50 protein-coding genes and 4 tRNA genes (2 of these 54 running past the window's edge) are annotated in these 57,671 nt (G+C 45.5%); 13 read left to right on the top strand and 41 right to left on the bottom strand.

The features are described from left to right. Positions 1-147, top strand: partial view of a manganese efflux pump gene (locus tag BLHYD_RS05490; protein ID WP_005949783.1) — the end only. 477 nt of this gene lie to the left of the window's left edge; 147 of the gene's 624 nt are visible here — the last part of the coding sequence; its start codon lies off the left edge, out of view; the stop codon is at positions 145-147. Between the two features lie 96 nt (positions 148-243). Here the strand turns inward: BLHYD_RS05490 and BLHYD_RS05485 are convergent, their stop codons facing one another. From BLHYD_RS05485 to BLHYD_RS05460, 6 genes are all read right to left on the bottom strand, one after another. Then, entirely contained in the window at positions 244-3,144 is a 2,901-nt protein-coding gene (locus tag BLHYD_RS05485; RefSeq protein WP_005949781.1) for an Ig-like domain-containing protein, read from the bottom strand. 498 nt (positions 3,145-3,642) lie between these two features. Further along, positions 3,643-5,013, bottom strand: a complete 1,371-nt coding sequence (locus tag BLHYD_RS05480) for an aldehyde dehydrogenase (RefSeq protein ID WP_005949777.1) — start codon at positions 5,011-5,013, stop codon at positions 3,643-3,645. A gap of 52 nt (positions 5,014-5,065) precedes the next feature. Beyond that, positions 5,066-5,329, bottom strand: coding sequence for a hypothetical protein (locus BLHYD_RS05475; protein WP_005949775.1), 264 nt, complete (start codon positions 5,327-5,329; stop codon positions 5,066-5,068). Next, the gene (locus tag BLHYD_RS05470) at positions 5,322-6,122 is read right to left on the bottom strand and encodes an HAD family hydrolase (protein WP_040350667.1); all 801 of its coding nucleotides are present in this window, start codon (positions 6,120-6,122) and stop codon (positions 5,322-5,324) included. The genes BLHYD_RS05475 and BLHYD_RS05470 overlap by 8 nt, the downstream gene beginning before the upstream one ends. Positions 6,123-6,133: 11 nt before the next feature. Continuing rightward, positions 6,134-6,784, bottom strand: a complete 651-nt coding sequence (locus BLHYD_RS05465) for an HAD family hydrolase (protein ID WP_005949771.1) — start codon at positions 6,782-6,784, stop codon at positions 6,134-6,136. After that, complete coding sequence (locus BLHYD_RS05460) at positions 6,784-7,374, bottom strand: Maf family protein (protein ID WP_005949769.1); 591 nt, start codon at positions 7,372-7,374, stop codon at positions 6,784-6,786. Before BLHYD_RS05460 ends, BLHYD_RS05465 begins: the two co-directional genes overlap by 1 nt. 262 nt (positions 7,375-7,636) lie before the next feature. On the opposite strand from BLHYD_RS05460, the gene BLHYD_RS05455 reads away from it, so the two are divergent. Next, positions 7,637-8,044 (top strand): hypothetical protein, encoded by a 408-nt coding sequence (locus BLHYD_RS05455; RefSeq protein ID WP_148391240.1) that lies wholly within the window; start codon positions 7,637-7,639, stop codon positions 8,042-8,044. A 236-nt stretch (positions 8,045-8,280) separates the two neighbouring features. Here BLHYD_RS05455 and BLHYD_RS05450 read toward each other — a convergent pair whose 3' ends face one another. Together BLHYD_RS05450 and BLHYD_RS05445 are read right to left on the bottom strand one after the other, a co-directional pair. Continuing rightward, positions 8,281-8,673 carry a 4Fe-4S binding protein gene (locus BLHYD_RS05450; protein ID WP_005949766.1) on the bottom strand — a complete coding sequence of 131 codons (393 nt, stop codon included), beginning with the start codon at positions 8,671-8,673 and terminating at the stop codon, positions 8,281-8,283. Positions 8,674-9,078: 405 nt separating this feature from the next. Continuing rightward, on the bottom strand, positions 9,079-10,743 hold the full coding sequence (locus BLHYD_RS05445) for a glutamine--tRNA ligase/YqeY domain fusion protein (RefSeq protein ID WP_005949762.1): 1,665 nt from the start codon (positions 10,741-10,743) through the stop codon (positions 9,079-9,081). Positions 10,744-11,205: 462 nt separating this feature from the next. On the opposite strand from BLHYD_RS05445, the gene BLHYD_RS05440 reads away from it, so the two are divergent. Together BLHYD_RS05440 and BLHYD_RS05435 are read left to right on the top strand one after the other, a co-directional pair. Next, positions 11,206-11,278, top strand: a tRNA-Thr gene (locus BLHYD_RS05440). Between the two features lie 64 nt (positions 11,279-11,342). Next, positions 11,343-11,415 (top strand) — tRNA-Thr (locus BLHYD_RS05435). Between the two features lie 90 nt (positions 11,416-11,505). Here BLHYD_RS05435 and sigH read toward each other — a convergent pair. From sigH to BLHYD_RS05405, 6 genes are all read right to left on the bottom strand, one after another. After that, on the bottom strand, positions 11,506-12,114 hold the full coding sequence (gene sigH, locus BLHYD_RS05430; RefSeq protein WP_005949761.1) for an RNA polymerase sporulation sigma factor SigH: 609 nt from the start codon (positions 12,112-12,114) through the stop codon (positions 11,506-11,508). 11 nt (positions 12,115-12,125) lie between these two features. Further along, complete coding sequence (gene rlmB / locus BLHYD_RS05425) at positions 12,126-12,860, bottom strand: 23S rRNA (guanosine(2251)-2'-O)-methyltransferase RlmB (protein ID WP_005949759.1); 735 nt, start codon at positions 12,858-12,860, stop codon at positions 12,126-12,128. A gap of 12 nt (positions 12,861-12,872) precedes the next feature. Then, the gene (locus BLHYD_RS05420; RefSeq protein WP_005949757.1) at positions 12,873-13,301 is read right to left on the bottom strand and encodes a Mini-ribonuclease 3; all 429 of its coding nucleotides are present in this window, start codon (positions 13,299-13,301) and stop codon (positions 12,873-12,875) included. Beyond that, the gene (gene cysS, locus BLHYD_RS05415) at positions 13,286-14,698 is read right to left on the bottom strand and encodes a cysteine--tRNA ligase (protein ID WP_040350665.1); all 1,413 of its coding nucleotides are present in this window, start codon (positions 14,696-14,698) and stop codon (positions 13,286-13,288) included. The genes BLHYD_RS05420 and cysS overlap by 16 nt, the downstream gene beginning before the upstream one ends. Positions 14,699-14,762: 64 nt before the next feature. After that, positions 14,763-15,242 carry a 2-C-methyl-D-erythritol 2,4-cyclodiphosphate synthase gene (ispF, locus tag BLHYD_RS05410; protein WP_040350664.1) on the bottom strand — a complete coding sequence of 160 codons (480 nt, stop codon included), beginning with the start codon at positions 15,240-15,242 and terminating at the stop codon, positions 14,763-14,765. Positions 15,243-15,294: 52 nt separating this feature from the next. Then, entirely contained in the window at positions 15,295-16,563 is a 1,269-nt protein-coding gene (locus BLHYD_RS05405; RefSeq protein WP_021845379.1) for a sn-glycerol-1-phosphate dehydrogenase, read from the bottom strand. Between the two features lie 415 nt (positions 16,564-16,978). Between BLHYD_RS05405 and BLHYD_RS05400 the strand changes: the two genes are divergently transcribed. Continuing rightward, positions 16,979-17,051 (top strand) — tRNA-Val (locus BLHYD_RS05400). A 15-nt stretch (positions 17,052-17,066) separates the two neighbouring features. After that, positions 17,067-17,140: transfer RNA gene (locus BLHYD_RS05395), tRNA-Met, on the top strand. A gap of 732 nt (positions 17,141-17,872) precedes the next feature. Here the strand turns inward: BLHYD_RS05395 and BLHYD_RS05385 are convergent. Then, entirely contained in the window at positions 17,873-21,670 is a 3,798-nt protein-coding gene (locus BLHYD_RS05385) for a phosphoribosylformylglycinamidine synthase (RefSeq protein WP_021845380.1), read from the bottom strand. Between the two features lie 327 nt (positions 21,671-21,997). Here BLHYD_RS05385 and BLHYD_RS05380 point away from each other — a divergent pair, with 327 nt between their 5' ends. Next, the gene (locus BLHYD_RS05380) at positions 21,998-22,864 is read left to right on the top strand and encodes a LysR family transcriptional regulator (protein ID WP_021845381.1); all 867 of its coding nucleotides are present in this window, start codon (positions 21,998-22,000) and stop codon (positions 22,862-22,864) included. Between the two features lie 9 nt (positions 22,865-22,873). Here the strand turns inward: BLHYD_RS05380 and BLHYD_RS05375 are convergent, their stop codons facing one another. The 9 genes from BLHYD_RS05375 to BLHYD_RS05335 all read right to left on the bottom strand — a co-directional run bounded on the left by BLHYD_RS05375 (position 22,874) and on the right by BLHYD_RS05335 (position 32,482). Next, positions 22,874-23,968: a serine hydrolase gene (locus BLHYD_RS05375; protein WP_005949741.1), complete on the bottom strand. Its 1,095-nt coding sequence runs from the start codon at positions 23,966-23,968 to the stop codon at positions 22,874-22,876. Next, positions 23,961-25,187 (bottom strand): NAD(P)/FAD-dependent oxidoreductase, encoded by a 1,227-nt coding sequence (locus BLHYD_RS05370; RefSeq protein ID WP_005949739.1) that lies wholly within the window; start codon positions 25,185-25,187, stop codon positions 23,961-23,963. Before BLHYD_RS05370 ends, BLHYD_RS05375 begins: the two co-directional genes overlap by 8 nt. Further along, a complete protein-coding gene (locus tag BLHYD_RS05365) occupies positions 25,184-25,636 on the bottom strand; it encodes a 4Fe-4S dicluster domain-containing protein (RefSeq protein WP_005949737.1) in 453 nt (150 codons plus the stop codon). The genes BLHYD_RS05370 and BLHYD_RS05365 overlap by 4 nt, the downstream gene beginning before the upstream one ends. A 10-nt stretch (positions 25,637-25,646) precedes the next feature. Next, entirely contained in the window at positions 25,647-27,530 is a 1,884-nt protein-coding gene (gene cooS / locus BLHYD_RS05360; protein WP_021845384.1) for an anaerobic carbon-monoxide dehydrogenase catalytic subunit, read from the bottom strand. Between the two features lie 190 nt (positions 27,531-27,720). After that, positions 27,721-30,078, bottom strand: a complete 2,358-nt coding sequence (locus BLHYD_RS05355) for an ATP-dependent DNA helicase (protein ID WP_005949733.1) — start codon at positions 30,076-30,078, stop codon at positions 27,721-27,723. A gap of 288 nt (positions 30,079-30,366) precedes the next feature. Continuing rightward, positions 30,367-30,591, bottom strand: a complete 225-nt coding sequence (locus tag BLHYD_RS05350) for an HPr family phosphocarrier protein (protein ID WP_005949731.1) — start codon at positions 30,589-30,591, stop codon at positions 30,367-30,369. 372 nt (positions 30,592-30,963) lie between these two features. Beyond that, complete coding sequence (locus tag BLHYD_RS05345; protein ID WP_005949723.1) at positions 30,964-31,794, bottom strand: Mrp/NBP35 family ATP-binding protein; 831 nt, start codon at positions 31,792-31,794, stop codon at positions 30,964-30,966. Between the two features lie 18 nt (positions 31,795-31,812). Then, a complete protein-coding gene (locus BLHYD_RS05340) occupies positions 31,813-32,175 on the bottom strand; it encodes a metal-sensing transcriptional repressor (RefSeq protein WP_005949721.1) in 363 nt (120 codons plus the stop codon). Between the two features lie 79 nt (positions 32,176-32,254). Continuing rightward, the gene (locus BLHYD_RS05335) at positions 32,255-32,482 is read right to left on the bottom strand and encodes a hypothetical protein (protein ID WP_021845387.1); all 228 of its coding nucleotides are present in this window, start codon (positions 32,480-32,482) and stop codon (positions 32,255-32,257) included. Between the two features lie 346 nt (positions 32,483-32,828). On the opposite strand from BLHYD_RS05335, the gene BLHYD_RS05330 reads away from it, so the two are divergent. After that, a complete protein-coding gene (locus BLHYD_RS05330) occupies positions 32,829-33,485 on the top strand; it encodes a GntR family transcriptional regulator (RefSeq protein WP_005949717.1) in 657 nt (218 codons plus the stop codon). Between the two features lie 86 nt (positions 33,486-33,571). Here the strand turns inward: BLHYD_RS05330 and BLHYD_RS05325 are convergent, their stop codons facing one another. From BLHYD_RS05325 to BLHYD_RS05280, 10 genes are all read right to left on the bottom strand, one after another. Next, complete coding sequence (locus BLHYD_RS05325) at positions 33,572-34,240, bottom strand: DUF3786 domain-containing protein (RefSeq protein WP_055165474.1); 669 nt, start codon at positions 34,238-34,240, stop codon at positions 33,572-33,574. Positions 34,241-34,266: 26 nt separating this feature from the next. Then, the gene (locus BLHYD_RS05320; protein WP_005949711.1) at positions 34,267-35,037 is read right to left on the bottom strand and encodes a class I SAM-dependent methyltransferase; all 771 of its coding nucleotides are present in this window, start codon (positions 35,035-35,037) and stop codon (positions 34,267-34,269) included. Between the two features lie 256 nt (positions 35,038-35,293). Next, complete coding sequence (locus BLHYD_RS05315; protein WP_005949709.1) at positions 35,294-37,024, bottom strand: hydantoinase B/oxoprolinase family protein; 1,731 nt, start codon at positions 37,022-37,024, stop codon at positions 35,294-35,296. Beyond that, entirely contained in the window at positions 37,021-39,075 is a 2,055-nt protein-coding gene (locus BLHYD_RS05310; protein WP_005949707.1) for a hydantoinase/oxoprolinase family protein, read from the bottom strand. The genes BLHYD_RS05315 and BLHYD_RS05310 overlap by 4 nt, the downstream gene beginning before the upstream one ends. A gap of 371 nt (positions 39,076-39,446) precedes the next feature. Further along, on the bottom strand, positions 39,447-40,610 hold the full coding sequence (locus BLHYD_RS05305; protein WP_005949705.1) for a substrate-binding domain-containing protein: 1,164 nt from the start codon (positions 40,608-40,610) through the stop codon (positions 39,447-39,449). A gap of 26 nt (positions 40,611-40,636) precedes the next feature. Further along, the gene (locus BLHYD_RS05300; protein WP_005949703.1) at positions 40,637-41,194 is read right to left on the bottom strand and encodes a WYL domain-containing protein; all 558 of its coding nucleotides are present in this window, start codon (positions 41,192-41,194) and stop codon (positions 40,637-40,639) included. 345 nt (positions 41,195-41,539) lie between these two features. Beyond that, positions 41,540-41,698 (bottom strand): rubredoxin, encoded by a 159-nt coding sequence (gene rd, locus BLHYD_RS05295; protein ID WP_021845395.1) that lies wholly within the window; start codon positions 41,696-41,698, stop codon positions 41,540-41,542. A gap of 308 nt (positions 41,699-42,006) precedes the next feature. Then, positions 42,007-42,732, bottom strand: coding sequence for a type 1 glutamine amidotransferase (locus BLHYD_RS05290; RefSeq protein ID WP_005949697.1), 726 nt, complete (start codon positions 42,730-42,732; stop codon positions 42,007-42,009). Beyond that, positions 42,732-44,066, bottom strand: a complete 1,335-nt coding sequence (locus BLHYD_RS05285) for a MurT ligase domain-containing protein (RefSeq protein ID WP_005949695.1) — start codon at positions 44,064-44,066, stop codon at positions 42,732-42,734. The genes BLHYD_RS05290 and BLHYD_RS05285 overlap by 1 nt, the downstream gene beginning before the upstream one ends. Positions 44,067-44,370: 304 nt before the next feature. Then, positions 44,371-45,648, bottom strand: coding sequence for a 4Fe-4S dicluster domain-containing protein (locus BLHYD_RS05280; protein ID WP_040350662.1), 1,278 nt, complete (start codon positions 45,646-45,648; stop codon positions 44,371-44,373). A 178-nt stretch (positions 45,649-45,826) separates the two neighbouring features. On the opposite strand from BLHYD_RS05280, the gene BLHYD_RS05275 reads away from it, so the two are divergent. Continuing rightward, the gene (locus BLHYD_RS05275) at positions 45,827-46,672 is read left to right on the top strand and encodes a deoxyribonuclease IV (RefSeq protein ID WP_005949686.1); all 846 of its coding nucleotides are present in this window, start codon (positions 45,827-45,829) and stop codon (positions 46,670-46,672) included. A gap of 71 nt (positions 46,673-46,743) precedes the next feature. Then, positions 46,744-47,307, top strand: coding sequence for a prolyl-tRNA synthetase associated domain-containing protein (locus BLHYD_RS05270; protein ID WP_005949684.1), 564 nt, complete (start codon positions 46,744-46,746; stop codon positions 47,305-47,307). A gap of 167 nt (positions 47,308-47,474) precedes the next feature. Here BLHYD_RS05270 and BLHYD_RS05265 read toward each other — a convergent pair whose 3' ends face one another. The 7 genes from BLHYD_RS05265 to BLHYD_RS05235 form a co-directional block, all read right to left on the bottom strand. Next, positions 47,475-48,515, bottom strand: coding sequence for an alcohol dehydrogenase (locus tag BLHYD_RS05265; protein WP_005949680.1), 1,041 nt, complete (start codon positions 48,513-48,515; stop codon positions 47,475-47,477). Positions 48,516-48,555: 40 nt separating this feature from the next. Further along, positions 48,556-49,500, bottom strand: a complete 945-nt coding sequence (locus tag BLHYD_RS05260) for a M15 family metallopeptidase (protein WP_005949678.1) — start codon at positions 49,498-49,500, stop codon at positions 48,556-48,558. A 3-nt stretch (positions 49,501-49,503) separates the two neighbouring features. After that, entirely contained in the window at positions 49,504-51,225 is a 1,722-nt protein-coding gene (locus BLHYD_RS05255) for an NADase-type glycan-binding domain-containing protein (RefSeq protein WP_005949676.1), read from the bottom strand. Continuing rightward, on the bottom strand, positions 51,222-52,178 hold the full coding sequence (locus BLHYD_RS05250) for a DUF4234 domain-containing protein (RefSeq protein WP_005949674.1): 957 nt from the start codon (positions 52,176-52,178) through the stop codon (positions 51,222-51,224). The genes BLHYD_RS05255 and BLHYD_RS05250 overlap by 4 nt, the downstream gene beginning before the upstream one ends. Positions 52,179-52,196: 18 nt before the next feature. Further along, positions 52,197-53,060: an FHA domain-containing protein gene (locus tag BLHYD_RS05245; RefSeq protein ID WP_021845401.1), complete on the bottom strand. Its 864-nt coding sequence runs from the start codon at positions 53,058-53,060 to the stop codon at positions 52,197-52,199. Between the two features lie 96 nt (positions 53,061-53,156). Continuing rightward, positions 53,157-53,906, bottom strand: a complete 750-nt coding sequence (locus tag BLHYD_RS05240) for a PP2C family protein-serine/threonine phosphatase (RefSeq protein WP_005949670.1) — start codon at positions 53,904-53,906, stop codon at positions 53,157-53,159. A gap of 93 nt (positions 53,907-53,999) precedes the next feature. Continuing rightward, a complete protein-coding gene (locus BLHYD_RS05235) occupies positions 54,000-54,821 on the bottom strand; it encodes an alpha/beta hydrolase (RefSeq protein ID WP_005949668.1) in 822 nt (273 codons plus the stop codon). 468 nt (positions 54,822-55,289) lie between these two features. Between BLHYD_RS05235 and BLHYD_RS05230 the strand changes: the two genes are divergently transcribed. The 3 genes in view from BLHYD_RS05230 to BLHYD_RS05220 are tightly spaced (at most 13 nt apart) and all read left to right on the top strand, a layout consistent with a single transcriptional unit that may run on beyond the window. Beyond that, the gene (locus tag BLHYD_RS05230) at positions 55,290-55,919 is read left to right on the top strand and encodes an anthranilate synthase component II (protein ID WP_021845402.1); all 630 of its coding nucleotides are present in this window, start codon (positions 55,290-55,292) and stop codon (positions 55,917-55,919) included. Then, a complete protein-coding gene (gene pabB, locus BLHYD_RS05225) occupies positions 55,879-57,240 on the top strand; it encodes an aminodeoxychorismate synthase component I (protein ID WP_005949662.1) in 1,362 nt (453 codons plus the stop codon). Before BLHYD_RS05230 ends, pabB begins: the two co-directional genes overlap by 41 nt. 13 nt (positions 57,241-57,253) lie before the next feature. Further along, positions 57,254-57,671, top strand: partial view of an aminotransferase class IV gene (locus BLHYD_RS05220; protein WP_005949661.1) — the 5' portion only. Its footprint extends 329 nt past the window's final position; the window shows 418 of its 747 coding nt (coding positions 1-418); it begins with the start codon at positions 57,254-57,256; its stop codon lies off the right edge, out of view.

The following is a 57,671-nucleotide window of genomic DNA, read 5'->3' as shown; positions in this document are numbered from 1 at the left end:
CTTACCATCACGATGTCTTTTCTGATGGGTGAAATTTTTACTTACTTGGGACTTACACTGGGACGAAAAATCAGCCGCCGATGTCCAAGAGATCTCTCCTGGATAGGTGGACTCCTTTTTATTATCCTCGCAGTCCTAAAGAGATAAGTAATCTTCTTCAAATGCAAAGAACAGAGTATGAAACTTCATACTCTGTTCCTATTTTATCCAGTCATCACTGACCATCCGTCTCAATTAGTTCAATTATTTCCCTCTCTGATCTTTTTTGTGACGGTTTCTCAGCACGATACCGGCTCCTCCGATCACCAGAACTCCCGCAACGGCCAAAAGAATCATTGGTACAATATTCGTTTCGTCTCCTGTTTTTACCGCATTCTTTACTTTTGTGACTGTATTTTTCTTGTCTGAAGTCGTATTCGCATTTCCCTTCACTCGGAAAGATACCGACTTCACATCCGTTCCATCACTGTCCTTCTCATTGCCAACCCATTTTTCTCCGTCATAGGTCTCTTTTGTAAAGGTTACTTTCAATTTATAGGAACCAGAATTTCCAATCACAAAAGATGCTGAGTATGGCGCCTTGTTCCAGCCGTCTTCCGCAGACCACTTTGCGTTGGTATCCGTCACCTTCCAGTAAGTCGGCTCATAGCGCACATCTCCTTTTTCAGGGCTTTCTTTTCTGTTCATTCCACTGCCCTCGGCACTGAAACTAATGGTCTTTCCTGCCTGGAACACATCTCCCTGAGCAATACCGTAGATCTTATTTTCTGACTTATTAGCTTTTTTCGCATCATAGGCCAGCACGCGCACTCCAATAGATGTGACTCTCGACACAAAGGCCGGATTGATTACATCCGACGGAAGCACGACTTCACCCCATACTGTGAAGCTTTGCTCTTCTTTCAAATCAGGATTGTAATCACAGTCCTTTATATTCCATTTTACCGTGGCATCCCTGCTTCCGGAAGTGGTTTTAATCTTCACAGTTCCTGGGATTCCCAAGCCACTCTGGCTCTTCTCCACACCATTTTTAGCTTTGATTGTTCCTTGATTCGCACTGACTCCCTGATAAATGCTAATCCCACTTTTCACAACAGTGAATGTCACATGTTTTACTACTGGATCTTTCTTGTCGTTGGTCGCGTCAATCACAATGTCCTCATCGTAGACATCCGCTGTCAGTCCCGACTTTGGCCTTACCGCAACTTTAATCTCCTCACCCGGCTGTACGTTCGTCATTGTGGCTTCATCCAGTTTGGTGATATCATAGACGGATTTATCCCCTGAATTAGACACCGGCTGTTTAAAATTCAGTTCTTTATTTCCAGTATTCCGAATCACCAGGTTGCGTGAATGGGGAGCAAAACCATTTTCATCATTATATCCCAGAGGTGCATACCCAAAGTCCCCTTTAAACTCTCCATTGTCCTGGCTCCAATATACATCGAAGGAATAATTCTCTTTTTCTTTCACCGTCACCTTTGCCGTCACAGAAGCTTTCGCCCCTTCATCTGTCGTAAACGTCAGCTCCTCACTGTATTCTCCCGCTCCCAGGCCAGATTTTGGTTTGATCTGATAAGTGGCGCTGTCGCCCTCTTTCAGAACCGCCTCCACATCTCCATCCACATCGAAACTTTCACCGCTTGGGATTTTCACTGTCAAATCGGCGTTTCCTGTATTCGAGAGTTTAATCTCCTGGCTGGAGATATTCGTATAGCCTACCGTATAGCTTCCAAAATTGAGTTCCTTGTTGGAAATTTTCAGTTTATAAATACGCTTTTCTACTTTCGCGGAAATCTTAACTTCCACCTCGGTTCCCGTGTCTTCATCCTTAATTGTCAACGTAGAACTGTATGCTTTTTCTTTCTCCGCCAGACCGGATTTCAAAGTCACTGTAACCGGTACATTCCCACCGCTCTCCACGCTGGAAATTTCCTCCACCACAAGGACATCCTTCATATCTCCACTCAGCGTGTATGTCAGTTTCTCCGCTTTCTTGGTTCCACTGTTAATAAGAGAAAAACTAAGCTTCGCATCTTCATATCCTGTGTACAGAGTCCCAAAATCCACGGTCTCAGGATCTGTGCTGAGTTCTACGGTCTGCGTATCATCCTCGGACGGCCCGGAAGGGGTATCCGTGCCATCCTGATCACCAGTATCAGGACCTGGCTGATCTTGTGTCTTATCAGTCTCTTCGATCTTTATTTCAAAGGTCTTTGAATCTGTACTTCCGTCTTCAAAAGTAGCTTTCACCATGATTCCCGGCGTAGTTCCTGCTACCTCCGGTGTCCCTGTGAAAGTCCCCGTGTTCTCATCCCATACAATTCCTTTCGGCAACACTCTATTCTCTAGTTCCCAGCCAACCACATTCCCGCTGGCCTCAATGTTCGCATGATATGGCTCTCCTACCTTTCCCGCCGGCAAAGCCTCCGTAGTGATCTCTGCTTTTATCCCGTTGTTGTCCTGGACAATGATCGGATCATTTATCGTCGGCAGACTGTTTTCTGAACCACCCGTCGAGCCATGATTAGTATCTGGTACCGGTGTTTGTGTAGGTATCTCGGAAGGCTCGTTTACCGGTGCCACAGACGGCTGCTGAACCGGTGCGGGAGTTGAGCTCTGCGTCACTACAGGCCCTTGCGTCGGAACAGCAGAAACTCCTGAGTCATTCTCTATACTGTTGTTCTCTTGTACGGAAGACGGTGTCGGCGTCTCCGGTACCACTGAAACTGTTGGCGTTGTAGCAGCAGTAGGAGCGGAACCTTCCTTCGCCGCCACAGGCCCCACTTTGCTGGAACTAATAGTACCAGTCACCGTGGCTCCTTCTTTGCCTGTCAGAGTAAGCTGAAGACTACAGCCCACATCTTCTGTCTTTAACGTGTACGTTGTCTCTGTTCCTACAGACATATTCTTTCCGTCTGCTCCCACTCGAAACCACTCATATTTGACCTGGTCCGTTGTAAAACCTGTCGGTTTGACCTTTGTCAAATCCGCTGATAATTTTTCCCCTTCTTTTAGGGTTCCTTTGATCGTCAGAGTACCCTCTAACTTTCCGGAATCCGACTCTACTGCTGCAAAGACCGTTCCCGGCAGCATCGTGAGTACCATGATAATCGCCAGACACATTGCCATCCATCTCTTCATAATCTTCCTCTCCTTTCTGACACTTTAACGAATGCCCCTCAAAAGGCTAAATCCCCTCTAATATTACCTTTATTTTACTATACTTTTTCCCTAGAAACAAGTAAACAATCTATAAAGGTCATGCTAATTTTACCACTCTCATTTTTGTCTTCTGTAATCTTCATTATCCCTGGCTCCCTCTCTCCTGTAAATTTCGATCTATTTTCGTATCAGTCAATACAACTTTGTGCAAGAACAAAGTGGGCAAGCCCACTTCAAACTCCTCTATCCCCTCACTCCTGAGGGGTGCAGTCCCACTTTGCGCGCCGAGCACAGCCGCCTGCGGCGGCATCCACAGTGAACCGTTTATGCAATAAGAAAGAACTTTCACGCATCAGCGTAACAAGGTCTTTCCTATTACATAAAAGTATCCTGTCATGGAAAAACCCTGGCTTTTCATGCAGACTTTCGGATGTCAATGCATCCCCAAACCACATACCATACGCCAGGGTATTTTTCTCATTTTAAAATTTTTCGCATAACCCATTCTTTCCAATATTTGGACGGAAGGTAACGAACTGGTATGTCCAGCCAATTTTCTTTTTCCAAAATACCCTTCGTGTGTGTAAAAGTCTCAAAACTGGCCCGACCATGATAATTTCCAATTCCACTTCCACCGACACCTCCAAAAGGCAGTTTCGGTACAGACAGATGCACCAAAGTATCATTAATACACCCGCCTCCATAAGACAGTCTTTTTAAAATTTTGCGCTTTGCTTTGTCATTTTTTGTAAAAAGATACAGAGCCAGTGGCTTATCCTTTTCCTGCAGAGTGTGAATCACTTCCTCCATAGAAGAAAATTCCAGAACCGGAAGAATGGGCCCAAAAATTTCATCCTGCATAATCGGCGAAGCCCAGGTCACTCCATCTAACAGTGTGGGAGCGATCTGAAGCGTCTTTTTTCTTCCGTATCCGCCCACTAAAATACTCTCTCCTAACAATAGTCCCATTACACGCTCATACTGTTTCTCATCAATCATTTTGGGATAATCAGGGTGCTCCAACGGTTTTTCTCCCCAGGTCTTTTTAATCCATTTTCGCACTTGTCTCAAAAATTCTCTCTTCACGGTTTTTTGTACCAATAGATAATCCGGTGCCACACAAGTCTGCCCGCTATTGACAAACTTTCCAAACACAATTCTCTTTGCCGCCAGAGACAAATCTGCGGACTCTTCAATGATGCAGGGACTTTTCCCTCCCAGTTCTAAGGTCACAGGTGTCAAATTCTCGGCTGCCCGTTTCATAACCTGCCGCCCTGCTTTCATTCCCCCAGTAAAAAAGATATAATCGAATTTCTGATTCAAAAGCTCTTCTCTGTTTTCTTCACCACCACTGACTACGGCCACATACTGCCGCGCAAAAGTTTCACTCAGCAATTCTCCAATTACAGTGGAAGTTGCCTCTGAGGCTGCCGCTGGCTTCACCACACAGCAGTTTCCAGCCGCAATCGCTCCGACCAATGGCTGCATCGCCAACAAAAAGGGATAATTCCAGGGCGCCATCACCAACACCACTCCATAGGGTTCTTTAATTTGATAAGTCTTTCCAGGAAACTGGGAAACTGGTGCCTCTTCTATCCTTACCTTCATCCAATTTTTCAAATTTTTTCTCATATGCGTAATCTCTGCCAGCACCAGACCGATCTCTGTCATATACGCTTCCTGGTCTGATTTGTGAAGGTCTTTATGCAAAGCCTCCAAAATCTTTTTTTCCCTAGTCGAGACAGCCGCATACAATCTTTGCAGTTGTTCATCCCTAAACGTATAGGACAGAGTTTTCCCTGTCCTAAAAAATTCTCTCTGCTCTTCTACAACTTGGCCTATCTTCATTTCTTACCGCCACTGTCGCCCTTTCTTATATCTCAATTTCCTAAGCGCTGCCTCAGCCTTCCACGACCAAATAACTGCCATCTGGCAGCGGAAATACTTCACTGGCCTCTTCCAAATCCTGATCAGACATCCCCTCTACATCTGCGCCGCTCTCTTCCAAGTATTGCCGTACTTCGTCCAAAGAATTCACAACCACGGCCATACACTCCTCCAAAAATGCTTCCGCACCTTCTAAAGTCTCGGCAACTGGCTCATCAAATAACTGTCCTTGATTTCTCAAAAATGTCTCCAGACATTCTTCCGTATACTCATACATTTTCTTTCTCCTTTTCAATTTCCTGAATTAGTTTTTTCAATTCTTCCTCTACATTGGAGGTAATATAACGGCTTACTTTTTTTACCCCTTCCCGCGCAGTGTCCATTGCATAGCTGTGTTCCACCGCCTGGAGCATTTCTATATCATTATATTCATCACCAAAAGCCATACATTCCTCTGGTTTTATATTCCATCTTTTTTGAAGCAACTGGATTCCTTTTGCCTTATTTGTCCCAAATGGCACAAAATCCATCCAGTCAAACCCCGAAGTAACCACAATGCAGCGATCCGAAAAGCGCTCTCTCCAATACTGATAGCTGTTGTTTATCCCATTTCTTTCATAGACAGCCACCTTCATCAAAGCTTCCGGAATCTGATCAAAATCTTCCACCTCTTTGTAGGTAATCTTCAAAAAATCACGGATTAAGCTGCGAAATTCCTCCGTCTTCGGACGTACATAGTACGTGCGCACCCCTGACATCGTCATCTCGGCCCCCTCTTTCTCCCATATTTCCTGAATGATTTCCTTTGCCAATGTGTCCGACAGTGTGTCTTTGTATAGGAACTCGCCATCGGTATAGGTCAAAGCTCCATTTTCACATACATAGCCGATTTCCTCTTTCACAGGAGCAAACATCCGCTGCATAATCGGAAATTGTCTTCCGCTGGCTGCCACAAAAAATACACCCAACTCCTTCAATCTGTGAATCAAATCAAATAATTCTGGCTGAAACCGCTGAGCACCATTTCTGAGCAAAGTTCCATCCAAATCACTGGCCACCAACTTAATCATCTCAAACTCCTTCACAAAATATTCAGCAGTTCTTTCGGATGGGAGATAATCCTGTCTGCATGATTTTCTTCCAATTCCTTCCGGGTTCGAAACCCCCACAGTACTCCCACAGTATACATTCCAGCTGCCTTTCCAGTCTGCATATCTGTCCAAGTGTCCCCCACATAGACGCATTCCTCAGGAGACACTCCAAAAAGTCTCGCCATAGCCAGTGGGCCGTCTGGAGCCGGTTTTCTGCGCACAGAATCGCACTGCCCTTGAATACCGTCAAAATAGCCTCGGCCGAAAATCCCTTCCACCGTCTCCACTGCCGCTTGATGCGGTTTATTCGTGCAGACCGCCAGACGGATGTCCCTTCGCTTCAGCGCATCCAAAGTCTCTATCATCCCCTCATAAGGAACTACACGGTACAAAGGATTTTGGGCAAACACCTCGGTATATCTGCGCTCCCCCTCGTCCAAATGCGCCAGCTGATCGTCCTTGCAGTCCCTTAGACAACGCTCCATCAACTTTCTGCCACCCTCGCCACAGTAATTGTAAAATTTCTCCGTCGGCAGAGGCCGGTAGCCAAATTCTCCCAGCACAGTATTCGCCACATAGGCAATGGACTCCACGGTGTCTGCTAAAGTACCATCTAAATCAAAAATGTATGCTTTAAACATCACTTCTCGCCCCGCAAATCTATCCCTAACTGCTTCATCTCCCAAAACAACATACTCACTGGCAGGCCGACCACATTGTTGTAGTCTCCATAGATTTCTTTGATATAGACGGAAAAATCTCCGCGTATGTCATAGCTTCCAGCCTTGTCCATGGGATCTCCCGTAGCTACATAGGCACGAATTTCCTTCTCATCTACCGGATAAAAGGTTACATCCGTTCTCCTGGAAAAAGTCTTTGTGATTTCCTCTTCCTTGTCACGAACAATCACCGTGACTCCCGTATACACCTGATGAGTATTGCCCTGAAGCAGCTTCAATGTCTCCACTGCCTCTTCTTCATCCCTGGGCTTTCCCAGGACTCTGCCCTCATAGGCCACCAAAGTATCTGAGCCGATCACGATCACGTCCTGGCCTGTCTTCGACGCCACACTGGCCGCTTTTTGCCAGGATAAATTCTCTACGATCTGAGCCGGTTCTTTCTTCTCTATATGTTCTTCCTCTTGGCTCGGCATCACTTGAAAATGCACTCCCGCTTTCTCTAGTAATTCCCGCCTTCTCGGAGAAGAAGAAGCTAAAATAATCTGTCTCATGGCACTCTCCACTTTTAAATTGTATTTGTTCCATAATCTATAAGTCTACAGGATTCATGCTTTTTCGCACGTATTATTATAGCCGCTATGCCCTCTCCCTGCAAGACATTTGTTACAGTTTATAGCAGTTGTTCTTCTCCAAAAATCCCCCTTTTCTTTTTCATACAAAAGTATTACAATGTTAGATATAGTATGTCTAAACAAATGACTGACATTTTTTATCAGAAAGGAGACTGTTACCATGTCAAAGCTTGGTAAAATTTTGAGTCTGGCTGTTGTCGGCGCCGCCGCTGGCGCTGCTGTCTATTACGCGCAAAAATCCAAAGAAGAAAAAGGCCGCGATTTCGCGTCAGATTTTGAAGACCTATTTGAAGAGGAAGAGGATCTTTGGGAAGAGGTTCCTGAGACAGAAGAAAAAGATTCCGCTCCAAAACAATACATCAAAATTGCGGCTGAAGCCGCCGGTGAAATGAAGGAGATCGCAAAAGATACCGCTCAAAAAGTAAAAGAAATCGCAAAGGATACTGCTGAAAAAGTAAAGGAAGTGCAGTTCGAAGAAGACCCTTATATGGAAGAAATCGATAAAGAGTTCGCGCAAGCTGAAGAAATGCTGAACAAAGAAACGGACTCTCCTTCCGAAAAGGAAAATAAGACAGATACTCTCCCCTGATCTTGAAGTTCTAGAAAAGAATCCTGCTTGCAGGATTCTCCGCCTGCGGCAAGGCGCAAAGCACTATCTTCCATTTCGCCGTAGTGCGATCCACGCGGAGCGTTTATGTCATAGGAAAGAACTTTCGCGTTTTAGCATAGCAAAGTTTTTTCTATAAAACAGCGAGGCAGTCTAAAAAACTGCCCCGCTATCATTGTACAACCTTTGAAAAACGTTCAAAATCCATGTTTTTTTATCTATGCCTCTTTGATCTCCAGTACTTCCATCGGACAGGCTTTTACACAAATTCCACATGCAATACATTTACTTGCGTACTCTTTATCATCAGCCTTAACCACCAATCCGAACGGACAGGCTTCCACACATTTTCCGCAGCCAACACATTTCTTTTTGTTAATCATATAAACTCCCTTGGCATTCTGTGTAATCGCACCTTCTGGACATGCCTCTGCACATTTTCCGCACTGTACACATACCATAGGCTTTGGTGTCTCTCCATCCTTTTTCACACCGATCTGAATGCAGGATTTTGTGTCATCAAACTCTTTATAAAAAGCCTCTGAACACGCAATCTCGCACTCCTTACACGCCATACACGCATCTTTTTTCGCAACCACAAGTTTTTTCATTTTGAATCCTCCTGTTATCCTTAATTTTTTAACCCTCGCAGTTTTTCTGCCTGCACAGACATCGGTCCCCTAGGCTGTGTGCTTTTTCCTCATCCTCCACATCAGGAAAGCAGCACCCAGACATCCAATATCTATGCTACTATAGACATATTTTTTCTATGTAAATAGTACCTCTATTATATCTTTCTTTTCTCTTCAATTCAACAAAATTCAGCTTAATAACTTTTTTCTTTCCAATCCGCTGAAAGCCTTGCGGCAATTTTTCACATTTTCCATCAATAATGTGGGTAGGCGCTTTCCGATAACTCAAAACCCCTTCTGGAGCAATTGTCTCACGCAATCACTCAGAAGGGATTCTTTCAAGAACACACTGTCCTAAACTTATAGCACTTCTTTAAAATTCAATTATGCCTTCGGAAGACGGAAAGAACTCTTCAACGAGACAATCCTGTTAAATACCGGCTCTCCTTCCTTGGAATCTTTCGCATCCGCACAGAAATATCCATTTCTCACGAACTGAAAACTTTCATAAGCTTTTGCCTTCATTAGCTCTGGCTCCACATACGCTGTAACCTCCTTCAGCGAATTTGGATTGAGATTCAAAGAGCCATCCTCATTGTACACTCCTTTTTCCTCATCGATAATATTTTCATACAAGCGCACTTTGGCCTCTTTAGCCTCTTTAGCCGATACCCAGTGAATCGTGCCCTTGACCTTTCGTCCCGTAAATCCAGTTCCGCATTTTGTCTCAGGGTCGTAAGTGCAGTGAACCTCCGTAACGTTTCCATCCTCATCCTTGACAAAACTTTCGCATTTCACAAAATAAGCATGCATTAAGCGTACTTCGTTTCCTGGGAAAAGTCTGAAATATTTCTTTGGCGGATTTTCCATGAAATCCTCCCTCTCTATATACAGCTCTCTGCCAAACGCTACTTTTCTGTGTCCCAGCGACTCATTTTCCAGATTGTTCTCCACATCCAGATACTCTATCTGATCTTCCGGATAGTTATCAATCACCAATTTAATTGGGTCCAAAACCGCCATCATACGTGACCGTTTCATTTTCAGATCTTCCCGGATACAATATTCCAGCATTGCATAGTCCACAGAGCTGTTCGCCTTTGACACCCCACACAAATCTACAAACATTTTTATAGATTCCGGTGTGAAGCCTCTTCTTCGCAGGGCCGCAATGGATACCAGACGAGGGTCGTCCCAACCATCCACAATTCCTTCTTCCACAAGCTTCTTGATATACCGTTTGCCTGTAACAACATTTGTCAGATAAAGCTTCGCAAATTCGATCTGTTTCGGCGGCTGAGGATATTCCAGCTCATGCACAACCCAATCGTAGAGCGGGCGGTGATCTTCAAACTCTAAGGTACAAATAGAATGGGTGATACCTTCGATGGCATCTTCAATAGGATGTGCAAAATCATACATTGGATAGATGCACCACTTGTCTCCTGTGTTGTGATGCTCCATATGGGCAACACGATAGATCACCGGATCCCTCATATTCATATTCGGAGAAGCCATATCAATTTTCGCCCTGAGCACTTTTTCTCCATCTGCATATCTGCCTTCTTTCATAGCTTGAAACAGACTCAAATTTTCCTCCACGCTGCGGTTTCTGTATGGACTCTCTTTACCTGGTTCTTTCAAGGTTCCCCTATACTCACGAATTTGCTCAGCGCTCAAATCGTCCACATAGGCTTTTCCTTTTTCGATTAATTTAACAGCCCCCTCATACATCTGTTCAAAATAATCAGATGCAAAATAGAGGCGGTCCTCCCAGTCTGCCCCCAGCCATTCTATGTCTTCCTTTATAGATTCCACAAATTCCACTTTCTCCTTGGTGGGATTTGTGTCATCAAAACGCATATTAAACTTCCCGTGATACTTCTGAGCCAGACCGTAATTCAAGAGAATGGATTTCGCATGTCCAATGTGCAGATAACCATTGGGTTCCGGCGGAAAGCGAGTGTGTACGGTGTCGTAGACCCCCTCTTCCAGATCTTTGTCTATAATCTGTTCAATAAAATTTTTGGATACTGTTTCGTTCTCCATATCTTGCCTCCTCGACCTTTTCTTAATTTGTAATCATATCATAAATACCCGTCTAATAAAAGACTGTCTTTCCTATAACATGAAAAATCCAAAAAATGTTCACAATTCTTTTAAAAATTCAACACAAAATACTCACATTCCTATCGTAATATAAAACTATAAAAAATAAACCTTTTCATTAAACTTTTCTTTTTCATATGCCAGTATCTCCGGATACTGGCTCTCCTTTTGTTATTGTTCACTCACCTGCGGTTTGTGATCAGTAACACGCTTCGAGATGCACACAAATTGCTGTAAACAGCAGTTTGGCGCGAGTATGTCTCGTGATTTTTGTACAAAATGTCAAAAACACCTCGCGGGATATTGGAGCCTGAACTGTAACCTCCTTTTTTTCATTTTTTGCAAAAAACAGTTGACAATTTTCCCCTTCTTTGATAGAATTCTTTCCGGTGAGACATTCATGCTGCCTTGGCTCAGTTGGTAGAGCGTCGCCTTGGTAAGGCGGAGGTCGGCGGTTCAAATCCGCTAGGCAGCTCTGTGGTACTCTCTAACAGAGAGTACCAATTTTTTCTCATATCTCATTTGTATCAAATATTCTTGCTGCCTTGGCTCAGCTGGTAGAGCGTCGCCTTGGTAAGGCGGAGGTCGGCGGTTCAAATCCGCTAGGCAGCTTTCAACGAAATGGAGCAGATTTTCTCAGGGAATTTGCTCTATTTTATATTATGAAGTTCAAAAGAGTATTGACGCAATCTTAGATTAGCATCAATACTCTTTTTTATTGTTTGTCGTGCCCATACATATTTTTACTTTTCCTCGTATTCTGTGCAAAGCATTATCTATTGATTTCTTGGGCCGTCCCAGTTCAGCGGCAATCTGCTCATAGTCTTTTCCCCGCAGATAGCACTCCAATACTTGATTCTCGAATGAGCTCAGACACTCCTCAATCCTTTTCTCCAGATCTTCCACATTTTCCCTCGCGATCACGATGGCTTCCGGGTTCTGTTCCCATAGAGATCTCAACTGTCGTTCACCTTCTGTCTCCTGACTCAATGATACATAAGTATTCAACGGTTGATGTTTTTGACGGTTTGAGCCGGATATCGCCTTATAAAGCTGCCGATCAATACAAAGCCTGGCAAAAGTCTGAAAAGACGCTGCCTTATCCGGCTGATAATCTCTGACAGCTTTAAAAAGCCCTATCATTCCCTCTTGAATTAGATCATCTGTCTCTCCTCCAATCAGATACATCGCTCTGGCTTTCTGACGAACCAGCTCTTTATATTTCTCCATCAGATAATCCGCGACATCCTCCTGTCCGTCTCTCAGTTTCTCAATCAATTCCTCATCAGAAAATTCAGCATAGCCGTCCATACCTGTGTCTCCTATTTCATCATTCTTTGTCTGACGACTTCATAGGAAAGCACTCCTGCTGCCACGGATGCATTCAGAGAATCTATATCTCCTTTCATTGGAATGGAAGCCACAAAATCACATTTTTCTTTCACCAATCGGCTGACTCCCTCTCCCTCGTTTCCGATCACTACTCCTATCGGTCCTCTCAAATTCAGCTGGTACATCTTTTGACCGTCCATATCGGCACAGACAAACCACATACCTTCCTTTTTTAAAACTTCCATGGTCTTTGTCAAATTGGCAACCTTTGCTACCGGTGTATAATTCAGTGCACCTGCCGAGGTTCTAGCCACCGTTGCAGTCAAACCTACCGCTCGCCTTCTCGGTATAATCACTCCATGGGCCCCTGCTAGATTTGCAGTACGTATAATCGCGCCTAAATTGTGGGGATCTTCTATGCCATCCAGCAGTAAAATAAAAGGATCTTCTCCCTTATCTTTTGCTTTTTGAAGAATGTCCTCCACCGTGGAATATTCGTAAGCTGCCACCACCGCGATTACTCCCTGATGCGTGCCCGTCTGTGATAGCTGATTTAATCTTTCTTTAGAAACATACTGAACGAGTGTATCCTTCTTACGCGCCTCTCTCATTATGGAATTGACCGGGCCGTCATGACAACCATCTAGCACAAACAACTTATCCACACATTTGCCGGAACGAAACGCTTCCAGCACCGCATTTCTTCCTTCTATCTGTTCACTCATAATTTTCTCCGTCTAATTCTTCAGCTGATCCGAGATTCCTTCCCGGATCAACTGCAACATTCGCTTCCATTCTTCTTTCAGATACAGGTATCCAATCAACGCCTCAAACCCTGTCGCTCTGCGGTAATCTGTCATAGAAGCATGTTTCGCCATCGTAGGGGAATGAGCATTCCGTCCACGCTTATAGATTCGATATTCTTCTTCCGTCAACATCGGCTCCAGTTTTTGGATAATCGCCGACTGCGTCCCTGCTTTCACCAGTTGGCTTGCTTTTTTGTGCAAACGATTCACCGGACAATTTCCCTGCTTCACCAACAAAGTCCGCACTATGATTTCATAGGCGCCATCACCGATATAAGCCAGCGTCAACGGAGAATAGGTACGCAGGTCCTGCTTTGGCAGAGCAAAGAGGTCTGTCAAATACTTTAAGCCCTCTTCCATTTCACTCCTTCTCTGGTGTCCTCCAGGATAATCCCCATATTTGTCAACTGATCTCTGATTTCGTCGGCCTTCGCAAAGTTCTTCATCTTTCTGGCAGCCTGGCGTTCTGCAATCAGCCTCTCGATATCCTCGTCCAAAACCTCTTTTTCTTTCTCGATAATCAATCCAAGTACATCGCACAGCTGCTTCAGGATAGCGTAGACTTCCACCACATATCCCTTGGAACTCTCCTCATTAATCTGAGTGTTTGCAAATTTTACCAACTCAAACACTGCCGCCAAGGCATCCGCCGTATTAAAATCGTCGTCCATGGCTTCCTCGAACTTGCTGACATAAATTTTCTTCGCTTCATTCAAACTTTCCTGCTCCTGAGGGCTTATCTCAATTTTCTTCGCACCGTCAGCCAAAAATCTTAATCTCTCTGCTCCGTTTAGAATTCTTTCTAGAGAGTTCTTAGATGCCTCCATCAAATCACGACTAAAATTCAGAGGACTTCTGTAGTGAGCATTCAGCATGAAAAATCTCAGAACCTGAAGATCATACTGTTCTGCGATCTCTCTGACTGTAAAGAAATTACCGAGAGATTTGGACATCTTTTTATTATCAATGTTTAAAAAGCCATTGTGCATCCAGTATCTCGCAAAGACTTTTCCATTGCAGCACTCGCTCTGAGCAATCTCATTCTCATGGTGCGGGAAAATCAGATCCTCTCCACCCGCATGGATATCAATCTCTTCTCCCAGGTACTTTTTGGACATAACTGAACACTCGATATGCCACCCTGGACGACCCTCACACCAAGGAGACGGCCATGCCGGCTCTCCCTCTTTTCTAGGCTTCCACAGAACAAAATCCAGAGGATCTTCTTTCTGCTCCTCGCCAGACACCTGAAGAGCACGAAAACCAGACTGGAGATCATCCAAATTCTTATGAGAGAGTTTTCCGTATTCTTTAAACTTTTTAACTCGAAAATAAACGGTACCATCCGCCACAGGATAGGCAAATCCTTTGTCAATCAGCGTCTGTATCATCTCTACCATACCTTCAATTTCTTCTGTCGCCAGAGGATGAGTGGTAGCCGGTCTTACGTTCATGCCTTCCATGTCCTTTTTACACTCTTCAATATACCTCTTTGAAATTTCATCGGCCGTCACACCTTCCTCATTTGCTTTCGCGATTATTTTGTCATCCACATCCGTAAAATTAGACACGAAATTCACTTTATAACCTTTATATTCCATATAACGACGTGCGGTATCAAACACGATCATTGGACGGGCATTTCCAATGTGAATTAAATTATAAACAGTGGGCCCGCAGACATACATCTTAACCCTTCCCTCTTCCAGAGGAATAAATTCTTCCTTTCTCTTGGACAATGTGTTATAGATTTTCATCTTCTCGATTCCTTTCCTGTACGATATTATCTTGGCAAGCATCTCTTATATATCTATATTGATATCATAGGCTGGAATTCTCTAAAAGACAGATCGCATGAGAGGAAATTCCCTCCAGTGTGCCCGTAAACCCCAGCTTTTCCTCTGTGGTAGCTTTTACACTCACACGATCTATCAAAATCCCCAGAGCATTCGCGATGTTCTCTCTCATCTTAGGAATATGCAAAGCCATCTTAGGCTGCTGAGCCACAATAATCGCGTCTATGTTTCCTACCACATAACCATGACTCTCCAAAAGCTCCTTCACTTTTTTGAGAAGCTCTATGCTGGATATCCCTTCATATTGTGGATCCGTGTCAGGGAAATGTTGTCCGATGTCCCCTAGAGCTGCTGCTCCCAGTAGTGCATCCATCACAGCGTGAACTAGCACATCCGCGTCTGAGTGTCCCAAAAGCCCTAATTGATACGGAATATCCACTCCTCCAAGAATCAACTTTCTGCCCGCAACAAACTTATGCACATCGTACCCTATTCCTACACGCATATACCTCTTCCTCTCTCTGATATTCACTTTTGCTTTCCTGCCACCAAATCCGCTAGTCAATCTCCATCATCTTCAAAAAACGCATCAGCGTCAAACGATTTCTCATATAAGGAGAAATCTGCATCGTCTTGCGTATAATTTTTCTCGACAATCCCAGTTCTTCCACCGTGGTCATACAGCCGCCTTTTTCCATCAGTCTGCGCAATTCATCCTTATCCGGCAGTTCCTCTATAATCGACGCAATCATAGGGAGACATTTTTCCAGATGTTCCGGAACAACAGCAATCAGCGGATCCGGCGTATTTTCTTCTAGAATCCCTTCTAGTTTACCGCTCTCCTGAAAAATCCGTTTTAACAAAACGTTCTCTATTCCTTCATATTTTACAATATGACAAGCCCCCCTGCGAATGGCCCTTGCTATCTGGTTATACTTATCAATGCACAGCAGTAGACCCACACCAACTTTCTCTCCATGATACGCATCCAAATGACCATTGATCACTTCCATCTTCCAAAGATGGGACATATGATGTTCCGCACCAGACGCTGGTCTTGAACTGCCGACAATCTGCATTGCCAGCCCTGAAATAATCAACGCTTTCATCAAATTCTCGCAGTCGTCTTCATCCTCACTGGGAATCCCCCTAATACAGGACTTCACAAGACGAAGCGCCTGCTCTTCCATCTCATACGCTCTCTCACACAAATATTCACCCGCCACCAGATTTGCGATTCTCCAATCGGCCAAACTGATGTACTTTCCCAGAATATTCGCCGCTCCAGACGCATTTAACCTTTTTGGGGCCTTTGAAAATATATCTGTGTCCGCTATGACACACAGCGGTGCCACAGACGGAATTGTCTTTTTTAATCCATTCCAAGTCATCGTCGCCACGGAGCTGACGAATCCGTCCATACTTGCTGCAGTGGGTACTGAAATAAAAGGAATTCCATATTCATGAGCAATATATCTGCTGATGTCATGGATAGTTCCAGTTCCAACCGCCAGAATCAAATCCATCTCATCATCCATATTCTGGAAGGCTACCTCCACGGCTCTCTGATCTGCCTGCAGTCCCTCCGCATCCAGAATAATCACCTCACAGCGGTCATAGATGTTTTCCATAATCTCTTCAGTGGCTGCAAACGTGTTGGTATCACAGATGATTACCGGTGAAATGTACTCTCGCAGCATACCATCATCCAACATAACTTCCAGCTTTTCAACTGCTCCCGCCTCTATAATGATTTCCTTTACTTCTATGTGATGTTCTCTACCGCAGCTACACGGTCGGGCAAAATCGTCCGTATCGACTCGCATATACTTATCTCCTCCTGATACTCAATGATCTAAATAGAAAAAATGTCTCAGTATTTATTATACATGAATCCATTGAAAAATCAAGAAAAACGGGCTGGCAGCGTTTCATGAGTGCAGATACAAACTTTTGCAATTTTTCGTAACAATTCAGCCATACAGTGTACGAGAAGCATAAAACATACTTGTATGTTTTTACGAACGAGTATCTGTTTGAGTTGAGCACCTTTCCATAAGTAAAACGGTGGCGGCAACCACGAGTAGCATGCAGTGCGGTTTTACGAATGGTGCTGACTGAACTGTTACTTTTTCAAAAAAAATATAAAAAAGGTGTTGACAAAGTCTTCCTTTTCAGTATATAATAGCAGAGCAGTCGACGGGAAACAAACAAAAAATGTAGTACCTGAGACAGAAATATGGGATCTTAGCTCAGCTGGGAGAGCATCTGCCTTACAAGCAGAGGGTCATAGGTTCGAGCCCTATAGGTCCCATATACTTAAGAATATGGCGAGATAGCTCAGTTGGCTAGAGCATACGGTTCATACCCGTAGTGTCGAGGGTTCGACTCCCCCTCTCGCTACTTCGTTTAGGTCCTGAAATCCTTGATTTTACTGGGGTTTCAGGATTTTTATTTTTTCACGAAAACGAAATGTAATCACTCTAGTGATTACCTATGGGCTCCGCACCTATGTCACCACCTCAGCTGTAAAACCCTCGAAATTACTTTCATTTTTTGCAAAGCAAAAGAGCCCTTGCCAGGACTCTTTCACTCCTTTGATAACGCGCAACAGCTATTCGATTTTAATCTTTAAATCCCCGTCAATCAATTCAGCTCTCGTTCCATCTGACAATGCGTAAATATCGTCAATCGTATATGATTTTTCCTGAAGTAATGCCATAATCATTTCTACATATCAAGTTTTAAAACAGATAATTATAACAATGATATTATGCCTTCTAAAGAATAAAAAAGAAAGGAAATTGTCTGAAAATCACCCTCTAATTCTTCCGTCCAGTTACTGTTCACTCGCTTGCGGTTTGTGAGCAGTAACACACTTCGCGATGCACACAAAAAAGAGCTTTCACTTTTTGCATGTGAAAGCTCTTTTCTGTTATGCCTTATATACAGTTTCCATCTGAACAGACATCGCAAGAACTGCGGATATGAGAGAACTGACAAGACATTTTTAAGTTCACCTAGGTTTAAATTTAATATACTACTATATTCTCAAAATTGGTAGCAACCTATCGAAACCGTACAAAATAACCAACGTTTTCTGACACTTTAGACAGTTTTCTCTTAATATGTCTATTATTTAAAATACTGCACACCCGACTCAAAAATACGAATGTCCTGCTCTCCGTAGATATTCATCGCGACTCCACGGTCCCTGCGCTCGCTGTGCGCCATCTTGCCCAGCACCCTTCCGTCCGGGCTTGTGATACCTTCAATCGCACAGTATGAACCATTGACATTCCACTCCTCGTCATTCACTCTCAGTTCTCCTTCCGGAGTCACATACTGAGTAGCCACCTGGCCGTTAGCGAAAAGTTTTTGAAGCCACTCATCACTGGCCACAAAACGCCCTTCTCCGTGGGACGCCGGATTACAGTACACCTTGCCCAGCTCAGCCTGTGCTAGCCATGGCGATTTGTTGGAAACCACTTTTGTGTACACCATTTTAGAAATGTGGCGTCCAATAGTATTAAAGGTCAGAGTCGGAGAATTTTCCGTCTGTCCAACAATCTCACCGCAGGGTACAAGTCCAAGCTTAATCAGAGCCTGGAAACCGTTGCAGATTCCCAACGCCAAGCCGTCCCTCTCATTGAGCAGTCTCATAACAGCTTCCTTCATCTTTGCGTTCTGGAAAGCCGTCGCAAAGAATTTCGCGGAACCATCCGGCTCGTCTCCCGCTGAAAATCCGCCCGGGAACATAATCATCTGTGCCTGTCCGATGGCTTTCTCAAAAATCTCCACGGAATCCCGAATGTCCTCAGCCGTGAGGTTCTTAAACACTTTTACATCTACCTCGGCGCCTGCCCGTTCAAAAGCCCTGGTGCTGTCATACTCGCAGTTCGTCCCTGGAAATACTGGTATGAAGACCCTCGGTTTTGCAACTTTATTTTTGCACACATAGACCTTCTTTGCGTGATACAGTCCGTCCTTTACTTCTCCATTTCCGTCAGCAGCGGCTTTCACAGCCTCACGTTCCTGCTGCGGCTGCGCACCGGAATGAGTAGCAAACACTTTCTCCAGGGTGCCCTTCCAGGAAACCAATGCCTCGTCCAAAGAGATTCTCACATCACCGTGAGTAAATTCCTGCTCTTCCAGAACCTCTCCGATCACCGTATAAGTGATTGCCAGCTCGCCCACTTTGCCGTCAGCCACCTCACAGATGATATCCCCAAAGCCTGGCACAAACAGATCTCTCTTATCCACATTGTGCTCAATCTTCACACCTTTTCGGTTTCCAAAGGCCATCTTGCTGACTGCCGCAGCGATTCCTTGGCGGTCTACCGCATAGGCGGATACCACACGGCCCGCTTGAATATCCTGATGCAGTTTCTCATACTGTTCCATCAAAGCCTTATAATCCGGTAGCTCATACTCCGCTCTCGGCACATGAAGCCAAACCAGTTTATTTCCAGCCTTTTTCAGCTCAGGTGTAATCACATCCTGCAATTTTGCCACATCCACGGCAAAAGAAACCAGAGTAGGCGGAACATCAATGTCATTAAAGGTACCTGACATACTGTCCTTTCCGCCAATAGAAGGCAGCCCAAAGCCCATCTGCGCCGCATAAGCTCCCAACAACGCAGCAAACGGCTGGCTCCAGCGGGACGGCTCCTCCGTCATTCTGCGGAAATACTCCTGGAAGGTAAAGCGAATCTTCTTATAATCACCGCCGGACGCCACGATTCTGGCTACGGATTCTGTCACCGCATAGGCCGCGCCGTGATACGGACTCCAACTAGACAGATATGGGTCGAATCCATAACTCATCATAGTCACTGTGTTGGTATTTCCTTTCAGCACTGGCACTTTTGCTACCATGGTCTGGGTCTCTGTGGCCTGATACTGTCCGCCGTATGGCATAAAGACAGACCCTGCACCGATGGAACCGTCGAACATTTCCACCAGCCCTTTTTGGGAACAGGTGTTCAAGTCGGCCAGAGTTTCCAGCCATTTCTCTTTCTCATCCCCGATTTCTTTTCTCACAAACAAACTACCCTCTTGGTTTGGGATATCCACAGCAACCGTAGTCTCCTGGTGTGCGCCGTTGGTATCCAAAAAAGCACGGGAAATATTGACAATCTCTTTCTCTCTCCATTCCAACACCAAACGCGGTTCCTTTGTAACCACTGCCACCTCAATGGCTTCCAGATTCTCCTCATTCGCATATTTTAAAAATTCCTTCACATCTTTGGGGTCCACAACCACAGCCATTCTCTCCTGGGACTCTGAGATCGCGATCTCTGTTCCGTCCAGCCCCGCATATTTCTTTGGAACCTTATCCAGATTTACCTTCAGGCCCGGCGCCAATTCACCGATAGCCACAGACACGCCACCTGCGCCAAAATCATTGCATTTTTTAATCAGTCTGCTGACTTCTTCTCGACGGAACATCCTCTGAATCTTGCGCTCAGTCGGAGCATTTCCCTTCTGCACCTCAGCGCCACATACCTCGATCGAAGCTTCCGTGTGCACCTTAGAAGAACCAGTGGCACCGCCGATTCCATCTCGTCCAGTACGTCCTCCCAGCAGAATAATGATATCTCCCGGATCAGAAGTCTCCCGGATGACTGCACGTCTGGGAGCCGCTCCCATAACAGCGCCGATCTCCATCCTCTTCGCCACATAATCCGGATGATAAATCTCCTTCACATAACCGGTAGCCAGGCCGATCTGATTTCCATAAGAGCTGTAACCATGGGCCGCACCTCTTACCAGTTTCTTCTGAGGCAGTTTTCCCTTCATGGTCTCCTTTACAGATACCGTCGGATCTGCTGCCCCTGTCACACGCATAGCCTGGTACACATAGGTACGTCCTGAAAGCGGGTCACGGATTGCTCCTCCCAGACAAGTAGCGGCCCCTCCAAAGGGTTCGATCTCCGTAGGATGGTTGTGGGTCTCATTTTTAAAATTAATGAGCCACTCTTCTTCTACTCCGTCCACGTCCACCGGAACTACAATACTGCACGCATTGATCTCTTCGGATTCCTCCTGGTCTTCCAACTTGCCTTCCGCTTTTAATTTACGCATCGCCATCAGAGCCAAATCCATTAGACACACAAATTTATCGTCTCTACCCTGGTACATCTCTCTATGAGTATTCAGATAATCCTCGTATGTCTTCACCAACGGCTCACGATAGTCTCCCTCGCCAAAAGTCACCTCTTTCAGCTCGGTGGAAAAAGTCGTATGACGGCAATGATCAGACCAGTAAGTATCCAACACCCGAATCTCTGTCACAGATGGGTCCCTCTTTTCCTCATTGCAAAAATAGTTCTGAATGTGCTGGAAATCCTTAAAAGTCATCGCCAATCCCAAAGAGTCATAAAGCTCTTTTAGATCTGCTTCTTCCATATCCTTAAATCCATGGAAAATTTTCACATCTTGGGGGTCCTCAAACTCTGTCACCAAAGTCTGCGGCTTATCCAAGCTGGTCTCTCTGGAATCTACCGGGTTGATACAGTGGTTTTTAATCGCCTCATACTCATCCTCACTGATCTCTCCCTCGATCACATAGGTGGTCGCAGAGCGAATGATCGGCTCCTCATCCTCTCTTAAAAACTGTACGCACTGTACTGCTGAGTCTGCTCTCTGGTCAAACTGTCCTGGCAAATATTCCACAGAAAAAATTCTCGCTCCCTGCTTTGCCTCAAAATCCTCTCTGTAAAGCTCATCTACAGGCGGCTCTGCAAACACAGTTTGGCAGGCTTTCTCAAAACTTTCGTCTGAGATATTCTCCACATCATAGCGAATCAGCACTCTCACATTTGTAACCGTCTGAATCCCCAAATAGCTACTGATCTCATGCTTCAGCTCCCTGGCCTGCACTGCAAAAGCAGGCTTTTTTTCCACGTAGACACGTCTTACGTTACTCATTAGGTATCCTCGCTTTCTTTTTTGTAGCAACTATTCCGCCATGCGACTGCTAAGAACAAAAACCGGAGCAAGCTTGCTCACAGAAGAATTTTGCTCTTATCAGGCATATGGCGCTTAGCCATAAGCGAGGATTTCGCCGCATATGCGGCGATATAAGCTGCGCAGCAGCTAATCCGAGCTATTATGGCTGAATAATTACTTTTTTGTAACCTTCCGCTATACAATATACTTGTCAACTAGATAATTCCATAGTATCATAGGTAATATCATTAGTAAAATTAATATATCTAATATTATTTATTAGAACCACTAATAATGGAGAAAATTATGGACATCAGTCTAGAACTTTATAAGGTTTTTTATTATGTGGCTTCTTCTTTGAGTTTTTCAGAAGCCTCCAAACAACTATACATTTCCCAATCTGCTGTCAGTCAATCCATCAAGACTCTAGAAAAAAAACTGGGCCGCACTCTGTTCATCCGAAACACCAAGCGGGTCTTACTGACTGCCGAGGGCGAAATGCTGTTGTCTCATATCGAACCGGCGATTCATCTGATTCAAAAAGGAGAAACTCTCCTGAGTGAAAATACCACCCTGCAAGGCCAGCTGCGCATCGGAGCCAGTGATACCATTTGCAGGTATTTTCTGATTCCCTACCTCCAGAGGTTTCACAAAGAACATCCCGACGTGCGCATCCGTGTCACCAACCAGACTTCCATCGGCTGTGCGCAATTGCTCCGAGACGGACAGGTAGATTTCATTGTGACAAATTCCCCGAACTCCCATCTGTCTCCTGCCTACCCTGCCTTTCCCATCTTTCAATTCCAGGATGTATTTGTGGCAAATCCCTCTGCCTTTCCGCTACAGGAACGCGCGTTAACTTTTCAAGAACTGATGGACTATCCAATTTTGATGCTGAGCCGAAGTACCACCAGTGAGTATCTCTACAGCCTTTTTTCCAACCGCCGGTTAAAGCTGATTCCAGAGGTGGAGCTAAGCAGCAATGACCTTCTGATAGATTTAGCCCGTATCGGCCTTGGCATCGCCTTTGTACCAGATTATATGCTCACGGAAATGAGAGATCTTTTCTGTTTAAGCCTACAAGAAAAGCTCCCTCCGCGCCAGCTTCTGCTGACACGTCAGGAGCTGCTCGCGCCCGCGGCACAAAAATTTCTGGAATATTTTCATTCCTGATTGCACCGTTTAATCTTCCAGAAAATATTCATAGACCTGAGCAGACAGCTGCTGAATTCTGCTGATCCCTTCATTCTCAGACAAAAGTTCACAGCTCATCACACATAGAAGATAGGTGGTAGAAGGGGCATAGACGATTGCGATATCATGCTGGCAGGTGTCTGTCTCTCCCGTCTTGTTCGCTATCTGGATTCCCTTAGGTATCCCTGCGGGAATTTTCCAGTCCGTCTGCTGCCTGCACAGCCATTTCAGCATCTTCACCGACGCTGTCTCGCTGACACAGTCCCCATAATAAATGCGCTCCAAAAGTTTTCCGCAGTCCTTCACACTGGTCAGATTGCTCCCGCCGTCACCTAGGCTGGCCGAAGAGGAAGGGTGCAAAGTATGATGCACCTCTGTATTTTCGTACCCCTCCCGCTCCAGATACTGATTCACCCTCTGGCATCCTGTGATAAAGTCCCCGCCGCCTAGACGGCGCATCAACTCATTGTAAGCTTCATTGTCGCTGACCGTAATCATCAGTTCCAGCAGATGGTTCAGCTCCCTGCTCTCCTTTAAATTTCCAGCCTCAATCTGGTCATAGACCGCGGCCATCACAAAAGTCTTAATCAGGCTCGCAGAGGAAGCGGGAGAATCACCTATTTCCAGCTCTGTGTCATTTTTTAGATCTTTGACATAGATTTCCCATTTCCCCGAATAACTGAAAATAGAGCCTTCCAGTACTGTCTTCAGTACACCAAGGCCCGTCGTTTCTTTCTGTGTCTTTAATTGTCTCTTTTTGCGGACTACCGTTCGCCCACTCTCGTTTTCTTCTGTACCTTTTTTGGCGCCGTCTTTATCCTCTGACTTCTCTTTTTCTGAGTACTCTTTTATTTCCAGAAGCTTTCCATTTTGATCAAGCTCATAAGTCTGCCTGCCAATCCGGTATCTTCCTTCTCCCAGAACTTCGTATAGAGGGCTTTGCCGGTTCTTTTCACCTGTCAGACTGTCAGACAGCATCTGCACCGCCTGCTCGGTCTTCGATAGAAAGCCGGCCGCCTGTACCTCGGTCGTAAGGCACAGGCCCGCCGCTAAAAGGCCAATCTTAAGCCAGCCTTTATACACTCCAAATGTATTCTCCGTTTTCCTTGATTCCAAAAAAATTCCCAAAGTTCACATCAAAGATCTGAGCTTCAAACTCTTGGATATCAACTTCGTTCTTAATCAAATATTGGTAAATTCCTGCATGGGAGATATCTCCCTGAGCTAAAAAGCCTACAAGGCGGTGATTCCGAATAATCGCTCTCTCGTAATTTTCGTGACTTTCCCTTAGAACTACAAGATCTCCTTCTTCTGGATTCAGTGCTCCTACACACAGGGACACCAAACCAAAAAAATTAATCGTATTCTTCGCCGCAAAGCGGTCCACATACATATACTGATTTCCAAGAGCCATATTCTGAGCAGCGATCTTACCCTGCTTCATCGCATTGGGCCATATTCCGGACAAACCAGTGACATCTCCGGCCGCATAGACCTCCGGAGCACTGGTCTGCATATAACCATTGACCTTAATTCCACGGTCTATGTCCAGACCGCTGTCCTCTAACCCCGCCACGGCACTGCGGACTCCTGCCGCTACAATCACCAAATCGCAATCCAGCTTTTCTCCGTCGTCCAGCACCACCTGGACCACCTCACCGCTGTCATTGCACACCGTATCCACGCCTTTTCGTCCCAAACGGAACTGACATCCCGCCGCTTCGAAGCGTCTCTGATACTCGCAGGCACCTTTTTCGTCCAACTGAATCGGCAGGATTCTCTCAGCCATCTCCACGATGATAACCCGTTTTCCTTGTTCTAACAGACCACTAGCTGCATCTAAGCCAACCAGCCCGGAACCAATAATCACCACGTTCTGGGCCTTCTTTGCACACTCATCAATGCCCTGTGCATCCTGCAAATGACGAAGCCCAAAAACATTTGGCGCTGTGCGCAGAGCTCCCACTGGAGGAATAAAGCTCTCTGCACCTGTGGCAATCAACAGTTTATCATAATCACACGCCATTCCATCTCCATAATAGACCTTTTTCTTTCCGGTGTCCAGCCCGTTCATCCGATAACCTGGAATCTGCCATATCCGGTTTTTCTCAAAAAAGTCCTTGGGAACAAAATTAAGACTTTCAGCATCCCTCTCATGGCTGAGATATTTGTGCAGCATACACCGGGAATGAGGCTTCTCATCCACAGAGAGCATCACGATCTCATCCTCCGGTCTTAGTTCTCTTAAAGTTCTCGCCGCTGTCATGCCGGCAGCGCCAATTCCCACAATCACATGCTTCATGGCTGCACCTCCTCTACCCAGATTGCCTCTTTGGGACAGGCCTTTACGCAGCTTGGCTCACCGCCCTGGTCTTTGCAGAAATCACATTTGATTACAACACTCCTGGTGGCCTCATCCGGCTTTAAAACTCCATACGGACAGTTCATCACACACATGAAACAGGAACCACATTTTTCCGAGTCATAGTATACATGTCCATCCTGCGGATCCTTAAAGAGTGCTCCGCTCATGCAGGAAAGCACACATTCCGGCTCGTCGCAGTGCCGGCAGAAGATCGGTGTATAGCCTCCATTTTTCTGCTTATAAATATAATTCCTGGACTCATTCTTGATATCCCCTAAATCCAGCGTATAGATATCGCCCTCATCCTTGCGATGGGCCTGCATACAGGCTAAGCTACAGCTTTTACACCCATCGCATTTCTCGGCGTCAATGATAATCCTCTTCATAGACGCCTCCTTATATATTCAGTCCCTGACGTTTTTCTAAGATGATCTTCTCCAGGATATCCGCGGATTCCTTGGCATCTCCATTGATAATCACCTGTCCGCCTGTGAGCTGCTTCATATCTTCTGTCAGTACCTTCGTCACCAGCTTGCTACCTGTCACAAACGGCGGCAGTCCCAGGTGCAGTGGCAGTCCCAGCGCAAGGCCAAAGCATCCGTCTGCCAATGCCTGCTCTTCCAGCCACTGAGCTGCGGACAACACCAATGGCAACTGCGGCATATCCACGCCAATCGCCTCTGCCAACTCCGTAGCCACAATCTCCAGACGTCCGATTGCCAGACAGGGACCAAAATTCAGTACCGGCGGAATGTTCAGTTTCTCACAGACTGCACGCAGCTTCGGTCCGGCCAGTTTCGCAGCTTCCGGTTCCATCAGCCCACAGTTCTCAATTCCTCCTGAAGAACAGCCTGCGGTCAGCACCAAGATATCCTTTGCAATCAGCTCCTTCGTCAGCTCCACAGAGAGCACATCATGTCCGCCTGCGGTCAGATTCGAGCATCCTACCACACCGGCAATTCCCTTGATCTCACCAGCCACGATCAGATCAATCAATGGCTTCCAGTTCCCACCCAAGAACTCTTTCAGAGAACCTTCACTGACTCCAGTCAGCGTGTCGTCATTTCCATGCTCCGGGAACAGATTCATCTGCACCTTGCCTCTTCTGGCTTTATATGCCTCAATGATCTCGTCAATGATCTCCTGACTCTGCTCTTCTCTCTTCTCAAATACAAACGGCTTCATCTCGGCATTTGCCTTCTTCGCTACATCGTCTAGACAGATCTGCTTAATCATCAATTCCTCGCAGATCGGCTCAATGCCAGGCAGAGTACAGTTAAACTCAGACAGCACCGCGTCGATGCCTCCGGTGGCCAAAACTGCCTCGCTGGTATAGTTGTTTCCTGCATGCCCTTCAAAGATATCCGCATAGTGAGCTCCGCGAAGCTGTAGATCCTGTCCCACACAGGTACAGCCCACCAGCTTAAAGCCTTTCGCGCCGGCCGCCTGTGCCTTTGCAACAGCCTCCGGGCTTCTCAGTTTTTCCTGCAAATCCACAAAAATTGTGTGCTGATGCCCGGTAATCATAATGTTGATGTAGTCCGGGTCCACCACACGCAGGCCCACCGGAGCCATGCGAAGTTCAGGCTCTCCCAGCAGCACATCGTTCAACAGGTTCGTAAGAGTCAAGCCGTAAAGTCCCGTGGAAATTCCCAGCTTCAGGCAATCAGTCAACATGTCTACTGGGTCAGAATTCAGATTCGTGGAACATTTCACAACGCCATGGAAGACCTCTCCCTTTGCTCCTCCTGGGAGAATTCCCAACTCCTGCCATCTCTGGAAACGCGGAGCGTAAGCCAACTTTTCCACCAATGCCATCTTTTCATATTCTGGTTTATATAAGTCCTCCAAAACCGCTTTCGCAACTTTTTCAGCTTTTTCGTATTTATCTTTGCCGGTGACACCCAGTTTCTCAGCTAAATGCTCTAGAGCCTTTTCTCCTTTGATCTCACCTTTTGCCTGAGCAGTCTTTAGAACATTCAGCGCAGTATTTTCCACAATGTGAATATAACAGCCTGAACCTGCCGCCACTGCGCGCAGGAAATTTCTGGTGACAATCACGTCCGCTGTAGCACCGCAGATTCCTCTCGGAGCCTTCGGCGTAATTCGGCAAGGACCATTAGAACACAGTCGGCAACAGACCCCCTGAAGTCCAAATCCGCATTTCGTGCTCTGGCTTTCCACTCTATGATGGGAAGTCTCCATCGGAAGAGATGCTATGTATCCCTCTAACGGCTTGTCTGCGCTCTTACATGTTGAACATCCGTAACACTGATTCATTTTTAGAAATCCTCCTTTAAACGTTTGATGTACTTTCCTGATACTCAAGCTCCTGATCTTCCGTTCCAGGCAGCTTGCCGTCGGCAGAATCCCCATACTGCCACGGTCTGATAAAATTATATCAATTTATACCATTTTAGTCAAGAATAACTTACAGAATCTCCCATTTTCCCTGTCTAATCATTCCTGTTCACTCACTTGCCTCCCCTGCCCAAAATTTTTTCAATTGTTTTTCCACGCTGGTGATCTTACTAACTTGATAATTACTCCACTCCTCAGGAAATAGACTCAGATTTTCCCTCTGGCAAAATCTCTCATCCAACAGCAAAATAATTCCCCTATCCTTCTGTGTCCGTATGACTCTTCCTGCTGCCTGAAGCACTTTATTCATGCCTGGATAACGATAAGCATAGTCAAAACCATTTTCTCCCCGCTCATCGTAAAACGCCTTCAAAATCTCATTTTCTGTTCCCACCTGTGGAATTCCCGTTCCCACAATCAATGCGCCAATCAGTCTATCTCCCAAAAGATCAATTCCCTCTGAAAAAATTCCACCCATGACACAAAAGCCAACCAGGGTTCCCCGCCCGCTTTGAAACTCAGAAAGAAAACTCTCTCTCTCTTGCTCGCTCATCACCGAAGACTGACATAAACTGTGCACATGGGGCATGGAAAATTCCTGCTCATAAATCTCATACACATCCCTCAAAAGGCGATGTGAGGGAAAAAACACCATATAATTTCCTGGGTGAGTATTCACAGCCCTTGCGATATATTCCGCAATCCTCCGATACTCTCCATACCCTCTTCTCGTATACTTGCTGCTCACATCTGCCCCCACCAGAAGACATCTTCTCTCCTGCGAAAATGGGGACGCTGCGCAGATCGCATAGTCATCCTCATGGGTACTAAACACACGGCGATAATAACGCAGAGGCAACAAGGTCGCTGAGAAAAACACTGCACAGCTTCCTTTTTCCAGACAATTTTCCAGATTTTTAGCTGGATTGACACAGAACAGCCTCAACTGAAACCCTCCATCTTCCAGGTTTTGGACATAAATCTTATAATTTTCATCCAGCAGATCACAGATATTTAGGAAATCCCGAACTGTGAAATAGAATTCCAGAGCTTCTTTTCCCACCTCTGGCTGCGGAGGCTCCTCCAAAAAGCTTTCTAGTTCTCCCATCACCTTCATCAATAATACAGGTAAATTTCCTATACTCTCCAAAACCTCATAGCTTTCACATTCTCTTTTTAGCTCCAGCAAAAACTGATTCAGACGATTCAGTTCACGAATCACTTTTCCGCCATAAGGCTTTAAGCTTTTTCGTATTTTTAGAACTTCTTCCTTATATAGAGCAGCACTGTACATCTGTCTACCTCTGTCCACCAGGTTATGAGCTTCATCAATCAGAAAAATATAATCTCCCTTTGTGCCCTCGGCAAAAAAACGTTTCAGATATACATTAGGGTCAAACACATAGTTATAGTCACAGATCACTCCGTCTGTCCAGACGGATAAGTCTAAGCACATTTCAAAAGGACATACCTGCCATTTTCTCGCGTGTTCCTGTAAAATGTCCCTGGTGTAGTGATTTTTCGTGGTCCATAATTCATAGACAGCCTCATTAATCCGGTCAAAATGCCCCCGAGCATAGGGACATTCCTGAGGATTGCATTCCATCTCATCGCACAGGCAGAGTTTTTCCTTGGCAGTAATCGTCGCAACCTTAAACTCTACCCCCTTTTCCTGCAGCAGCAAAAAGGCTTCCTGTGCCACGGTACGTGTGATTGTCTTCGCCGTCAAATAGAAAATTTTCTCAGCCAGCCCCGCACCGACAGCCCGGACTGACGGATAAACCGTGGACATCGTCTTTCCCACTCCTGTGGGAGCTTGGAGAAACAGCTGCTTTTTCTTCTGAATGACATGGTACACCCCCGCCACGATTTCCTTCTGACCACGCCGATACTCAAAGGGAAATTCCACTCCCTCCATGGATTGATCCCTGCGCTTCCTCCACTGAAATTGAAAGCGCACCCACCGATAATACTCATCCACCAGCTTTTGATACCAAAGCTCCAATTCCTCAAAAGTATAAGTTTTACAAAACCTCTTGATATCTTCTGTCTCCATATTACAGTAGGTAAGTTGTACCTGCATGGCCTTCTGCTGATGGTCATAGGCATAAAAATACGCATAGCATTTCGCCTGCGCCTCGTGCACTTCCACAGGACTTTCCAGACGCGCAAGGTCCCGGTAAACTCCTTTGATCTCATCCACCAACACCACGTCCTGCGCTCTTGATATGCCGTCAGCCCTTCCCTCCACCTGAATCGAAAATTCCTCGTAGATCGTTTCATGTCTCAAAGATACTTCCGCCTGGTAAGCGCTCTCCATCTTCTTTTGTATCTTTCGGTGAATTTTTCCTCCCATCAGCATGGCTTCCTTGTCCGCCATTTTGCTCCTGCGGTTGTCCAGATCTCCGCTCCTTAAAATAAACTCTACCAGATTTCTCACAGAAATCCGAATACAAGGTCTCTCCATCCTATCTCCTCCCGGTCTGACCGCAGTAATTTCTCTTCCATCGCAGCTTTTTCACCTATTATATCACTTTTAAGTTACTTCTTCACTCCATTCACAGTAATCAGGTAAATAAATTGTAAAAGTTAAACTCTCTGTCTCCTTAGTCTTGAAAGGCACAGTTCCACTTTGCGTGCCGCAGCAACACCGCTATGCGGTGAAATTCCTCGTACATAACAAAAAGCTCCCCCTGCCAAAATTGACTTCCGACAGGGGGAACTTTTCTTGTATGATGATCTTTACTCTACTCAATTATGCAACTGCATATTTTTGGATGCTCTGCATAAACTGTCCATCTTCTCCATGACATTTTACTGTGAGCACACGATTCAAATCCATACTCAATATACCGAGAATTGACTTTGCATCGATGATTACCCTGTTGTAAGAGATGTCAATATCACAGTCACATTTACTTGCTGCATTTACAAAATCTAGCACATCTTCTCTTGATAATTTAATCTGACGCTCCATCATAACAGATTCCTCCTTAATTACCAATTTTCATTGGAGCTAACACATCGCTGTGCGCTTGTTAATTAATTTGTTTACCGCTATTTTACCCAGATTTTCCAATTTGTCAAGGGGATTCAAAAATTGTTTACATATTTCGTACACTCAACTAAAATACTCTCGTTCGCCTTCATTTTTTTGAATTAAATTTACATAACACAAGAAAAAAGTAGTAGTTCATCATTGTAAATTTTACACAAGAATATTTGTTCTGTATTCTGCATACAAAATATAATATATCTTTTTTGACAGACCAAACACTTTTTTTATGAAAATTCAGCCACATGTCTGGAAGAATCAAAGATTCTCTTACATGTGGCTGAATTTCTGTCGCCCTTATTTAGGCATTACTTCATATGCTTTTTCAATATATAGATTCTGAATCTCATGGAAAGCTCCACAGTCCGCTTTTCTCGCCAGTTCCATGTCAATCGGCATCTTCCCTAAAATTGGCACTTGAATCTCCTGAGCAATCTCCTCGATATGGCTCTCTCCAAAGATTTTAATCTCTTTCCCACAGTCCGGACACTTCACGTAGCTGTAGTTCTCCACCAACCCCAGAACCGGAACATGCATCATATCTGCCATATTATATGCCTTTTTGACAATCATTCGCACGAGATCTTGAGGGGAGGATACGATCACAACACCGTCAATAGGCAGAGACTGGAACGCTGTCAGCGGCACATCCCCCGTCCCCGGCGGCATATCCACAAAGAGATAATCCAAATCTCCCCAAATTACATCTGTCCAAAACTGCTTCACTGTATTTGCAAGCACAGGACCTCTCCAGATTACCGGGGTCTCTTCTGTCGGAAGCAATAAATTAATAGACATTACCTTAATTCCATTTTGTGCCATCATAGGATAAATTCCGTCATCACTCGCCTTCGCAGTACCCTTGATTCCATACATTTTGGGAATCGAAGGACCTGTAATGTCCGCATCCATAATGCCCACTTGATACCCCTTCGCAGCCATCATATTCGCCAGAGACGCCGTCACAAAAGATTTTCCCACGCCTCCTTTTCCGCTGATGACTCCGATGACTTTCTTTACTTGTGAAAATTCATTGGCTGCAACCTGAAAGCTCTGAGGCTTTTTTGCCTGTGAACATCCGGCACAGTCTTCCTTTGTACATGATGTACTGTTGCATTCCTTTGCCATAATATCTCTCCTGTTCCTTTATTTTATAAAACGGTCAATTGCCTTTTCCAGTTCTTTTAGTGCCTCCTGGTCTCCATGTTCCACAGCATCTACAATACAATGCTCAATGTGATCCTGAAGGATAATTTTGCCTGTATTGTTAATGGCAGCTTTCACCGCTGAGAGCTGAATCAAGACTTCACTACAGTCTCTACCGCTCTCCACCATCCGTTTGATAGATTCCATGTGGCCTATTGCTCTGGACAGACGATTTAAGACCGCCTTTGTATGCGCATGACTATGGGTATGTCCATGACCGTGTTCGTGCGAATGCGCATGTGAAATCACCGCACCATCCGGGAGTACGTGAGTGTGAATCCCCTCTTTTTCTTCTGTGCCCATAGTTACCTCCTTCGTGTCCTGCCTGTTAACTGTCCTCCAGCAAAAATTTTTTTCGCACTTCTTCTATTATAACAATCTCTTATATCTCTGTAAAGGAATATCTCTGTTTAATTTGAGAGGTAACAATATCAAAAATAATCGTACCATCCTCTAGCACAGTCTTCTCATAGGATACCTCTTTTCCTTTGAACTTATCCTGAATAAATTTTTCCGGGTCATCTATAACAATCTCATCCACAAAAACATCTCGCATTTGATTATTCGGACACTTATTAAATATCTCCCAGATCACTTCGTACTCTCTCATAATCCTTCCTCTTTTCATCCATTTTCTTTATTATAAGAGATTTTTATAAGTTTGTCAAAAAAATTTATTTTTACAATTTACTAAATTTCACTTATAATAGAATAAAGTGAGCAATCTTCTTTCAGCTCACTATCCACACAGTCTTGAGGTACCCAGCTCATTTTGCACGCTATCGCAGTACTACTGTGCAGCGAGATATTTTATTGTGGCGTGCACGTCTTTAGTGGAGTGTTTGTATTATAGGAAAAGCCTTCTATTTTTCAACATAGATGAGCCCTCCCTAATAATGTAAAAAATACATGTAACCCATCGTCTAACTATAGAATCAACAATAAAGAGGAACACTATGGCTCAAATTAGAAAACAAAGTATGAAAGAACAAATTTACCAAATCATAAAAGACAGGATTCTCAACTTAGAATATCCTATGGACACCCCTCTGAATCTAGTACAGCTCTCTAAAGAGCTAGGAACCAGCAACACTCCACTGCGGGAAGCACTTTCACTGTTAGAGGCAGAGGGACTAGTCGTCGCCAGTCTAAACAACAAAGTTCGAGTCATCGGTTTTACCCAGGAGAGTTACCGCGATCTCAACCGAACAATTCTGGTGCAACTACTAGGCGCTTACCAGCTCTGCCTGGAAGATAAAAAGAATTCCTATCTCTGTAATATTCTGGAGAACCAACTGAATATACAACAAGCAGTTTTCGAGGAAGGAGACATCAATGGCTTTATCACAGCTTCCATCAATTTTGACAAAGGATTTCTTCTGGCCTGTGAAAACCATAAACTTCTGGAAATTTTCGACCGTCTATCCAGCCTGCTATACCTATCTGTCACAATGAATCATCACGCAAAACTGGAAAACCGGCAGTTGAATCTCCAGGAACATCAACACATTTTAGATGCTGTACGCAAAAACGATGTCTTCCTTGTACAAAAATTGCTGCATCAGCATTACGACAAACATCTCACAGAAGAATCTCTGAGACATTTTTCTTGAGGGTATCCCCCACCTTATGCGCCGCCGCAACACCGCTATGCGGGTAAATCACCTTATTGCGGCGTGCGCATCTATGTCAGTACAGCTTATCTCAATTCTGTGAAATTGAAATTCTGATATATCAATTCATATTCATCTTTAATACGCTCAATAATATGTGTAACCGCAAACATTAACGTTTCATAATGCATATAATCAAGGATATTTTTGTCTGTCCAAATTTGCATAGTAGCAGGGAAATCTTCATCGGCTTCCCAATATCTCAGAATCAATGATAGAAAAGGAAATAAATCAAATTCATAGGCCACATCACTCTTTTTTAAGTCTTTTCCATGGAGAGCCTCACACGCTTGTGCCAGAACTTTGGTTTTCCAATTATCATGTTTTCCAAGACTTTGAAAAAAATCATTTTCTTTTTTTAATGTGCCGCCTTGAACAGTGGTTAAACTATTTATATTTACCCATTCATTTGCAAGATGGCAGTTCTTTTTTGAGTAGCAAAGAACATCATATATTGTCATAGCCTCATTATACCCAGCTTTTTCTTCTGTTTGAAAATGATCTTTGGACCAGCTGATTGCTCCTGTTAAGCGATTTATACGATATCTTCTTCCCACAAACTGAATATAGATATATTTACTGTCATGCTCCAGCAAAAACTTTTGAATGATTTCTTCCTGATCATACTGTAAAAATTTACCTGCCATACTATCTTTCATTTTTTCATAATTTGACACCATACTTTTAGATATCACATCTTGTCTCCTATACAAATTGAAATTTAAATAACTTTTCCAATATAAAATACATATCCATAATGCTGACTATACTTGGAATAAAGTTCTGTTTCATATCGATTCTGTTCAGCGTACTCCATCATGATTTTATTCCCTGCATATTTTTCTAAAAGTTTGTTAATTGCCTTTTCACGGGGAATAAAATAGTTTTCTGTCCAACATTTTTGTGGCAAAGCAAAAGATGCTACAAACTGATAACCACATTTTTGCATGATTTTTATATTATCACTAATAGTCTCCAATTGACTTCCTGCATCATTCCAGAATCGTTCTACAACATTCGGCCTTTCCTCTGTAAGCCAAGACGGACAAGTTACCGCAATAAAGCCTCCCTTTTTAAGAAATCCGTGCCAATGAGAAAGTCCCTCTTTAAAACCTATATTATCAATTGCACCTTCTGACCAGATTAAGTCCAAAGACTTTGTTTGAAATGGCAGCTTCTCCATAGAACCTATGATACCTGTTACTCGATTATCTAACTTCATCTTTCTAGCATTTTCATTCAATTTATCTATAAAATCAGAAAACATATCCAGACCAATGATCGTACCAGATAAATACTTTGCTAAAAGCAAAGTTTGTCCTCCTGTCCCGCATCCTAAATCTGCAATCTTTGAGAATTGATTTAATGGCTTTAGAAATCCTAGAGCTTGTTCAACTGCTTCAGAACTTCCAGGACCTTGACGTTCCAGCCCAATATGAGTTTCAAGCAATATGTCTACCATAGATAGATGTTTCGTTTCCAATTCTCCCATTCCTTTTTCTCCTTATACTTGCTTTATTCTCTTAACTACTTATCAGCCTATCATTTGTAAAGTATACCAAACACCATTTACACAGAAAGTTCTCAGCAAAGCAAAGACCTGCTCGTGTATGCCTGACTACCGCTTGCCGGGCTTATCGCACAGTATAGAAGGAAGATACTCTACTTCAAGTGTCTTCCTTCCGTACTACTATTCTCATATATCTCATCTATACGGGTATGCTAAAAGTACAACCGATTTAACAAGTTCATTTTTCTCTCTTTTCTGTTAACCCCTTCACCGTAAAAGTTACAGGGTCTACGATTACTCCATACTCCTCCTCGGCCTGTCTCAGACTGATATATTCATTTTTCACATCCCAAGCTACTTTTTCCGGCTCCCGCTTCAGGGGATCTCCATATCCCCCTCCGGTACAAGTGACCATACGCACAGCATCCCCTGTATTCAACAGCTTTCTGGCAACAATCCCCATGGGGCCCTCCACGGAACCATCTTTTCTGTGGAATTCAAAGTAATTGTAGGAACCGTCCTTTCCCCCTCCGGTACCCCAGGCTGGAAACTTATTTCGCCCAAAGGAAGCTGTGAAGAGCTGCCCGTCCGTCATCGCCCGGTAAGTGCGGACCGCACCGCTGCCGCCGCGGAACTGTCCGGCTCCCTTTCCATCTGTATGTAGACTGTACTCATCCACCATGATTCCGTATCGATTCTCGGCCATCTCCACGGGTACGTTGTAAGTCTCGCCATCCCCGACACAGAACTGGCCTACTTCACCATCTTTTCCCTGGCTGGCACCCCAACCGCCTCCGGTGGGTTCCACAATCAGGAAAGGCTCTCCGTTTCCCTGCTTTGTCCCCGCCAGCACTACCGAACACACGGAGAGCATATGCCCTGCCCCCAGAGCCTCCGGAAATACCGGTGCTAGCGCTTTCCAAACCACATCTACAGAATAAATCATACTCTCAAAATAACAGGACGTGGGTGCAGGTGCATGACAAGACAGTACAGAACCGTCCTGTGCAATCACCCTCATAGGATCAAAGACTCCGTCGTTGACTGCCATCTCCGGCCCCAGAATCGACATATAGATCACTCTCACACCAGCACACAGAGAACTATAACCCGTATTGATTGGACTGATGACCTGAGGACTACTTCCCGTAAAATCCGCGATGAATTCATCCTCTTTGATCGTCACTTTCACTTTCAATTTCACTGGATTCCCATGGCCATCATCATCCATATATTCTTCCATCTCCCAAGTTCCCCTTGGAAGTTCTCTCAAGCGTTTGTAGGAAATCAAAGAACCCTGTTCCAGTAAACGTTCCATAGAGCCCTTAACCACTTCCACGCCATATTTGTCACAGAGCTCACAAATCCGCTTAAAGCCAGTTCTCAGTGAAGCGATCTGCCCCCACATGTCTCCCTGAGCAGTTTCTGGATAGCGAACATTTGACATCATCATGTCCACCAATGGCTGACAGATTTCTCCGCCTTCCAAGAGCTTCACCCCGGAGAAACGCAGGCCTTCCTGAAATACCTCCGTGGAATCCGTGGTAAAAGAACCGGCAGCCATCCCGCCAATATCTGACCAGTGGGCCTTGTTTCCCACAAAAGCGATCACTTCATCCCCATAGAACACTGGCATCACCATCCCGATATCAGACAGATGAGTTCCGCCCCCCATATAGGGATCGTTGATGATATAGACATCCCCGGATTTCATATTTTCCAGTCCATACTTATCCACAATTTCCTGAATCATCGGAGCAATCAGCCCGATAAACGCACACGCTCCATTTCCTTGTGTCAGCAGTTTTCCATGCACGTCGGTGATGCCACTGGCATAGTCCAGTGTCTCATAGATAATCGGGCTCATGGAGGTTCTAGCAAACGCATAGAAAACCTCATTGCTGACCGCGATCAGAGAATCCTTTACAATATCCAATGTGACCGGATTAATCTTTATTTTCTCTTTCATTCCTGCACCTCCGTCTCAATCACCAGATTTCCATAGATATCCACCGTCAGTCTCTGGCCTTTCGCCACAACGGTAGAAGCCGCTGCTTCCTCGATAATCACTGGGCCATCGAAAACCACGCCGCTGCCCAATTTCTCCCTGGAATAGACTGGAGTCTCCATCCAGCCATCCTCGGTGAAATATACCGACCGTTTTTCCAAAAACGCGTTCTCCAAGGAATCCATCTGAGGCGCAATTTTTGCAAGCTCCGGTTTGTCCAGCCGTCCATAAGCCACCAGATGAAGGTTCACAATCTCTGTGGGAGTCTCCAATAATTTATAGGTATAAAAATGCTCGTGAGTCTCATGGAAACAGCGGATGATCTCCTCCTTACTTTCCTGTGTCCAAGGAAGAGGCGGAACATTGACCTTCACCGTATGCTCCTGTCCCATGTAGCGCATGTCAGCAATAAAATGGTAGACGACGTGATCTTTCGCCACACCCTCTCTTTGAAACTGTTCATCTGCCTGGACGATCAAAGAATCCCACATCCGGTTCAGCTCCTGAGCGCTCACCTCATTCATTCTGCGAATATTCGTCTGTATGTAATCATGCCGAACATCGGTCATCAGCATTCCCCAAGCAGAAAATACCGGAGCTGCCACAGGCACGATCACTTTTCTCACATTCAGCTCTTTTGCCAGATAAGCACAGTGCATGGGGCCTCCGCCGCCGAAAGCCACCATGGTAAAATCCCGCGGGTCATACCCTCGACGCACGGAAATCAATTTCAGTGCATTGAACATATTAGACTCCGCCACTCTCAGAATACTCATCGCCGCATCCTCAGCATTCATCTGAAAGTGCTCTCCCACTTTCTGCTGAATCACCTTCGCCACATGCTCCATGTCTACCTGATTGTCAAAATTCTTTGGTGAGAGTCTTCCTGTCAGCAAGCAGGCATCCGTCGTCGTCGGCTCCTCTCCACCCTTTCCATAGGCCACAGGTCCCGGCAGAGCTCCCGCTGACTGCGGCCCCACCTTTAATGAACCTGCTTCATCAATCCATGCAATGGAACCGCCACCATTTCCAATCTCCACGATATCCACGACCGGGGCCATAATCGGATATCCTGCATATCTCTCCGTTCTCTCAATCCGGTATTCAGTGGTCACTTTCACTTCCCCTTGATCGATTAAGGAACACTTGGCTGTGGTACCGCCCACGTCAAAGGCAATGATATTTTCTTCTCCCACTGCTTTTCCCAGAATCGCGGCTCCATACACCCCGGCCACCGGGCCAGACTCTACCATGTTAATAGGAGTCTGCTTCGCCTGCTCAAAAGTCGTCGTGCCACCATTAGACTGCATAATATACTTCTTCGCATCACAACCGATCTCACAAAGTCTCCCTTCCAGATTATTCACATAAGCAGAGGCGACAGGCATTACATAGGAGTTCAGCGCAACCGTCGATGTCCGCTCATACTCTCTCCATTCCTTTGTCACTTCGATAGAAGAAGTGACAAAGATTTCCGGCCACAATTCTTTGACCTTCTCCACTGTCCTGCGCTCGTGAACATCATTGGCATAAGAATTGATAAAACAGACAGCTACTGCTTCGACCCCTTCTTCCTTAAAATACTCTACCGCCTTCTCAATATCTGTTTCTTCCAATGGAATCACTATTTTTCCATCATAAGCAATCCTCTCTGCCACTTCCCGGCGCAGATATCTAGGAATAAATGGCCGTGGCTTTGCAAACACCATATTAAAAAGATCTGGCCGGTTACATCTGGCCAGCTCCAAAACATCACGAAATCCCTTCGTGGTAATCAGTCCAGTCTTTGCACCCTTTCTCTCCGTCAGAGCATTGATAATCGTGGTTGTACCATGAATAAAATCTGTGATTTCTTTGGGCGTAATTCCACTCTTTTTGATCACCTCAATCACACCCTCCTCAAAATTCGGAGGAGTCGTGTGACTCTTCCCCAAAATCGTCTTTCCTTTTTCATCTACAGCCACCAAATCTGTAAAAGTTCCCCCTATGTCCGTAGCAATTCTCAAGTTCATCCCGCCTTTCCTTTATGATGTACTCTCAGCATCTTCCTGGCATCCAAAGCTGCCAAAAAATCAGACAGCTTGATACACTTATTTCTATGATACCACAGGTTGAAACCATTTTCATTATTTTTGTCAAAATATTCAGTAAAATCACCCGTACCAATGAAATTTCTTACAACAATTGGATAGGAGAAATTTTCCTTTCCCTATCCGCCGCGATACCATACCCAGCTTGCAGCACTGCTGCTCGCTGTCCGCGGAAATATCTATCTACATGAGCGCAGCAGACGCTTACCAAACTTATCACGTAAAATCCCCCACACAGACATCCATGTCCACATGAGGGATCTCAAAAATTTCCTATTTTCTGACAGTTTTTCTTATTTTTCTACAGTTTTCATTCCTTCCAATTCTTCTTCTGTGTAAATTCCCATATCCATAAGTATTTTGTAATTATCCAGGTCAATAAGCTGTACATCTGACAGCTGAGCAGGAACAATTCTGCTACCATTGTCATATTTCCTGGATGTATTTACTTTCACTTTCTCGCCCGACAATTTATCCTTTAAAATATCAACACAGCTCTCATCCAACAGTTCATACTCTCTAGAAACAGTGATCCCCTGTTGTCCGGATAAGACCCTCCGAATCGCACTCTCACTTGCATCTTGACCAGTCAATACAGGCCAGGGATGTTCTGAGCTATGTAATGCATAGGAACTCTCAACCAAAGCTTCCTCAACTCCGTCTACCATCTGATCTGTCTCCACACATACAATATCCAACGCTTTTTCTCCATAAAACTGGCTGAGAATCTCTGATGTTTTTGCCTTAGAATCCTGCGCTTGGTACGAATTCAAACACAAATCCATAAATTCTGTTCTTCCCGATTTACTCTGAAGAACACCTTCTTCAAAATATGGCTTCAGCACTTCCATCAATCCTTCATAAAAAAACTGAGTATCCAAATCCTCAGAATCTCCCAGCAGAAACTCAATTGTATAGATCTTTCCTGCATCTTTTGCATTCTCCAAATCTTTTGCACTTTCAATATACTTTCCGGTCTCCTGGCCGGCAGCTTCACTGTCAAAACCCACATAATAATTCACAGCATCTGTGTTCGGCACAAGCCTGCTGTAACTGATTACTGGAATCTCTTTCTCTTCATAATCGGCAAGAGCCTCAGAAACCGCCTCTGGCTCCACCGGCGCCAATATCAGCGCTGAAACCTCCTGGTCCGCCAGTTCTTGAATCTGAGCCGCCTGCTCCGCCCCGTCCCCGGCTTCTTTCACCTTGACGGTCCAGCCTTCTTCCTCCAGTCCTGCTTTTAAATTTCCGACATCTCCTGACCAGGTATCCGTCGGCTGCTTGGGCGTACAGACTCCAATCACTACTTCATTTTTTTCTTCGCTCTCCTCAGGAACCTCTTCTGTATCTGCCTCAGCGGTCTTCTCCTCTTCCTGAGTCTTATCAGTTCCCGCGCAGGCAGTGCCTGTTACCGCAACAAGCATAGCAAGCATAAATGCCAACGCTCTTTGTCTCATTCTTTCAATCCTCCTATCAGCCTAAGCTATTCTTTGTACTCTTTTACAATTCCTTTTAGATAATCCCGAAAGGCTCCTGTTACTTTCTTCGGCTTTATTAATTTCACTTTCTTTTCCATGGAAACAAGCCAACCAAAAAAACGAGCATCTACACTTTGCTCTACCGTCAAAATCACATAGTTCTCATCTTTCTCTTTTACATTTACTACTCTTCCCAACTGCTGCTCCACGAAAGACTGCACAGATCTCTCACACAAAAGCTTCAGGCGTTTTCTATTTTCCTTGTCTGTATCAGTCTGATCATGTTCTGGCTCCTGCACCTTCGGCTTAGCCGCATTTTCCGGTTGTCTCTCGGTGACTAGGTAATAACCCCCTGGCCTCTTTCGGTTATAGCGGATATCCAATCCGTAATAACGTAGAGCGTCCATGTCATCATAGATACTCTTTCTCTCTGCCTGGATTCCCTTTTCTTCCAGGAAATCTATGATCTCCTGCATGGAAACCATCTGCTCATCCTGGCTTCGCTCTCTTAAAAGTTCCAGCAAATATAAAATCTTCAACTTCTGATTACAGGATTTTGCCATAGATCTTCCCTCCTAGTCCTTTATTTTTCTTTCATCTTACCACGCTGCTCCAAAAGTCGCAAGTGTATAATCCGCAACACTGTTTTGCAGTGAAATTCCTCTAACATAAAAAAGAATCCTGCTTGCAGGATTCTCCGCCTGCGGCGGGCACAAAGCGCCATCTTCCACTCCGCCGCCCTGTGATCCAGATGGATCGTTTTTTATTTCATAGGAACACTGTTTCTTATGAAATAAAAATAGGACACTGTACAGTTTGTCTCTCATACAGTGCCCACTCACTACTCTTTTTGCAGTACGGTCATCCATTATCTTCCTGCCTTAGCTCGAAAGATAAAACAACCCGTCTTACTCTTCTTCGAACTCGTCTTTTCCAACTCCACAGATCGGACATACCCAATCATCTGGAAGATCTTCAAAAGCGGTTCCTGGTGCGATTCCGTTATCCGGATCACCTACTTCTGGATCGTACTCATATCCACATGGACCACAAACATATTTTTTCATTGCTAGTTCTCCTTTCTTCATATAAATTCTATAACGCTTAGAAAAGCGCTTTATTCTTTACTTTTTTGGTTAAGTTTGATCTTTTTTTATCATACCAGCTTTTCCTGAAAATATCAAGGACTATTTTCTAAATTTTTTGTAACTATTCAGTCATGCGGCTGATAAGAACAAAAATCCGGAGCAAGCTTGCTTGCAGAGGAGTTTTATTCTTATCAGGCATATGGCGCTTAGCCATAAGCGAGGATTTAGCCGCATATGCGGCGATATAAGCTGCGCAGCAGCTAATCCGAGCCGTTATGGCTGAATAGTTAGGATTCTTTTACAAATCTCTGGCAAATATAGCGATTGGCTTCCCTTTCTTCCTCGTCTTCCAACGGCTCTAGCACAATTTCCTTTTCATATTTCCTCTCCAAAGCCTTCGCGATCAGATAATCTGTAACTTGCGGGTTCTTAGGCAGAAGCGGTCCGTGCAGATAAGTACCAATGACATTTTTGTACACAACCCCCTCGCAGCCTGAGATGCCGTCATTTCCGGCACCATACAATACCTTGCCGAAAGGCTGATTGTCATTGATGTAGGTCCGGCCTCCATGATTTTCAAATCCCACCACCGGCATATCAAACAGATCGCTTTTCAGCACAATATTGTCAATCAGACGCGGGCTTTCCTGCTCCGTGTACAGATCTACCAGATCAAGACCTGTGACCGTTCCCTGCTCCGTCTTATAATATTTTCCCAAAAGCTGGTATCCTCCACAGATCGCAATGACCACACCATAGTCTTCCACATACGCCTTAAAATCTGGCTGAATCTTTTTTAACTCATCATTCACCAACATCTGTTCTCTGTCAGAGCCTCCTCCTAAGAGCACAATATCCAGATTTGAAAAGTCAATGGCATCCCCCAATTCAAAGACAATGGTTTCCGCCTCGATTCCTCTCCATTGACACCGTTTCATCAGACACTGAATATTTCCACGGTCTCCATACAAATTCAGCAAATCCGGGTAAAGATGTCCGATTGTCAGCTTCATCACGCTTTTTCCTCCATCTTCTTTAAGATATTATGGGTGGTATAAAGTCCTGTATAGTTCACCAACAGATACAAATTCCCCGTCCCTTCTTTGAGCTTGCTCAAAATCGCTTTCTCCACATCCGGTTCGGCCCGTGACTCAATCTCCACATACTTCAATCTCAACCTCATATCGTAGCAGCGGATTCCGGATACGGTTATGGAGGCGGCCTGAGCATCTCTTAAACGGTCAAAATCCACATCCCACAACCAAGAGACATCCGTTCCATCCTGAGCATTGTCATTAATCAAAATAATAATATCTTTTGGAGTTTTATCGGCCATGACCGCACCGATGTTCTGATTAAATCCAGCCGGATTCTTGGCCAGATTCAGCATCACCTTGGTATCTTGGATTTGGAACAACTCATTTCTTCCAAACTGCGGCTTATAATCTCCCAAGACCTCATTGAAATTCTCCCGAGAGATTCCTGCCATGTCTACCGCTCCATAAACTGCCAAAATATTGTAAATATTATAAAATCCACGGTAATTCGCTTTTATATGAAAATCTCCCACATCAAAAGCTAACCCCTCGGCCATATCCACATTTCTTCCATCATAATCCGGCACTGGACGTGAAAACCCACACTGAGGACAGTGATAAAGTCCCAGTTGACTGTAATGATAGAAATCATACTCCATCTTCGCGCCGCATCGCTTACAAAAACGCCCTTCTCTGATCTCCTGAGCATCTTCTTCCAAAACTTTCTCACTGATTCCATAAGTCTTATAACTATTCTTTCCCTCCATTGCCAGATAGGCAGACAAAGAATCATCTCCGTTCACCAGAAGCTCCATCCGCGGAGCCATCTCCATGGCCCGAGCCAGAAGTTTCATCGTAATGTCAATCTCCCCGTATCTGTCCAATTGGTCCCGGAACAAATTGGTAAGAATCATATAATCCGGTTTAAAATATGGAAACACCCGGACTGTTGATGCCTCATCAATCTCGATACAGGCATAGTCCGCATCCAAATGTCCATTGAGCTTCGCCTTTAACACAAAAGCAGCCACCACACCGTTTAACATATTAGAGCCGGTATGATTGCAGACTACCTTCTGCCCGTTCGCCTCCAACACAGAACACAACAGATTATTTGTCGTCGTCTTTCCATTCGTCCCGCAAACCGCAAAAATTCCTTCTCTGACTTCCCCTGCCAGTTCCCTCAAAATATTGGGATAGATCTTCAGCGCGATCTTCCCCGCCCAGGTCACTCCCTGTTTTCCCATCTTTTTACAGACATATCCTGCAAGCTTAGAGGTCCAGACTGCCGCTAATCTTCGTATTTTCATCTCTACATCCTTTTTCTGGTTTTTCTGTACGACGCCAAAAGATATTTCTTTTTTTCTCCTTCTACGTCTGCCATATAGTATACCCTCTTTTCTCAAAATTGAAAAGAGGGTATCCGTCAAAACCGCCTGCTCCATCAAACAGTCATTACTATTCACTCACTCGCGGTTCGTGAGCAGTAACATGCTTCGCGATGCACACAAACTGCTGCAAACAACAGTTTGGTGCAAGTATGTCTCAGGATTTTTGTACAAAAAGAGTAAAAACGCCTCGCAGAATATTGGAGGCTTGAACTGTAACAAGCAATCATCTTTTTTTGTGCAAAGACAGCAATCTGTCCAGATACACAGACTTAAACTGTTTGCTGGCCAGCGCCTGTTTCATCGGCGGCAGTTTCAAAATTGTGCCGAACACTGCCGCCATAGCCCTGTGATTGGCAAAAGCCTGATTGTCAAAGACTAAATTCTGTAAAGTGCCTTTCTCGATAGCCTGGAGTACGAACCGATGCGTGCTGTTTACTGGGGTAATCACCTGTACCGGACGGCGTTCCATCTCAATTGCCTTGACCAGACAGTTTCGCGCACAGACTCCACAGCCTAAACAAATCTCCGTGTCTACCTCTGCCTTTTTCTTTTTGGAATCCCCTGCCATTTCGATGGCAAGAATTGGACAGACTTTCGCGCATTTTCCGCACCCCACACACTTATCCAGGCTGATCTTCGGAATATAATTGGTCGTGGCCACCGGCTGCATGGGAGAGAACTTTCTGGCAGCCTGCAAAGCCTCGCAGCAGCACCCGCAGCAATTGCAGATAAACGCTGGGTTCTCCCTCACATTCTCCCCAATTTGAACCAGATTGCTCTCATAAGAACGTTCCAAAGCGTCCATAGCCTCCGCTTTGTCAATCAGGCGGGCATAGCCGCCGTTTTCTGCCAGAGAGCGGGCTACATTTCCAAAAGTCAGGCACACATCCCAGGGCGCATCAATCTCACAGGGATGCCCCGCATGGTACATCTTATGACGGCAATAGCACAGTCCCAGCCCAATATACTCCGCCTCCTCAATGATATGACTCGCTCTCTCGTAGTCTAGAATGTGATTGGTCTTATCATTGGTCAGCACCGGTTCCTGGACATAGACTCTTCCGAGCCGAGTCTCTGTGGCAAAAAACAAATCTTTTACGAAATCTTCCTCCACATTCATGTATTGATAATAGAGCTCCCCCAAATATTTCTGGTCAATATCTCCCCTCGTCCTCATCAGCGCAAACTCGATAAACCCTGCCATTGGCGGCGGCATGACGAATTTCCGTATTCCATGGTATTCAGAATCCACCAAAAGAGCCTTCTCACAAAGATGGTCTAGTACCTTTTCCGCTTTTGCCTCCGTCGTTCCCCAGACTCTCGCCGCACGCTTGATGGTAAACGGTCTGACAGGGAGCAACGCCACCCACTTGGCCTCCTCTTCTGTATAAAGTACCTGCAGAATCTTATATAAAGTCTCTGAAGCAGGAGCGCCTTGTGTAAACCAATTAATTCTCTCTTCCAGACTTTTGTAAGCATCCTTCGTTGTCAAATGTCCCATTCTTTCACTGCCTTCCTCTGTCACTTTCCGATTTCAAATTCGATTTTCATGAAATATACGTTTTTTATTGTACTCTGACAAAACCAATCCATCAAGCCCCAATCCCCCATACTGTCTTTGACAGCCGCCGAGATTCATTGTATGATAGGAATATCTTTCAAAGAAAGGATTTCTGTCTATGCTAAACATCGGAACTCATCTTTCCTCTGCCAAAGGTTATCTGAACATGGGAAAGGATGCGCTGAAAATCAACGCGAATACCTTTCAATTCTTCACCCGAAACCCCAGAGGCTTTCAATCAAAGCCGCTGAACGAGGAGGATTTGACTGGATTGTCAGATTTTTTAAGAGAGCACAGCTTCGCCCCTATTGTCGCCCATGCTCCCTATACCTTAAACCCCTGTTCCACCAGACCGGAAGTCTGTGAGCTGGCTCTCCAGATTTTTCAGGAGGATTTGAAAATCATGGAATACCTGCCTGGCAATTACTATAATTTTCATCCCGGCAGCCACCTAAAACAAGGCCCCGAAAAAGCGGCCAAAAAAATCGCAAAACTGCTGAATCAGGTTCTCACTCCCGAACAACACACCATCGTTCTGTTGGAAACCATGGCGGGAAAAGGAACAGAGGTTGGAAAAACCTTCGAAGAACTCCGCTTGATCTTAGATCAGATACAATGCCAGGATAAGGTCGGCATCTGCTTTGACTCCTGTCATCTATCCGACGCTGGATACGACCTGAAAGAAAACCTAGACAATGTTCTGAAAGAATTCGATCAAATCATCGGTTTAGACCGCCTCATGGCCTTTCACCTAAACGATAGCCAAAATCCTATCGGAAGTCACAAGGACCGCCATGCCTTGATCGGAGAGGGATTCCTGGGATTGGACACAGCTGTCACACTCATCAATCATCCCGTTTTGGACGGTCTTCCTTTTATTCTGGAGACGCCCACGGACTTAGAGGGCCACAGCAAAGAAATCGCTTTACTCAGAGCTCAATATAACCTTGCCTCTCAATCCTGAGAGCTGCGGTTTGTTTCGCGCACTGCGGCGGCACTATACGATAAAATATTTTAAAAAATCGGAGGAAAATCATGGACTCAACACACGAGACGACTGCTGAATTATTTACATCCAGGCCAGCCCCTGAGGAACGTCTGGAAAAAGAGCTGCTCTGCTATGACTTATTGGAAAAATACAAAATCCCCTACACGGGGCTGGACCATCCTGCCGCAATGTCCGTGGAGGACTGTCATAACGCCGACGTGCTTTTGGGGATTCATATCTGTAAAAATCTTTTTTTGTGCAACCGGCAGAAGACAGACTTTTATCTGCTTCTGATGCCGGGAGACAAAGTATTTAAGACGAAGCAGTTATCCGCTCAGATACACACTGCCCGCCTCTCCTTTGCCTCGCCGGATTACATGCAGGATCTGCTGAATCTGACTCCCGGCTCTGTCACCATCATGGGACTCATGTTTGACCCGGAGAAAAAAGTCAAGCTCCTCATCGACCGGGATGTTCTGAGAGAAGAGTTTTTTGGCTTTCATCCCTGCATCAATACTTCCAGTCTGAAAATCTCCACGAAAGATCTGACAGAGAAACTAATCCCCGCCCTGGGGCATGAGCCGGTCTACGTGGATTTGACGGAAGACTAGCTTCCTCTAGCTTGATAGGAGCAGCCCGAATAGAAGAAAGAGGGCAGGCCCGCTTCCGCTCCCCATCCCCTCCATCTTGAAGGGCGCGTCCCACTCTTCGCGCCGCCGCAACACCACAAAGCGGTGTACTATTTTATTGCGGCGTGCGCATCCATAGCGGAGCATTTTTACGGTCTCACGGCTACCTTGATAACTCCATCCTCTTTATTTTCAAAGATGCGGTAGCCCTCCATCACATTCTCCAGGGTCACCTCATGGGTAATCAGCTTCGTGGTATCCAATTTTCCCTCCGCGATTAACTCAATAATTCTCTCACAGTCACAGGCATCCACGCCTCCCGTCTTGAACGTCAGATTTTTTCCATACATTTCAGGGAAGGGAAGACTCTTCGCCTCTCCGTACACAGCAATGACACAGACGATTCCATTGGGTCTGGCCACCTGCCAGGCAGTTTGAAAGGTGTCCTGGCCTCCGGCGACTTCCAGGACTACATCTGCTCCCCTTCCATCTGTCAAGTCCGCTGCAATCTGAAAAAGATCTTCTTTTTCAGGCTGAACCGTCACATCTGCCCAGCCCTCCTGCTTTGCCAGCTTTAGCCTTTCTTCGTCCAAATCCACTGCTACAATATGTCTGGGATTGTACAGCTTCGCGCACATCATGGCGCACATTCCCGTGGGGCCTGCTCCCAGGACTACCACCGTGTCCTCCTGCTTGATCTCTCCAAGCTTCGCGGCCCAGTATCCTGTGGAGAGAATGTCCCCCACAAACAATACCTGTCTGTCCTCCAGCTCTTCCGGAATGTGGTTTAATCCCTGGTCTGCCATAGGCACCCGCACATACTCCGCCTGTCCTCCGTCAATTCTGCATCCCAGGGCCCAGCCTCCGTTTTCATTGGTACAATTGTTCACATAGCCCCTCTTGCAGAAAAAACACTCCCCGCAAAAGGTCTCCACATTGACAGTCACACGGTCCCCTGGCCGGAATTTCTTCACACCGTCCCCGACGCTCTCGACCACTCCAACCATCTCGTGCCCCACGACCACTCCGGGCTTAGCCTTCAGCACAGCTCCATGCTTGATATGCAGGTCACTGGTACAGATGGACGCTAAGGTCACTCTCACAATCGCGTCAGTCTTCTCCAAAATCCGCGGCACTGGACGTTCCCCCAGCGACAGTTTTCCCTTTTCCTCGTAAATTACCGCCTTCACTGCAAAACCCTCCTATTTAAAATCTTTAAAAGTCCGCTTCTCAGCCGTACAGCCTTTTTTCAAAATGCTGAAAATCTTTTGGATTGCTCCAATCTCCGCCCCAGCTGTAGCCATACTTGGCAAAAATCTGGTAACAAACATCGTCATGGGTAATCACATGCTCTGCACCACTGTTTCTGTCAATATAAGGATCGGCATTGGAATGTGCCCACTCTACCGGTGTATCTCCGTCATAAACTACATAAGGATTTTCCATGGGATTCAAATCAATAGCACAACCATACGCATGATTGGACAAAGCTCCTCCGCCCGTCTGCTCCCGATAGTTAAAACAAGAGGTATTATTCACATCAATAGAAGCATAATCCGAACTGTCTCCGTCTCCCGTCCAAAAATTGTCCACTAGATACATGGAATAAATCTCATATTCATTTTCGAACAGTTCGCGGAAAATATTGCAGACCTCCTCTGCCAACTGGACATTGACGATCATCTCCCCCACTTGAATCTGATGATCATAATTATAATGAAGCACTTTCAGATATCTTAAATCTTCGATGCCAATATCAGGATTTTCCCGGTACGATTTTCCATTAATTCTCTCATAGACATCGTCCGAAATTTCACTGGACATGAAATACTGCCCTAGGTTTTCCATATTCACAGAAGCTTGGTTGATCTTTTTTCCCGCAGGAATGTCCATCACTGTCGCGTATATCTTTTTTTCTTTTGAAACTTCTTCCTGCTGATCTTCTAAAATCCCCTGCTCTTCCTCGGTCTCTGCCGTGGTATCTTCTTCCTGAGAAGCAGCCTCCTCTCTCTGCTCCGCCAACTGCTGCACTTTCTCCAGCTCTTCTTGGCTGGCCTTCAGTCTATCAGACATTTTATGATACTTAATCCCTGAAAAAATCAGCAGCCCCGCCAGGATTAGGACTAAAACTGACAGAAAAAGCACCGCCAATATATTCGTTTTCTTCTGATTCATCTCTTACTCCTCTGCAAATACTCTCATGTCCGTAATACAAGTGTCGTCCCAGTCGGTACCAGGATATACCTCATCTATGGTCATGTAAATACCATCAGCCTGACAGGGACGACTGAATTCCAGACAAAACTCTGTCCATTCATCTGGAAATTCTATCTGCTGGCTGAATTCTCCAACAGTTATGGTCATCTTGCTGGGTTTGTTGTTGCCGTAATAATAGCGGCTGGTCTTCCAGTTGCCCAGTTTAAACGTCAAATACTTAATCCCGCTCTCCTGGCTGAACTTCGCGTCCACCCACTCGCCTAAGCCGGGACCATCGACTCCTTCCTGCCAGTTCGTCTCAATATTTTCATCAAACATCATCATGGGAGTGTTCACAGCACCATTATCTTGCTGAATCACAGAGCTTGCCTCTGCCGAAGCCACCCGCACCTGCTTGTACTCCGTGAAATCCACCTGGCTGATATCCACCAACTTCGCTGTCACCGGTGTGACAGCCTCCGGGGAAGCTTCTGTCGAAGTCTCTGATACCTCTACGTTTTGTGAATCGTCGGATTTCTCTTTGCCCTTCAGCAGCAATACAGCTCCTAAAATCAAAATCACAGCAAATAATCCCGCAAGCACAGCCAGGATAATCCCTATATAGTTCTTCGGTTCCGATTTCAGAGGTTTTGGTGGCACTACCCTCGTTCCTCCTCCCACGGGAGGCTGGACTGTCTGCGGTTCCTCATACAACTCCTGAATCAGACTTCTCACATTTTGATAACGATGTGAAGCACTGACCGACAGACCTTTTTGAATCACGTCGGACACTCGCCGGGACACCTGAAAATTTTCCTCCCTGGCCAGCATAGTCAGCGGTTTCACACGGTCATTCTCAATGCGGTCTACAGCTTCTTCCGGAACTTTCCCCGAAATCATCCGGTACATGGTGGCACAGATCGCGTATACATCCGTCCAAGGCCCCTGTCTCCCTTTTGACTGATACTGTTCCACAGGAGCATATCCGTGCTTTAGGAGTATTGTCATGCTCTTTCCGTCATTTCCGGAAGCCATTCTGGCTGCCCCAAAGTCGATCAAAGTCACTTTTTGGTCTGCCGTAATCAATATATTATCTGGGCTGATATCCCGGTGTATGATTCCGCTCCTATGTACCTTATCCAACGATTCTAAGACCGGTCTCATCAACCGCAGTACCGTCCTCTCATCCAGGCGATTTCCCTTAGAACGCAGGTACTGCTTCATTGTGATCCCCGGAATGTACTCCATAGCCAGATAAGCCGTCTGATTCTCAAAAAATAAATCCTTGACTGACACCACTCCGGGCAGATTCTGAAACTTCGCCAGGTTCCTGGCCTCCTGCTCAAAGCTTCTCAAACCTGACTGGTAATAATGGCCCTGATCTCCTGCCATCACACTAACCGTCTTGCTCTTTCCCCCAGTCAACTGGGTATCCCGTGTGGCCAGACCTGAAGGAAAGTATTCCTTCACCGCCACCGGAACTTCCAGATTCATCTCCCAGGCCAGATAGGTAATCCCAAATCCACCTTCTCCGATCACCTTACCCAGAAAGTATTTCCCCGCTAAAATCGTACCAGGAGGCAGAGTCCTATAGCTTCTGGTCTTCTCATATTCCCTTTTGTCAAATCCACAATAAGGACAGGGTTTTTCGAAATCTTCCACAATTCTCATGCACCCTGGACACAGTTTCTCCAAATCCGTCATCTCTGCTTATCCTTTCCTTCTTTTTCTCCTAATCCCCCAAGACAGAAGCTAATCTCTCTCGTTCCTAAATAGACCGTGGTGCCCGGTCTTAGCACTAGCTCCCGATAGGAGGGCAAACGGCTGTCGTCCTCTGACAGATACGTGCCGTTTGAAGAGTAATCCACAAACAGATACCTGTCCTGATCTGGGGCATAAGTCACGCTGCAATGTTTTCTGCTGACCTGTCTTCCCTTTACAATCAGATTGCACTCTTGGGGATTTCGCCCGATAATCACAGACTTTCCATCGTCGATGGAGAGCTTCACTCCCGCATACTCTCCAGTCACACCATACAGATACCCTTTTTCTTCTTCCCCCTGGAATTCTTCTCTTATCTCTTCTTCCGGTGCCATTTGATTCACCGTCTGAAAACTCTCCGTTCTCTCAGACCTCTTCTCATATCCAATGTCGAACACTTCCTCCGGATAACGGGCATCAGACCTTTGCATCTGCTCGTCACCGTACCTCTCGTCCTCCATTCTCCTATAATCTGAAGGCCTGCTGTAAAAATCAACCTCTTCCTTTGGCTGTACATCATGATTGTACGCCTCTGCCAGACGATTGATATTTTTAATCAAAATATGGTAGCCAACGAAGATACCCACAAAGAAAAACCATCCGCCGATCAAAAACCACAGAATTACGGTCGTCCCGTTTTCCTGAATCTCCATCCCGTAGCGTCTGGCATTCGCCTGCAACCGGTTTGCCTGTTTGTAAAACCAATACCAGAGGAAAATACTGCAAGTCAAAACTGAGAGAACCACAACCAACAGATAACTCATAGGCTGCTCACCGTCGCCCTCACAGATAAGATTTACATCCCTGTCAAACTGATACCAAAAATAGATGGAATAAATTCCACAAGTCACCACAGACAGAAGAATCAATTTCCACAGACTTCGCTCCTGAATCATAGCCTTCCCCCTCTTCTCTTATTTTTCAAACGTATCCCACTTAAATTTCTCCCCACACAAAGCAATAAACAAAAGCTTCGTATTTCCGATAGACAAGACATCATAGGACTGCAATGCAATATGGTCTAAAACCACCTCGTCATTGACATAGAATAATTCCCTGGAATCCCCGGTCTGAGCAATAAAAATGTTCTCCCTTGGTTCATAGACAATGATCGCATGACGCTTCCTAGACACTCCACGATCATCACGCAGTACGATATCCATATCTGGGCCACGCCCTACAAAATTTCTACCTGTTTTAAGCGAAAAGCTTTCTCCCTTGCAAGTTCCTTCCACGCAGACCAGCCATCCCACCACAGGCTCTGTGCCTAACCTTCTGGAATAGTAACCGACCGTTCTGTTGTCCTCGTCTGGAGTTTCCGTCCCCCATCGCTGAGGCTGCCCTCCAAAATCCCCCTGAGGCGGCATTGGATTATACCTGTCAGCATAGCCTCCATACGGATTCTGATACTCTGGGCAATACCCCTGGCTACTCTGCCTATAGCCATACTCTGGCGATGTCTTCAGTTCCGGCGACTCCCGGTCATAGTCCTCAGACTCGCTCTCCTGTCCATATTCATTCTGCGACATCCAGAAATCCGCTTCCTCTCTCCTTGGCTGTCCCGACTGCTCCTCACAGTCATACTGGGGAGAATAAGCCGGAGTTCTCTCCTCACTTTCTAAAATTTGTCCCCTTTGTTCCATGGAATAAAACCCCATAGTCTTTTCTTCTGCACAGGGAACCTCATTTTTGTGCCCATCTATCTGCTCACAATATGGACACCTGTCATAATTCTCCTCATCATAAAAATGCCCATTCACACATTTTCTAAGTTTCACCTCTGTCTCCTCCTTCCTCTCTTTATGCACTCTCTGTCATTATACCACTGCCATCTCTAAGACTTGTAATTCAGGTATACTTGCGTCTGTCATTCCCTAACACTTAGCTGTACTCGCAGTTCCATCTGCCCAAATTCCTATGGCAGAGTAATTATCCTGTTTTTCAAAAAAGCCTCGCCGCCGCACCCGCTTTTTCATTCTCAGCAGCCATTCCCTTGGTCCCTCTGAGTTTTCTAAGTCTCTCTCCATCTCCGGCTCCTTTACATATTCCCAAAAGCCATCTGTACAGAGCAAAATCTTATCTCCCGGCATCCAGTCCCAAGGAGGAGATTCCTGATACTTCACACTTCTGTCCCTGTCTCCCAACACTCTCAAAAGCCTGTTCCGGTCGGAATGGCCGCGAATCTCTTCCGGTCGGATTTCCCCACTGGCCACTAGCATCTGAGGCACGCTGTGATCTAAAGTCTGATAGACGATCCTGTTCTGCCGGAAAATATACATCCTGCTATCTCCTATGTGCGCCCCAAAAAGTCTATCCTGCTTTATAAATGCGCATACCAGAGTAGTCTTCGCCACCCCTGGTGTTCTGGCTTCGTCTTGAATCTGTATCAGTCTGCGGTTCCCCTCAGAAAAAACTCTCTGAAAATACTCCTTCGGTTCACAGCCGATGTGGTATTGTTCCAATGCGCAGCGGACCGCACACTGTGACGCTTGGGTCCCCATCCCATGGCCTCCCAATCCATCCGCCACTGCGAACAGACCGTGGTCCCCCTCGCAGAAAACCCCCACAGAATCCTCCTGATAAGCTCTCTTCCCCTGCTCGTTCAAACTATAATGCCGTATCATATTTCTTTATTCTCCAAAGTTTCCTTTCGCCGCTATCCTCTTAGACAGCGATTTCACTGCCTCCATTATACAACAAAATGATTCAATTAACCATCAAAATTCCCACTGTCTGTGCAGCCAATTACACGCCAGCTCCATCCAATTTTCGCATTCCTTTTGTACCCCACCACCATGGGCATCCATGCTCAAAGGCCCTGCGGTCCCCATTCCATGCGCTCCTGCCTCATAAAGATGAAACTCCACTGGAATTTTATATCTGCGCAGTCCACTCAAAAATAAAAGCGAATTCTCTGCTGGCACTGACGCATCCGAAGCGGTGTGCCATAAAAAAGATGGCGGCGTATCTTTACTGATCTGCTCTTCTAAAGAGAAAAAGTCTTTTCTTTGTTCCCAATCTTCTCCCAGCAAATTTCGAAAGCTCCCTTCATGGATATACTCTCCTGCTGAGATCACAGGATAGCTTAAAATCAAGCGATTCGGCCGTATCTCTTCGCTGCCGCAGGCTAACCTTTCCAGCAGAAAATCTTTTTTCCAGAACACTCCGAGACAGGCTGCAAGGTGTCCTCCCGCCGAGGAACCCTGAACCACCACTGCGTCCTCCATGATATACCACTCACGTGCCTTTTTTCGAACTAGCCTGACAGCCTCAGCCAATTGAAGTAAAGCTTCCGGGTACCTGGCAGGAGCCACGCTGTACCGCAACACCGCCGCATGACAGCCCATAGTCATGAATTTCAAAGCCATCGCTTCCGCCTCCCTGTCGGAAGTCATCTCATAGCCTCCTCCCGGGCAGAGCAGGACGATCGGTCTCTTCCTGCCGTCGTAGAGTTCTCTGGAATTGTCCCAAAGATAAGTATAAAGCCATCCATAATACGCACTGCCCTGTATCTGAATCTTTATTTTCTCATGTCGCATCTTAATTCCTCCTGTATTCTCTGATACACATTCAGAAGTCCGGTCATAGCATCATAACAAAGTGGGCAAGCCCACTTCAACTCTCCATCCCCTCAATCTTTGAGGGGGCACTCACTACTTTATTAGCGTGACAAAGTCTTTTATATAACATCAAAAGGTCCCGAGAGTACGGATTTCTACTGCTTTTTTAACATTTATTATAGACGAAATGAAAGAATTGTGGTACACTGATCGAGAAAATTCTATTAAAAATTGTAACTGTTCAGCCAACGTCATTCGTAAAACTGCACTACGTGCTTATCGTGATTGACGCCACTGTTACTCAAAATTCAAAAAATCAAAACTATGTGAATTCAGGTGTGCCCGTCTTTTTAAAGCGGAATACTGCCGGAAAAATATCTGTGGTCTGCGATGACCGTGATATTTTTTCGGCTTTTTTATTCTATTTACCCAAGAAAGGAAAACGTTATGTATGTTATGATTGACAACTACGATTCATTTGTCCACAACCTGGCTGTCTATCTAGAAGAATTAGGGCAGAAAGTCTCCTTAATCAGAAATGACAACGTGGATATCCTCTCCCTGAAACGTCTCTGCCTCCAAGGTGAGCTGGACGGAATCATTTTATCTCCTGGCCCCAAAAGTCCTAGAGACTGTGGGCAGTGCCTAGAGGTTCTGGAACAGATGGCCGGTCTGGTGCCGATTCTGGGAGTCTGCCTCGGACATCAGATCATCGGCTATGCCTGGAAAGCTCAAGTCGTAAAGGGGAAACGCCCCATGCACGGCAAAGTCACCCCTATCCAGACCAGCCAAAAAAGGCTGTTTCAAAAGCTGCCGAAGCAGTTTCAAGTCACGCGATATCACTCTCTGGTCGTCAGTCCAGAATCACTCCCTGACTGCCTGGAGGTAGACGCCAAAAGCGACGACGGAGCAATTATGGCACTTAGCCATCGCTCTCTTCCTGTATACGGAGTGCAGTTTCACCCGGAAGCTGTATTGACGGAATACGGTCACGAACTGTTAAATAATTTTATCACCCTGTGCGAAGAATGGAGGAATGCCCGTGAAAACTTTGGTACAAGAACTGCCGTTTTATAAGAAGACTTCTGATCTGTTTCAACTGTATGCCCAAAATCCACAGGCCATTTTTCTGGACTCTTCCCTGCAAAATGAACTAGGCCGTTACTCTATCATCTGCCTGAATCCTTACCTGACTGTCAAAGAAGAGGACGGCATCTGCTACTGCAACGGTCTCCCCTGCCAGGAAAGCTTTGAGACCGTGATGGAACGTTACCTAAGAGAACATAGGGAAAAGAATCCCACTTCTCTTCCTTTGATTGCCGGAGCCGTCGGCTATCTGACCTATGACTATGGCCGGAAATTTGAACAGATTTCCAGCCGTCATCCCAAAAAGATTCAGATGCCAGAAGCTCAGTTTACTTTTTTTGACAATTATCTGATTGAAGACACTCTGGAAAAAAAGCTTTGGATTACCGCCCACGGAGAACAGAAAAAAGCGGAGACTTCCATCTCGCAGATCGTATCTCAGATTCAAAACTGCCCCGAGATGCCGAGCTGCGGCCGCCATTCCCATGTGGCTCCCTACCATCCGAATTTTCAAAAGGAGGAGTACAAAAGAGCTGTCGACCGAATGATCTCTTACATCACAGAGGGCGATATCTATATCGCCAACATGACACAGCAGCTTCAAGTTCAAAGCTCTCTCTCTCCTTATGAAGCTTTCCGGTACTTGCGCTCCTACAACCCCTCACCCTTCGGCGCTTATCTTAACTATGGAGATTTTCAGATCGTGTGCTCCTCCCCGGAGCGCTTTCTCCAAGTCCGAGATGGTCTCGTAGAAACACGTCCGATAAAAGGCACACGCAAAAGAGGAAGTACACCGGAAGAAGACCAGGCATTACGCAGAGAGCTGGAAAACTCTTCTAAAGATCACAGTGAGCTTTTGATGATCGTAGATCTAGAACGTAACGACCTTAACCACGTCTGCGAACCCGGCAGTGTCAAAGTCACGGAGCACTTTGCCGTGGAGGCATATGCCACAGTCTTTCATCTGGTGTCTACGATTGTGGGAAAACTACGTCCCAACCTTGGACTTATGGATTTAATTCGAGCAGCTTTTCCCGGAGGTTCCATCACTGGAGCCCCTAAAATCCGCGCTATGGAAATCATTGATGAACTGGAAAATGACCGCCGAAACCTCTATACAGGCTCCATCGGCTATCTGTCCTTGGACGGCTCCTGCGACCTGAATATTGTCATCCGTACAGCCCTTCACAAAAATGGTACCTACTATCTAGGTGTCGGTGGCGGCATCACCTGCGAGTCTGACCTGGAATTTGAGTACGAGGAAACACTTCAAAAAGCCAAGGCAGTGCTGGAAGCGCTGTCAGACCGGTAAGGGGGACTTTCACGTGTATACACTAAATTTAGACGACGGATACTCCTTCGGATTAGGTATCTTCGAGACAATTGCCTTAAAAAACCAACGTCCGGTCTTTCCAGAGGAACACTTAAAACGTCTGTTCCACTCTCTCGACAAACTGCATATCGAAAACCCACAAGTTGGAGAACTTTTAACTGCCAATCGGCTTTCACAGGAAGCTGCCCGCTGTCCTTACCCGAAAGGTGTTTTAAAGATCTCTGTCTCAGAGAGAAATCTGCTTTTCTCCTGCCGAGAAAACACTTACACAGAAGACCAGTATCAGAGAGGATTTCATGTCCAGCTAAGCCCCGTGCTCAGAAATGAGACTTCTCCTCTTACATACCACAAAACTCTCAATTATGGAGATAATATTCTCGAAAAACGCAGAGCACACCGAGAGGCCTTTG

The organism is Blautia hydrogenotrophica DSM 10507, assembly GCF_034356035.1.
In the GTDB taxonomy this organism is placed as follows: Bacteria; Bacillota; Clostridia; order Lachnospirales; family Lachnospiraceae; genus Blautia_A; species Blautia_A hydrogenotrophica.
Note: the sequence above shows the minus strand (reverse complement) of the source record. Positions and strands in the feature narration are given on the sequence as shown.

Excerpts from the sequence above, each read along its gene's own strand:
- BLHYD_RS05350 (WP_005949731.1), bottom strand. The coding sequence starts at position 30,591 with ATGATGGAGCGTCAGATTAAATTATCAAGAGAAGATGTGCTAGATTTT.
- cysS (WP_040350665.1), bottom strand. The coding sequence starts at position 14,698 with ATGAAAATCTATAACACATTGTCCAAGAGAAAGGAAGAATTTATTCCT.
- BLHYD_RS05365 (WP_005949737.1), bottom strand. The coding sequence starts at position 25,636 with ATGAAGAGGATTATCATTGACGCCGAGAAATGCGATGGGTGTAAAAGC.
- BLHYD_RS05290 (WP_005949697.1), bottom strand. The coding sequence starts at position 42,732 with ATGAAGCTGACAATCGGACATCTTTACCCGGATTTGCTGAATTTGTAT.
- BLHYD_RS05275 (WP_005949686.1), top strand. The coding sequence starts at position 45,827 with ATGCTAAACATCGGAACTCATCTTTCCTCTGCCAAAGGTTATCTGAAC.
- BLHYD_RS05345 (WP_005949723.1), bottom strand. The coding sequence starts at position 31,794 with ATGGCAAAGGAATGCAACAGTACATCATGTACAAAGGAAGACTGTGCC.
- BLHYD_RS05405 (WP_021845379.1), bottom strand. The coding sequence starts at position 16,563 with ATGCGAGTCGATACGGACGATTTTGCCCGACCGTGTAGCTGCGGTAGA.
- BLHYD_RS05445 (WP_005949762.1), bottom strand. The coding sequence starts at position 10,743 with ATGGAGAACGAAACAGTATCCAAAAATTTTATTGAACAGATTATAGAC.
- BLHYD_RS05380 (WP_021845381.1), top strand. The coding sequence starts at position 21,998 with ATGGACATCAGTCTAGAACTTTATAAGGTTTTTTATTATGTGGCTTCT.
- BLHYD_RS05370 (WP_005949739.1), bottom strand. The coding sequence starts at position 25,187 with ATGAAGCATGTGATTGTGGGAATTGGCGCTGCCGGCATGACAGCGGCG.
- BLHYD_RS05300 (WP_005949703.1), bottom strand. The coding sequence starts at position 41,194 with ATGGCAAAATCCTGTAATCAGAAGTTGAAGATTTTATATTTGCTGGAA.
- BLHYD_RS05465 (WP_005949771.1), bottom strand. The coding sequence starts at position 6,784 with ATGTTTAAAGCATACATTTTTGATTTAGATGGTACTTTAGCAGACACC.
- BLHYD_RS05260 (WP_005949678.1), bottom strand. The coding sequence starts at position 49,500 with ATGAATCAGAAGAAAACGAATATATTGGCGGTGCTTTTTCTGTCAGTT.
- BLHYD_RS05385 (WP_021845380.1), bottom strand. The coding sequence starts at position 21,670 with ATGAGTAACGTAAGACGTGTCTACGTGGAAAAAAAGCCTGCTTTTGCA.
- BLHYD_RS05320 (WP_005949711.1), bottom strand. The coding sequence starts at position 35,037 with ATGGGAGAATTGGAAACGAAACATCTATCTATGGTAGACATATTGCTT.
- pabB (WP_005949662.1), top strand. The coding sequence starts at position 55,879 with ATGCCCGTGAAAACTTTGGTACAAGAACTGCCGTTTTATAAGAAGACT.
- BLHYD_RS05470 (WP_040350667.1), bottom strand. The coding sequence starts at position 6,122 with ATGATTAAGTTGGTGGCCAGTGATTTGGATGGAACTTTGCTCAGAAAT.
- BLHYD_RS05235 (WP_005949668.1), bottom strand. The coding sequence starts at position 54,821 with ATGCGACATGAGAAAATAAAGATTCAGATACAGGGCAGTGCGTATTAT.
- BLHYD_RS05330 (WP_005949717.1), top strand. The coding sequence starts at position 32,829 with ATGGCTCAAATTAGAAAACAAAGTATGAAAGAACAAATTTACCAAATC.
- BLHYD_RS05480 (WP_005949777.1), bottom strand. The coding sequence starts at position 5,013 with ATGAAGATAGGCCAAGTTGTAGAAGAGCAGAGAGAATTTTTTAGGACA.
- BLHYD_RS05450 (WP_005949766.1), bottom strand. The coding sequence starts at position 8,673 with ATGAAAAAACTTGTGGTTGCGAAAAAAGATGCGTGTATGGCGTGTAAG.
- ispF (WP_040350664.1), bottom strand. The coding sequence starts at position 15,242 with ATGCGTGTAGGAATAGGGTACGATGTGCATAAGTTTGTTGCGGGCAGA.
- BLHYD_RS05485 (WP_005949781.1), bottom strand. The coding sequence starts at position 3,144 with ATGAAGAGATGGATGGCAATGTGTCTGGCGATTATCATGGTACTCACG.
- BLHYD_RS05240 (WP_005949670.1), bottom strand. The coding sequence starts at position 53,906 with ATGATACGGCATTATAGTTTGAACGAGCAGGGGAAGAGAGCTTATCAG.
- BLHYD_RS05250 (WP_005949674.1), bottom strand. The coding sequence starts at position 52,178 with ATGATTCAGGAGCGAAGTCTGTGGAAATTGATTCTTCTGTCTGTGGTG.
- sigH (WP_005949761.1), bottom strand. The coding sequence starts at position 12,114 with ATGGACGGCTATGCTGAATTTTCTGATGAGGAATTGATTGAGAAACTG.
- BLHYD_RS05255 (WP_005949676.1), bottom strand. The coding sequence starts at position 51,225 with ATGACGGATTTGGAGAAACTGTGTCCAGGGTGCATGAGAATTGTGGAA.
- BLHYD_RS05310 (WP_005949707.1), bottom strand. The coding sequence starts at position 39,075 with ATGAACTTGAGAATTGCTACGGACATAGGGGGAACTTTTACAGATTTG.
- cooS (WP_021845384.1), bottom strand. The coding sequence starts at position 27,530 with ATGAATCAGTGTTACGGATGTTCAACATGTAAGAGCGCAGACAAGCCG.
- BLHYD_RS05270 (WP_005949684.1), top strand. The coding sequence starts at position 46,744 with ATGGACTCAACACACGAGACGACTGCTGAATTATTTACATCCAGGCCA.
- BLHYD_RS05315 (WP_005949709.1), bottom strand. The coding sequence starts at position 37,024 with ATGAAAGAGAAAATAAAGATTAATCCGGTCACATTGGATATTGTAAAG.
- BLHYD_RS05420 (WP_005949757.1), bottom strand. The coding sequence starts at position 13,301 with ATGGAAGAGGGCTTAAAGTATTTGACAGACCTCTTTGCTCTGCCAAAG.
- BLHYD_RS05230 (WP_021845402.1), top strand. The coding sequence starts at position 55,290 with ATGTATGTTATGATTGACAACTACGATTCATTTGTCCACAACCTGGCT.
- BLHYD_RS05335 (WP_021845387.1), bottom strand. The coding sequence starts at position 32,482 with ATGAGAGAGTACGAAGTGATCTGGGAGATATTTAATAAGTGTCCGAAT.
- rlmB (WP_005949759.1), bottom strand. The coding sequence starts at position 12,860 with ATGAGTGAACAGATAGAAGGAAGAAATGCGGTGCTGGAAGCGTTTCGT.
- BLHYD_RS05305 (WP_005949705.1), bottom strand. The coding sequence starts at position 40,610 with ATGAGACAAAGAGCGTTGGCATTTATGCTTGCTATGCTTGTTGCGGTA.
- BLHYD_RS05285 (WP_005949695.1), bottom strand. The coding sequence starts at position 44,066 with ATGAAAATACGAAGATTAGCGGCAGTCTGGACCTCTAAGCTTGCAGGA.
- rd (WP_021845395.1), bottom strand. The coding sequence starts at position 41,698 with ATGAAAAAATATGTTTGTGGTCCATGTGGATATGAGTACGATCCAGAA.
- BLHYD_RS05475 (WP_005949775.1), bottom strand. The coding sequence starts at position 5,329 with ATGTATGAGTATACGGAAGAATGTCTGGAGACATTTTTGAGAAATCAA.
- BLHYD_RS05460 (WP_005949769.1), bottom strand. The coding sequence starts at position 7,374 with ATGAGACAGATTATTTTAGCTTCTTCTTCTCCGAGAAGGCGGGAATTA.
- BLHYD_RS05355 (WP_005949733.1), bottom strand. The coding sequence starts at position 30,078 with ATGGAGAGACCTTGTATTCGGATTTCTGTGAGAAATCTGGTAGAGTTT.
- BLHYD_RS05340 (WP_005949721.1), bottom strand. The coding sequence starts at position 32,175 with ATGGGCACAGAAGAAAAAGAGGGGATTCACACTCACGTACTCCCGGAT.
- BLHYD_RS05280 (WP_040350662.1), bottom strand. The coding sequence starts at position 45,648 with ATGGGACATTTGACAACGAAGGATGCTTACAAAAGTCTGGAAGAGAGA.